Below are 56687 nucleotides of genomic sequence, written 5' to 3'. Positions count from 1 at the left end.
CGCCATCGAGCGCCCGCAGCCGCTGGAACGGCTGACCCTGGCCGACCAGCGCCCGCTGCGCCTGGTGGGCCAGCCCGGAGTGGACCAGTGAGCCGGCGCGCTGCGCGGCCCCACCTTTGGTCTACACACCGGCGCCGCCGCAGGCTGCGATAATGGCCGCAGGGGCGACGTGCACTGGGCGCGGACGTAAGCAACAGCGGGACACAGCGTGGTCGGCAGGCACGTGCGGTTTGAAGTAGGGGCAGTGCTGGTGGTGCTGCTGGCCTGGCTGGCATTGCCCTGGCTGGGCCACGCGCGCGCGGCCGAAGCCGGGCGCGACTATCTGCTGGTGGGCGCCGCTACCGATGTGCCTACACCGCACCGCGCGTGTACGCCGCAGATGCTGGTCGGGCCGCGCCAGGAAGTGCGGGTGGATGCCCCGCCGGGCGGCTGGTCGGGCGAACCGCAGGCGCTGGATGTGTTCAACGTGTTCGCCGGCGAAGTCCGCCTGCAGCATGGCGAGCGCGAGATCTGCGGCAACATGGACGATGCGCGCACCCGCGATTCGCGCTTCCGCGCCGGCATTGGCATGGTGGCCGTGCCCCGCGCCGGCAGCCATGAACCCTTCTTCGTTTCATGGCAGACCCCGCTGAAGGCACGCTGGGTGCCGACCCTGCGGCTGGGCGCGCCCAGCCCGGTGCAGCAGAACGACACCGCACGCCTGCTGGTGCGCGCGGCCTGCATCGCGGTCGCCATCGCGCTGGCGCTGTCGGCGCTGATGGGCTACTTGACCACCCGTGACCGCAGCTTCCTGTTCTACATCGGCGCCACGCTGATCCTGGTGCTGTGGCAGGCGGTGCTGGGCGGCCTGTCTGGTTACCCCGAACCCTGGCTGCCAGTGGGCGAGCGCGCCGCCTGGTGGTTGATCGCGCTGACCGCGGCCACCCAGGCCATGGCACTGCCGGCGCTGTGGCGCCTGAACGGTGGTGACCGGCAGTTGCCGCGCTCGCGCCTGCCGCAGCAGATCGTGCTGTGGGGCCTGCTGGCGGTGGCCGCGCTGGTGCCGTGGCTCGGCCGCGACGGTCTGCAGGTGGTGGCGGTGGGCCTGCAGGTCAGCTTCATCCTGGGCTGCGCGTTGTCGCTGGCGGTGGGGCTGTGGGCGCGATTGCGCGGCGATGTGTGGTCGCAGGCCGGGCTGGCCGCGCTGACCCCGATGCTGGTGCTGATCGCCGCCGACGCCGTCAGTGCCGGCTGGTTGCTGGAATACCGGGTGGAAGCGCTGCAGCTGGCAGTGACCTGGCTGCTGATGATGGCCGCCTACGCCCTGAACCTGCGGCTGGGTCGCCTGCGCCAGCAACGCGACGAGATGCGCCACCTGGCCGAGACCGATTCGCTGACCGGCCTGCCCAACCGCCGCGCCGGCCTGCAACAGCTGGGCGAGCACCTGCAGCGCGGTGCACGCGACGACGGTGGCCTGGTCATCGGTTTCCTTGACGTGGACCTGTTCAAGGACATCAATGATCGCCACGGGCATGAGGTCGGCGACCAGGTGCTGGTGGCGGTGGCCCGTGCCCTGCGCGCCAGCGTGCGCGGCCAGGACGAGGTCGCGCGGATGGGCGGCGAGGAGTTCCTGGTGGTGCTGCCGGGGGTGTCGCGCGAGGATGCGCGGCGCCGCCTGGACGTGTTGCGCCAGCGCATCACCGAAGCCTGCCAGAGCCTGCAGGTGCCCGGCCTGCAGGTGACCGCCAGCATCGGCCTGGCCCAGTGGCGGCCGGGCCAGGACGACCTGGCGGCCCTGCTGCGGCGTGCCGACCATGCCATGTACGTGGCCAAGCGCGGCGGCCGCAACCGGGTCTTCGACGGCGAAACCGCAGATTCCGTTGCCGTTGCATGAGGCGGGGAGGGTGGCAATGCCGGATAATGGGCGCATGACCACCCGACTCAACAAACATATTGCCGAAACCGGCTTCTGCTCCCGCCGCGAGGCCGACCGTCTGATTGCCGAACGGCGGGTGACCGTGAACGGCCACCCGGCCGGCACCGGCGCGGTGGTCGGCGAGGACGACACCGTGCTGGTGGACGGCCAGCCGCTGCGCGCCCGCACCGCGCGCAAGCCGGGCGCGCGCCGCCACGTCTACATCGTGCTGAACAAGCCGGTCGGGGTGACCTGCACTACCGAAACCTCGGTGAAGGGCAACATCGTCGAGTTCGTTGGCCATGAGCAGCGCATTTTCCCGATCGGCCGCCTGGACAAGGAGTCGGAAGGCCTGATCCTGATGACCAGCAATGGCGACATCGTCAACCAGATCCTGCGTGCCGAGAACGGCCACCAGAAGGAGTACCTGGTGGCGGTGAACAAGCCGGTCACCGACGAGTTCCTGCGCGGCATGGCGCGCGGCGTGCGCATCCACAACCAGATGACGCTGCCGTGCCGCACCTCGCGCATTGCCAAGTTCGGTTTCCGCATCACCCTGCAGCAGGGCCTGAACCGGCAGATCCGCCTGATGGCGGCGGAGTTCGGCTTCCGCGTGACGCAGCTGCGCCGCGTGCGCATCGACAACGTCAAGATCGGCGCGCTGAAGCCGGGCCAATGGCGCAACCTGACCGACCAGGAGCTGCACGGGCTGCTGCCGCAGCAGCAGGACTGGTAAGCCCTCTGGGACGAATGGCCGCCGGGCATGACCCGGCGCCAACATCGGCTAGACTCGGCGGCGACCTGCCGGAACATGACGCTGCATGATCAAGCCCGACAAGCCTGCCAACGAAGCCGAGCGCCTGCAGGCGTTGTATCGCTACCGCATTCTCGATTCGGACCGTGAAAAATCCTTCGACGACCTGGTGGTGATCGCCAAGGCGGTGTGCGGTACCAGCATGGCCGCGGTCACCCTGATCGATGTCGAGCGGCAGTGGTTCAAATCCATCCAGGGCATCGATGCGGCGGAAAACCTGCGCAGCGAATCGATGTGCGGGCACGCCATCCTGCAGCCGCAGGAAATCATGGTGGTGGAGGATGCGCTGCAGGACATCCGTTTCCACGACAACCCGGTGGTGACCGGCGATCCGCACGTGCGTTTCTATGCCGGCGCGCCGCTGGTCAGCAGCGATGGCCTGCCGCTGGGCACGCTGTGCGTGTTCGATGCGCACCCGCAGCAGTTGGCACCGGACAAGGCCGAGGCGCTGGCCGCGCTGTCACGCCAGGTGATGCTGGTGATGGAACTGCGCCGCTTCGCGCTGGATATCCAGAACCACATGCTGGAGCGCGATGATTACGAGCGGCTGCTGGCCGAGTACCACGACGTGCTGCTGGCGCAGAACGCCGACCTGACCGAGCAGAGCCGCACCGACGCGCTGACGGGATTGCCGAACCGACGCGCGCTGGCCGTCGCCCTGGCCGAAGCGGTGGCCACCGCCGATGGGCAGCTGCGGCAGACCTGCGTGGCCCTGGTGGATATCGACCATTTCAAGCAGATCAACGATTTCCAGGGCCACGCCACCGGCGATCGGGTGCTGGCCGAACTGGGGGTGCTGCTGCGCTCGCACTTCGGCGGGCGCGGCATGGCGGCGCGCTATGGCGGCGAAGAGTTCGTGGCCCTGATGCCCGATGTGGACCTGCGTACCGCTGAACTGCAGTGCGAATTCCTGCGCATGGCGGTGGCCGACCTGCCGCTGGGCTTCCCGGTCACCATCAGCATCGGCGTGGCCCAGTACCAGCCGGGCGAAAACACCGACCAGACCCTGGCCCGCGCCGACGCCGCGCTGTACCGCGCCAAGGCCAGCGGCCGCAACCGCGTGGAGCTGGCCCCGTAGAGTCGAGCTTGCTCGACTGCTGTTGGCCTGTGTCCAGGTAGAGTCGAGCTTGCTCGACTGCTGTTGGCATCGCGCGAAAAGCAGTCGAGCAAGCTCGACTCTACGCGTTGCATCCGGCGAAAAGCAGTCGAGCATGGCTCGACTCTACCGTCGGTGCGTCATTCAGCGATATTGCGCGCCTCGGCGGTGCCCAGGATTTCCGGGTGCTGCACCGGCTTGCGGCGGTTCAACAGCGGGTGCAGGAACACGGCGCCGACGATGATCGCCACGCCCAGGTAGAACCACGGGGTCACTTCGTGCTGCTCGTTCAGCAGCACCACCGCCAGCACCACTGCGTACACCGGTTCCAGGTTGGTCACCAGCTGCACCGTATAGGCGCTCAGGTGGCGCAGCGCCACCAGCGCCAGGGCAAACGGCAACAGCGTGCAGGCGCCGGCCAGCACCAGCAGCAGGATGCCGTCATGCAGATCCGGCACTACCCACAGCGGGCTGGCCAGGGCCGGCAGCAGGTAGGGCATCAGCGGCGCCAGCAGGGTCAGGGTGAGGGTGCCGGCACCCAGCTCCAACGCGGTCACCGTCAGCGGGTCGGCATGGCTGACCATGCGCTTGTTGAGTGAGCCGAACACGGCCACCAGCAGCGCCGACAGCGCGCCCACCAGCACCCCCAGACGCATGCCATCGGGCACGCCACCCACCACCAGCGCAACGCCCGGCAGCACGGCCAGGCCGAAGGCCAGTTCGCGCAACTGGAACGGCCGCTTGGCCACCCACGGTTCGATGATCGACGTGAACACCGGTGCCAGCGCGATGCAGGTGGCCGCGACCGAGGCGTTGGCCAGCTTCACCGCGCCGTAGAACGTGAGCCAGTGCAGCGCCACCAACGCACCGATGCCGGCATAACCGGCCACCAGCCGCATCGGCAGGGTACGCAGGCCACGCCAGACCCGCGGCAGCAGCGCCAGCATGGCCACCACCAGCAACATGCGCCACCACACCAGCGGCAGCGCCGGCAGGGTGATCAGCTTGCCGAGGATGGCGGTGACGCCCCACAGCAGGACACAGAAGTGGATCTGCCAGAGCGCTTTGCGGGTATCGGGGGTGGTCATGTGCGTATTGTGCGGCATGCGTGTGGCGGCCGGCGATGGCTGTGGCATGCTCGCCGCACCGGACTTGCGGGTACCGCCATGGCCGCGCGCTGGAACCTGTTGAAAGGCTGGGCCCTGCTGACTGCACTGGTGGCGGCAGCCGCGCTGCTGCTGCAGTACGCGCTGCTGCTCACCGGCCCCGGTGCGGCGGCGGGCGTGGCCATGGCCACCCTGCGCTTCTTCAGTTACTTCACCGTGTTGAGCAACGTGGCGGTGTGCCTGGGCGGTGTGTGGATCGCACGTGGCCGCCACCTGCCAGCGCCGCTGGAGGCGACCCTGGCGCTGTGCATCGGCGTGACCGGGCTGGTCTACGGGCTGGTGCTGCAGCGGTTGTGGCACCCCACGGGCCTGCAGTGGTGGGCCGATACCGGGCTGCACTACGCCTCCCCCGTGCTGTACCTGCTGGGCTGGCTCTGGCTGTTGCCGCACGGCGCCCTGCGCTGGCGCGTGCTGGGCCCGGTGCTGATGGTGCCGGTGGCCTACCTGGGCTGGGCGATGCTGTGCGGCACGTTGACCGGGCAGGTGCCGTACCCGTTCCTGGACCTGCAGCGCATCGGGGCGGCCGCTTTCAGCGGCAATGTGCTGCGCGTGGCCGGCGTGTTCGTGCTGGGCTGGACCGCCCTGTGGGCACTGGACCGCTGGCGCGGCCGCTGAGCGTGCCCGAACCTACTGGCCGGCCCCGGCGCGCCACGGGTCGTAGCTGCCGAACCACCACAGATAGCCTTCCGGGTCGGCGCAGGCATAGCCACGGCCACCGTAGTCCTGGTCGGCGATATCGATGACGATGCGCGCACCGGCGGCCTTGGCGCGGGCGTAGTGGGCATCCACATCGGCCACGATCACGCAGGCACTCTGGGTCTGCCGCCCATCCACCTCGTCGGGCATCACCGCCAGCTTCGACCACTCGCCGCCGTTGCTGGCCGAGCCCAGCATGATCATGCCCTGGCCGAACACCAGCTGGGCATGGAAGACCGTTTCGCCCTCGGCGTACACCGCCTGCGCATGGAACCCGAAGGCGCGTTGCAGCCAGTCGATCGCTGCCAGCGCATCGCGGTAGCGCAGGCAGGGAATGATGGTGGAGCCGCTGCCCACCGCAAGATCGTCAACCATGGCACCCCTCCTATGGCACAGGGCAGGGTGGATCGCCGCCCGTTACCATCGTGCGAAACCCCGGTGACGGCCTGCACATGGCCGCGACCCCTGTTCGGAGATGGTGCTGGATGAAAACCTGGATCGGAGGAGCCGTGCTGCTGGCGTGCACCACCATGGCGAGTGCGGCCACCCCGCCGCAACTGCAGGACCTGGACGCAACGGTCGAGCGCGTGCGCGCGCAGTTCGACGTACCTGGCGTAGCCGTGGCCGTGGTGAAGGATGGCCAGATCGTGCTGGAACGCGGCTGGGGCGTGCGCGAACTGGGCAAGCCGGCACCGGTGCAGGCCGATACGCTGTTCGCCATCGCTTCCAACACCAAGGCGTTCACGGCTACCTCGCTGAACCTGCTGGCCGAGGACGGCAAGCTGAAGATGGACGACAAGGTGATCGACCACCTGCCGTCGTTCCGCATGTCCGATCCCTTCGTGACCGGGCAGATGACCCTGCGCGACCTGCTGTCGCACCGCAGCGGCCTGAGCCTGGGCGCCGGCGACCTGCTGTTCTGGCCCACCACCAGCTACAGCAATGCCGAGGTGGTGCAACGCCTGGGCCAGGTGCCACTGAAGGGCGGCTTCCGAGAGCGCTATGCCTACGACAACATCCTCTACGCGGTCGCCCAGCAGGTGATCGAGAAAGTGTCGGGCATGAGCTACCAGCAGTTCCTGCAGACGCGCATCTTCGACAATGTGGGCATGGCCGGTACCCGCTACAACGCAGACCACCTGCAGCCCGGTGACAACGCCGCGGTGGGCCACGCCAAGTACGATTTCAAGGACCTGCGCACCGTTGCGCCGCTCACCTGGTCGAACAACGCCGGGGCCGGTGGCATCTATTCCAGCGCGCACGACATGGCGCGCTGGATGCAGGTGCAGCTGGCCGAGGGCACGCTGGCCGACGGCACGCCGTTGTTCAGTGCCAAGACGCAGAAAGACATGTGGCAGATGATCACGCCGCAGGCCATTGCCACGCCGAGCGTGCCCGAACTGGAGCCGGCACGGGCCAACTTCGCCGGCTATGGTGAAGGCTGGAACCTGAGCGACTACCGTGGGCAGAAGCTGGTCTGGCACACCGGCGGCTGGCCGGGCATGGTTTCGCGGCTGACCCTGGTGCCGGGCCAGAAGCTGGGCGTGGTGGTGCTGACCAACCAGGAATCGGGCGCGGCCTTCAACGCGATCACCCTCAGCGTGCTCGACGCCTACCTGGGCGGCGAAAAGCATGACTGGGTCGACGCCTACGCCAAGGGCGTGGCCAAGGGCCAGGACAAGGCCGATGAAGCCTGGGCCAAGCACCAGGCCGAGCGTGCCAAGGGCACTACGCCGTCGCTGCCGCTGCGTGGCTATGCCGGCCAGTACCGCGATCGCTGGTACGGCGACATGGCCATCGTGGCCGAGGGCAAGGGCCTGCGCCTGAGCTTTGCCAAGACCGCGCAGCTGACCGGCCGCCTGGAGCACTGGCAGCACGATACCTTCATCGTGCGCTGGGACGACCGCTCGCTCAACGCCGATGCGTTCGTGAACTTCAGCCTGGACCCGGACGGCAAGGTGCGCGAAGTGCGCATGCAGTCCATCTCGGACCTGACCGATTTCAGCTTCGACTTCCAGGACCTGCAGTTCACCCCCACGAACCGGTAGATGCCGACTCCCACGCACCGGTAGATGCCGACCTTGGTCGGCATATCGCAACGCGCCCACCCAGGTGGGCGCCTACCCGACACTGGCCGGAACGCGGGACACACACCCGGCATGGGATAATCCCCGCGCTGATTGATGGCGAGGGACTGTGATGTTTCGTTGGTTTGAATCTCTGATTCCGGTGTTCCCGCCGGTCGATGGCCGCATGCCGCCGCAGAAGGTGCTGCCGTTCTACCTGCACTACTTGCGCCCGGTGTGGCCGGTGCTGCTGGCCACCCTCATCGCCGGCCTGCTGCTGGCGCTGGTGGAAGTGGCGATGTTCGATTACCTGGGCCGCATCGTCGACATGGTCGCCGAACAGCCCGGTGCCGGCTTCTTCCAGCGCCACGCCAATGAACTGGGCTGGATGCTGTTCATCACGGTCATCGCCCGGCCGATCCTGGTGGGCCTACACAACCTGCTGGTCAACCAGGCCATCGTGCCCGGCCTGAGCAACCGCTCGCGCTGGCTGATGCACAACTACGTGGTGCGGCAGAGCCTGAGTTTCTTCCAGAACGATTTCGCCGGCAGCGTGGCCAACCGGGTGATGCAGACCGGTACGTCGCTGCGCGAATCGGCCGTGCAGATGGTCGATTCGCTCTGGTACATCGTGGTCTACACCGGCACCGCGCTGTACCTGTTCGCGCAGGCCGACTGGCGGCTGATGGTGCCGCTGATCCTGTGGCTGCTGGCCTATGCGGTGATCCTGGCGTACTTCGTGCCACGCGCGAAGCAACGCGCATGGATCGCCTCGGAAGCGCGTTCCAAGGCGATGGGCCGCATCGTCGATGGCTATACCAATATTCCCACCCTGAAGCTGTTCGCCCACGGCGGCCGCGAGCAGGCCTACGTGGCCGAATCGATCCAGGAACTGGCGGTGAAGCATCGCGCACAGACGCGCATCACCACCGGCATGGACCTGACCACCGCCATCGTCAACGGCTTCCTGATTGCCGGCACCTGCGGCCTGGCGCTCTGGCTGTGGAACGGCGGGCACATCACCGTGGGCGCGATCACCCTGGCCACCGGCCTGGTCATCCGCATCCACAACATGTCCGGCTGGATCATGTGGACCATCAACGGCATCTTCGAAGACATCGGCACCGTGCAGGACGGCATCACCACCATCGCCCAGCCGCTGACCGTGCAGGACCGTGACGATGCGGTGCCGCTGCAAGTGGCCCATGGTGGCGTGCATTTCCAGGACATCCACTTCCATTACGGCAAGAAGGGCGGGGTGATCGCCGGCCTGGACCTGGTGGTGAAGCCGGGCGAGAAGATCGGCCTGGTGGGCCCCTCCGGCGCCGGCAAGTCGACCCTGGTCAACATCCTGCTGCGCCTGTACGACCTGGAAAGCGGCCGCATCCTGATCGACGGGCAGGACATCGCCCACGTTACCCAGGAAAGCCTGCGCCAGCAGATCGGCGTGGTCACCCAGGACACCTCGCTGCTGCATCGTTCGATCCGCGACAACCTGCTGTATGGCCGGCCCGACGCCAGCGACGAGCAGTTGCGTGCGGCGGTGGCCAAGGCGCGCGCCGAAGCCTTCATCGACACGCTGGTGGACGGGCAGGGGCGCCGTGGCTATGACGCCCACGTCGGCGAGCGCGGGGTCAAGCTGTCCGGTGGTCAGCGCCAGCGCATCGCCATCGCCCGCGTGCTGCTGAAGGACGCGCCGATCCTGGTGCTGGACGAAGCCACCTCGGCGCTGGATTCGGAAGTGGAAGCGGCCATCCAGGACAGCCTGGACGAACTGATGGGCGGCAAGACGGTCATCGCCATCGCGCACCGCCTGTCCACCATCGCGCGCATGGACCGGCTGGTGGTGATGGACCAGGGCCGCATCGTCGAAACCGGTACCCATGCCGAACTGGTCGATGCCGGTGGTCTGTACGCGCGCCTGTGGGCGCGGCAGACCGGCGGCTTCATGGCAGCCGATCAATAACCGCACCGGGGTCGGATTCCTTTCCGCAGGAAAGGGCTCTGACCCCCTGCTGGACCAGGGAGGTCCCGTGAAACGCAATTGCAGACACGTGATCGCACTCGCCGTGTGTGTTGGCGCTTCGGCATTGCCTTCTGCGTACGCCCAGAACGTGACTCCCGCCACCGATCCTGTCGTCCAGATCTTTGCAAAGAAGGAAGGGCTGACCGCGGAGGAAGCCGACAGGCGTCTGCGCCTTCGAATGGCGGCTGGGGAAGCGCTTCAGAAGATCGTAGAGGTCATGCCGGACAGGTTTGCAGGCAAGACGTTTACCGAGAACCCGATGGTCGTGACGGTCAGGCTGACCGGAGCCGACCCAGTGCCTTCCAGGATCGTTGACACCCGATACGGGCGGGTCACCTACCACTTCGTGGTGGGTGCGCCGCATTCTCTGAATGAGCTTCGGAGCGTAGTGGGATCTGGAAAGATCCAGACGCTGTTCCCGGAGCATCAGGGGATAATGGTCGACGGAGAGCGCGGCGTCATCGTGGTCGAGTTGACTGAAAAGGACTTCGAGAACAGTTATGAAAGCGAAGCGCTTGATGTCAGGCGTATGTTCTCTGTTCCGATCGAGCTGAAGAAGGCTGCAGCGCCTGTGAAACTACTTTCAGCACCTCAGGTGCGCGGTCCGGCGCGCTAGCCCCATCGGGGTCAGAGCCCTTTCCGCAGGAAAGGGATCTGACCCCAAGCGTGGATGAAAAACGGCCCGGGTTTCCCCGGGCCGTTCTGGTTCAAGCTGACACCCGCTCGATTACTCGATCGGCTGGTCCAGCATCAGCTGGCGGGCGAAGCGCACCGGCGGCGCGCCGTAGGACAGCATCTGGTCGTGGTAGGCCTTCAGGTTGAACTTGTCGCCCAGCTTGTCCTGCATGGCCTTGCGGGTGTCGAAGTGTTCCTGCGCACCGACGAAGTAGGTCGGCAGCTGCGCCGAGGTCAGCTGCGCGCGCACCCACTTGCCGCTCGCTTCGCTTTCCTGCTGGAACGCATCGTGGGTCATCAGGTGCATCGCCTTCTCGCGATCCCAGTTGTCCACGTGCACGCCCTGGTCCAGAATCGCGTTGGAAATGGTGCGCAGGTAGAACTTCAGCTGCACCAGGTGGAACAGCGGGTCGTTGTTGAGGTAACCCTGCTCCTGCATCATGCGCTCGGTGTAGACCGCCCAGCCTTCGGCGAACAGGCCCGAACGCAGCACGGCGCGCAGGGTGGAGGGGAACTTGGCCGAATGCCAGCCTTCCAGGTAATGGCCCGGGGTGCCTTCGTGGATGCTCAGCAGGTGGATCATGCGCGAGTTGTATTCGCGCAGGAACGAATCGACCTGCTTGTCATTCCAGTCGTCGGGAATGGGCGAGACCGCGTAGAAGGTCTTCAGGTTCTTGTCCAGCGGGCCCGGCGAATCGCAGTAGGCCACGGCCACGCCGCGCTGGAATTCGGGCATCAGGATGATGTCGACCGGTGCATCGGGCAGGGTCATCAGATCGTGTTCGCGCACGAACGCGGTGGACTGCTCCAGCGCGGCCTTGGCATCGTCCACCACCTTGTCGCGCGCCGGCTTGTCGGCGTAGGCCAGCTCCAGCGCCGCTTCGATCGCCTTCTGCTGCTGCTCGTCGGTCGGCTGGGCCGGCATCTCCGGTGCGCCCGGCTTGTCCTTCAGCACGGTCTGCGCGATGCCGTACATGTCCTCGCGCACGCGCTTGAGTTCGGCACGCGCACGCTCGCCGATCTCCTGGCGCGACAGCGAGGAATTCAGCGCGAACTTCAGCTTCTGGTCGTACTTTTCCGCACCGATGCGGAAGTCGCCCTTGGCATTGGGCACCAGGGTCTTGTCCAGCCAGGTCTGCTGTTCGTCCACGGCCTTCTTCAGGCCATCGATGGCCGCCTGCAGACGCTGCTGGTCGGCCTGCGGCAGTTCACCGATATGCGGGGTGATGAAGGTATCGACGATGCTGAGGATGCCCTTGTTCTGCTTGGCCACCGTCTCGGCGTGGATCTTCGGCACGCGTGCCGGGTCCAGGTTCTCGCGCGCCTGGGCGAAGATCGCCGGCAGCTTTTCCATGCGTGCGGTGGCCGACTTCAGGCGCTCGGGCAGCGGGGCGAATTCGCGGGCCATCAGGCCGTAGATCGCACTGCCGGCCAGGCCGTTGTACAGCTGCGGGTCCCACTTGCCCGACTGCAGCACCTCGGCGTTCCAGATTTCCGACTGCAGCTGGTTGCGCAGGATCGCCGCGTCCACCTGGTTCTCGCGGCCCAGCTTGGCCACTTCGATCTTGTCCAGCTCGCCCAGCAGCGCCTTGTAGGCGGCCACGGTCTTCTGCTGGCCGGCGGCGCTCAGGTCGTCGATCTCGCTGTCATAGCGGTGGTCGCCGATCTGGGTGGCGCTGACCGGCGACAGCTGCATCCAGGTGTCCAGGGCGCGCTTGGACAGATCGGCGAAGGCCGCATCGGCGGCCTGGTCAGCGGCCTGCTGGCCGGCGGCCGGGGTGGAGGCGTTGGTCGGGGCGTCGGCCGGCTGGCAACCGGCCAGGGCGGCAACCAGGGCAAGGGCAAGAAGATGCGGGCGCATCAGGCGTTCCTGTACGGGGTCAAACCCCGAGCATAGGCCGCCGGGGCTGCTTTGTCCCCCTGCCATAGGATTACCATGTGCGCCTCAGGGAATCTTCATTGGAGCGCAGGACATGCAGGAACAGGGACGCGGCCGCTACGGCACGATGGCGCTGATGGCCAAGGGGGCGCTGCTGGCGCTGGCCCTGGCCGCCTGTGCAAAGAACGGTGATATGGCCGCCGATGCCGGCGGTGTGGCCGCCGCCGCGGTCGCTTCACCGGAAGGCGCGTTCCTGGCCTACGAGCACGACGTGCAAGTGCAGCTGCCGGCCGAGCAGATCGCGCCGCGCATCCAGCAGATCGCGCAGGCCTGCCAGAGCGCGAAGTTCGGCGACTGCGCAGTCCTGCAGGTCAACCAGCGCAGCGGCGAACGCCCCGATGGCGAGGTGCGCGTGCGCATTGCGCCCAAGGGTACCGAACCGCTGATCGCGCTGGCTGGCGAAGGTGGCACCGTGCAGTCGCGCAACACCCGCGCCGAAGACCTGGCCCAGCAGGTGGCCGATACCGCGCTGACCAAGGCGCGGCTGGAAAAGGAGCACGCGCGCCTGCTGAGTTACCAGGACCGCAAGGACCTGAAGGTGGAAGAACTGCTGGCGGTTACCGCGCGGCTGTCTGAAATCGAGGCGGGCGTGGAGCAGGCCAACAAGGACAGCGCACAGCAGCGCCGACGCATCGACACGCAGCTGGTGACGGTGCACTTCGGCACGACCTCGGGCCAGCGCAGCCGCAGCGAGATCGGTGAAGCGCTGAGTGAATCGGGCAGCATTCTCAGCACCAGCGTGGCCTTCCTGATCCGCGCGGCCGCCGCGTTGTTGCCGGTGGCGATTATCGCGCTGCTGTGTGGCTGGGGCGTCCGTACCTGGTGGCGGCGCCGCCGTCGCAAGGCCTGACCGGCGCCCCAGTGCGGGTAGCGCCGGGCCATGCCCGGCGATGTGTTTCGGTAGCGCCGGGCCATGCCCGGCGACGCCTCAACCCTCGTCGGTCTCGTATTCGACGAACACATCCAGCTCCAGCGCCAGTTCCTGCACCGCATCGCGCACCTTCTGCGCGGTGCTCTCGTTGCCAACTTCCACTTCCAGCTCGTGGATGCCCGGACCGATATCGTCCGACAGGCCGGCCGAACTGGAATCGTCGTCATCCATGTGCGGCATCAGGTCGTCGGTTTCTTCAACGTGCTCGATACCTTCCAACCCCAGCAGCAGATCGCTGATGGCGCGGGCATCGTCTTCGGTTCCGGTGATTCGCAGTCGCAGCATGGACATGGCAGTGGCACGTGGTGGGAGTTCAGCGCAGCCTAGCCAGCGGCAGGCAAAGACCGGGTGAGGGCGCTGTCAGCCGACGGTAGGTGTGCGGCCCAGCAGGCTGTCGGGCAGGGCGGGAATGGGCGTGCGCTCGTCGTGCGCCTGGCCCAGCAGCCAGTCGATGAACACGCGCGCCGCCGGGCCGGGCGGTTGCCCTTCGGCATGCACCACGTAGTAGCTGTAGCGCGCCTTCATTGCGGGGCCGGGCAGGCGCACCACTTCGTAGCGCTGCAGGTACGGTTGCGCGATGTGGGTGCGTGCCAGCACCGCGCCCATGCCATACACCGCCGCGCGCATCGCATCGGTGCTGTCGGCGAAGGTGTGCATGGGCGGCAGCGGCGAGGGCGGTCGCACCCCGGCGTGACGGAACCAGTCGCGCCAGCCCTGCGGGGACAGATCGCTCAGCAGCGGCAGGTCGGCGATGCGTGCCGGGTCGTCCAGTGCTTCCACCCCGGCCAACGCCGGCGAGGCCACCGGGAACAGCTGGTCGTCCATCAGGTGCTGCGCGTGCAGTCCCGGCCATTGGCCCAGACCGTAGCGGATACCGACTTCCGGGCCGCTGTCGTCGTAGCGGTCCAGGCCGCTGCCGGTGTGCAGTTCGATGCGGATCTGCGGGTGGGCCTGGGTGAAGCGCGGCAGGCGCGGCAGCAGCCAGCAGTACGACAGCGACCGCAGTGTGGTCACCCGCAGGGTCACGCTGTCGGCGTCCGGTTGCAGGTGGTGGGCCACGGCGGCCACATCGGTGAACGCGGCGCTGGCGGCGTCGGCCAGCTGGCGGCCCTCGGCGGTCAGGCGCACCCCGCGCGCATGGCGCAGGAACAGGCGGGTTTCCAGCACCTCTTCCAGGCGGCGCACATGGTGGCTGACCGCGCTGGCGGTCAGGTGCAGTTCCTGGGCGGCCTGGGCGAAGTTCTGGTGGCGTGCGGCCACCGCGAAGACGGCCAGTGCAGGCAGCAGGGAAGGGCGTAGCAGCATGTCCAGCCTCAAACCATATTTGTGGCTGACAGCGATACTACGCGCTTGTGCGGCAGGCGTCTGCGGCCGATGCTGTGTGCCCGGTGGTTTGACAGACGATGGACGGAGGCAGCACATGAATGCGGTACCACAGCTGGCCGAGCGCGATTGGCGCACGCCGCTGGAACTGACCCTGCTGGGCGCCATCTGGGGCTGCTCGTTCCTGTTCATGCGCGTGGCCGTGCCCTCGTTCGGGCCGTTCGCGCTGGTGGAAGTGCGCCTGGTGCTGGGCGCGCTGGTGCTGATGCCGTTTCTGTGGCGTGCCCGTGCGCAGTTCCCGCCGCGCCGCTGGCTGTGGCTGGCGCCGATCGGGCTGATCAACTCGGCATTGCCGTTCGTGCTGTTCGCCTATTCGGCCGAGCAGGCGCCGGCGGCGATCGGTGCGATCTGCAATGCGATGACGGTGTTGTTCGCCGCGCTGATCGCGTTCCTGTTCTTCGGCGAAAAGATCGGTGTGCGTCGCGCCGGCGCGCTGCTGGTCGGCTTTGCTGGCGTGGTGGTACTGGCCACGGCCAAGGTGTCGGGCCTGAGCATCGGCATGGCCGTGCTGGCAGGCGCCGCGGCGTCGCTGCTGTATGGGCTGGGGGTGAACCTGGTAAAGCGGCACATGACCGGCCTGCCATCGGCGGCCGCCGCTGCCGCGACCCTGGGCTGTGCCTCGTTGTGGATGCTGCCGATGGCGGTAACGCATTGGCCGCAGGGTGCCATTCCGCTGAAGGCCTGGGGCGCGGCCATCGCGCTGGGCGTGGCCTGCACCGGCCTGGCGTTCCTGATGTTCTACCGCCTGATCGGCCGCATTGGCCCGTCACGTGCGTCCACGGTGACCTACCTGATTCCGCTGTTCGGCGCCGCGTTTGCCTGGCTGTTCCTGGGCGAACCGGTGACGTTGCAGATGCTGGTTGCCGGCGGATTGATCCTGGGTAGCGTGGCGGTCAGCCAGAAAAGCTGAGGCGCATCGGCGCTATCGATGCGTGGGCGCGCGGCTGTGGGTTTTGATCTGGGTCCGCCTTGAAGCGAGCCGAGCACCGCAGGTCCGGCGAGGGCGAAGAGGCGCGGGTGTCTGAGCGCAGCGAGTTCCGCGCCGTCCCTCGACGGACCGAGGAGCGCAGGGTACCGGCGCGCAGCGCCGGCTCGCGGACGGCGGCGCGTTTCTTTTGGTTACTTTTCTTTGCGCGGGCAAAGAAAAGTGACGCCCATGAACAATGATGTGCCTTCAGCATGTGCCACGCACCGAACCCGTCGCGGCACTCGCCGGGCATGGCCCGGCGCTACCGCACCGGCACCGGGATGTTGCACAGGTCGATATGCCCGGCCGGGCGCTTGTAGAAATCGTCCACGCGGTTGCGCCGTGCTTCCACCGTGTCGGCGAAGGTCTTTGAATCGGTGCGCAGCACCTGGATCGGGGTGCGCTCGGCCGCGGGCACGTCGCTGGCGCGGCGGATCGATATGATCGGCGTGCGCAGCTTCGGGTCTGCATAGAAGCCCATCGGCGCCGGTCCGCGCGGAATCGCGCTCAGCAGTTCCATGCCCTTCAGCACGCGGCCAACCAAGGTGATGTTGCGGTCCAGCTGGCGCGGCGACTGCCCGGTCACCACGTACAGCTCGGCGCCGATGCTGCTGTCTTCTTCGTTGCTGCGGCCCGCTCCCAGCATGCCGTAGCAGTGTGCCAGCCAGGCCTTGCCGGCCTGCGGGTCCTGGCCCACCGGGAAGCCATCAACGAAACCGGTCTGCGCGGCCCAGCCATCACGGTCGGGCAATACGCTCACCTTCAGGCCAGTACTGGCGCGTTCGAATTCGGCCGGCAGCTTGCGCGCGGCGCTTCCGAACGGCTTGGCCTTGTTGGCGTCGTCGGCGTCGGCATCGCCGAACTGCACCACGAAGTTGTCCTGCGAACGGTAGATGCTGGTGCCGTCCCAGAAATGCTCGTGGGCGAAGGTCTGGATGTTGGCCACATGGCGCGGGGCAAACTGCGGCGCCAGTTCGATGATCACCCGCCCGGCCGGCAGATCCATGTACAGCAGGTTGGCCGGGTCCGGGGTGCGCCAATCGCTGGCCGCGGAAGCATCAAGGATCTGCTGCGGGCTGCGGTAGGGCGTGGCAGCGCTGGCCAGGGCGGGCAGCAGGCACGCGAGGGCGAGGGCGGTCAGGGCAGTGCGACGGCGGTGCGGCATGGGATCCCCGGAACGAAGGTGTCAGCCGATTCTGCGCCACCGGCGGCGCCTGCGCCATCGATGCCCTCTGGTTTTGCCGATGCGCGTACGGCACTGTGTGCACGTCGGCAGGGAAGCATGCAATGAGCGAACAACACTCCGCCACGCCCGAAGCGGCGTTGCACGCGCTGGTCAAATGGACGTTGAGAGGCTTCGTTGATGATGACGTGGACGCTGTGCGCTGGTTGCAGGCACTGCCTCCTCGCACGCTGTTCGACGTCGATGAGCGTCTGCGCAGCTGGTGGGCACCACGGCAGAACGAACTGCTTTCCAGCGTGCAGATCTACCAGGGCGCATCGCTTGAAGTACGGGCGGCGGCATTGTTCCTTGCCGGATGCGATGGCAACGGCCATACCCGCGAGGCGGCGCTGCGAACGATGCGCTCGGTGCCCAGCCACCTGACGTTGTCCTGCGCCCTGCTGCGCTGCAATGACTGGGTGGCCGAGGTGCGTGCGGTGGCGCAGGAGGTGGTGCTGTCCCTGCTCGGGCAGTGCGCGGTACATCACGTGTTGGCGGCCTGGCCGATCGTGGTGCGCCTGCGCAATGCGCAGCGCATCGACCGCGCGTGGCTGCAGGACACGCTGTTCGGGTGGCTGGCATCGCCCTCCCGCCAGCAGGTCCTTGAAGGATTGCTGGGGCACCCCGACGCACGTACGCGGCTGGCGGCCTATGCCATCGCGCTGCAGACCCACCAAGACCGGGCAGCACTGCGCGCGCATGCGCTGGGCGACAGTGATCCGCACGTTTCTTATCAGGCGCTGACCGACCTTCTGCGGCATGGCACGCCCATGGACATCGACAGGCTGTGTCCGCTGGCCCTGTCCGCGCCATCCGCCCGCGTGCGTGGTGCCGCGCTGCGCGCGCTGGTGGAACGCGAAGTGGCTGGACTGGACGCGCACATCGAAGCGGCGGCATTCGACCGTTCGCGCGGTGTGCGCCGCTTGGCGGCATGGCTGCTGCAACAGCGGCAGGCCCGTCCCGCCATCGCGTTGTGGCGCCAGGAGTTGCAGCCGCCAGGGCGCGGACGCTGGCGCGAGGCGTTGGCAGCGCTCGCCGATCACGCCGAGGCCGAGGATGTGCCTGCATTGCGCGCCCGGTTGCCGCAGGTGTCGGCGCGTCATCAGCGCAACTGCCTGCGCGGCTGGGTGCGGGCCGAGGGCGGCGCCGGCCTGGCGTTGCTGCGGGTGGCACTGGAAATGCCGGGTCGCACGGTGAATGCGATGCTGGACAGCGCGAACGCGCTGTGGGTTGCGGAGCTGGATCCACCGAGGCTGCTGGCGTTCTGCCACGATGGTCCTTCGCCCGTGGCATGCGTTGGGCTGCTCCGGCTGCTGCCGCGGTTGCCGTTGTGGCAGCACCTTGACCTGCTGCTGGATGCGATGCCGCAGCGCGAAGATGAGCGCGCGTGGCACCTGCAGCTCGCGCACGACTGGCTTCGCCGCAGCGAGCAGTACTCGCCGCTGGGCCCCGCCCGCCGGCAGGCTCTGGTCAGCCGGCTTGAAGCGGGCAGGCATGCCTTGCCCGAGGCCGTTGCGGCACAGGTGCTGCTGGCCGTGCGCCAAGCCTGACGCCCCCTTGCCTCACGGCAGGGTGACTAACGACACATTCGCTATACCGGACTTCATACTACTGTTGACTCCAACATAGTGGAGGGCCGGCCATGTCCGACGACGATGTCCACCTGAAGAAGTTCCAGAAGGAGCTCAGCGCCGGCACGGTATCGCTGGCCCTGCTGGCGGTACTGGCCCGGGCCGGGGAGCCGCTGTACGGCTACCTGATCGCCAAGGAGCTGGAGCGCGTGGGCGATGGCGTGCTGAGTGGCAAGCAGAGCGCGCTGTACCCGGTGCTGCGCAACCTGGAAGGCGCCGGGCTGCTGGAAAGCCACGTGGAGCCGTCCAGCAGTGGCCCGCCGCGCCGCTACTACCGCATCAATGAACGTGGCCACGAGGTGCTGGCGCAGTGGCGCCAGGCCTGGCAGGCCACCCGCGATTCCGTCGATTCCGTGTTGGAGGGGGTACCGCAATGAACGACCTGAACCTGGCAGGCACGGCCCTGCCCACCACCATTGCCCAGTATCTGGCGCAGCTGCGCGCGGCGCTGGAAGGGGCTGACCCGGCCATGGTGCAGGATGCCCTGTACGACGCCGAGGAATACCTGCGCTCGGAACTGGCCGCGCAGTCCGGCCGCAGCGAGGCCGAGGTGATTGCCGATGTGGCCGGCAGCTATGGCGCGCCGCAGGAAGTGGCCGAGATCTACCGCGAAACCGAGGTGACCGTGAACCGCGCGCTGCGTACGCCGCGCGCCGACACCGCGCCGGTGCTGCGCGCGGCGGCCGAAGCCAGCGGGGCGGCCCCTGCGGCGGCGCTGCCGGCGGCGAAGCCGCGTACCTGGTGGGCGCGCTTCTTCGGCGTCGTGCTGGATCCGCACACCTATGGCGCGCTGTTCTACATGCTGCTGTCGCTGGCCACCGGCACGTTCTTCTTCACCTGGGTAGTGACCGGGCTGTCGCTGTCGTTGGGCCTGATGATCCTGATCATCGGCGTGCCGTTGACGGTGCTGTTCTTCGGTTCGGTGCGCGGTCTGGCGCTGCTGGAAGGGCGGCTGGTGGAAGCGCTGCTGGGTGAGCGCATGCCGCGCCGGCCGCAGTACACCGATCGCAGCCGCAGCTGGCTGCAGCGCATCGGCGATATGTTCACCGATGGCCGCACCTGGCTGACGCTGCTGTACTTCCTGCTGATGCTGCCGCTGGGCATCGTGTACTTCACCATCGCGGTCACCCTGCTGTCGGTGTCGTTGGCCTTCATCTGGTCGCCGGTGGCGGCGCTGTTCGATGCCACCGTGCCGAGCATCTACATCGATGGCACCAATGTGCTGCCGCTGGCCGCAACGCCGGTGCTGGCCGTGGTGGGCGCGCTGCTGCTGCTGCTGACGATGCACCTGGCACGCGGCATCGGCAAACTGCACGGCATGCTGGCCAAGCACCTGCTGGTGCGGCTGTAACGGTAGGTGCGGGCACACCGCTCTGGTAGGTGCCAACCTTGGTTGGCACGCCGCTCTGGTAGGTGCCAACCTTGGTTGGTACGCACCATCAGACGTCGGGCTTCACGGTAGGTGCAAGGCGAAGGGGTCGGATCCCTGTTCGCAGAACAGGGCTCTGACCCCGTCACGTGCAGGGTGCAGGGGTCAGAGCCCTTTCCGTTGTAAAGGGATCCGACCCCAAGGCCAAGGCTTATCCGGCCTTGCGCCGCAGCGGGGTGACGTTGCTCTTCTTCTTCGTCGCCTTCGCAGCCGGGGCTTCGGCATGGGCGGCGAAGAAATCGCGCACCTTCGGGTACACCACTTCACGCCAGCGGCGGCCGCTGAAGATGCCGTAATGGCCGGCACCTTCCACGATGAAGTGCTCGCGGCGGTCGGCCGCGATGCCGGTGCACAGCGCCTGCGCTGCTTCGGTCTGGCCCAGGCCGGCAATATCGTCCAGCTCGCCTTCGATGCTCAGCAGCGCGGTATCGCGGATCGCCGACGGGTCGACCTTCTCGCCGTTCACCACCCATTCGCCGCGCGGCAGCAGGAAGTCCTGGAACACCACCGAAATGGTGTCCAGGTAGTACTTGGCCGGCATGTCCAGCACCGCATTGTACTCATCGTAGAAACGGCGATGCGCGTCGGCGTCTTCCAGATCGCCCTTGACCAGATCGGCGTAGAAATCCCAGTGCGAACTGAAGTGGCGGCTGGGATTCATCGACAGGAAGCCGGCGTGCTGCAGGAAGCCCGGGTACACGCGGCGGCCGGCGCCAGGGTAGCTGGCCGGCACGGTGTGGATCACGTTGTTCTCGAACCACGACAGCGGGTTCTGCGTGGCCAGGTTGTTCACTGCGGTGGGGCTGCAGCGCGCATCGATCGGCCCGCCCATCATCACCAGCGTGCGCGGGGTCGGCTCGCCACGGCTGGCCATCAGCGAAACCGCGGCCAGCACCGGCACCGTCGGCTGGCACACGCTCACCACGTGCAGGCGTTCAACGCCCAGGTGGCGGATGAATTCCTGGATGTAGGCGATGTAATCGTCCAACCCGAACTCGCCTTCGCTGGCCGGCACCATGCGTGCATCCACCCAGTCGGTGACGTACACGCGGTGGTCGCGCAGCAGGGTGCGCACGGTGTCGCGCAGCAGCGTGGCGTGGTGCCCCGACAGCGGCGCCACCACCAGTACGAACGGCTGGTTGAGCATGGTGTGCAGCTGTTCGGCTTCGTTGCTGTGGCGCTTGAAGCGCAGCAGCTTGCAGAACGGCTTGCTGACCTCTTCGTGCACCACGATCGGCACGCGTTCGCCTTCGACCTCGATTTCGTTGATGCCCCATTCGGGCTTCTCGTAATCCTTGCCGATGCGATGGAACAGTTCATTGACGGCCGCCAGGCGATCAGCGCCGGGCATCTGCGACCACCAGTGACCCTGATTGGTGAAGAAGCGGGCGTTGGCCTGGGCCTGGTGCACCCAGGGGGCGAGCAGGTTGCGGGTCAGTTCGTGCAGTTGATAGAGCATGCCGACCGAATATGTATGGTCATATGTTGCCGCGCAGCATATCCCATCCCAGTGTCCCGCGGGTTAAGTTTGCTGAAAAAAGTGAATCCGGATTCACATCCGTTCCAGCGCCGCCGCCTCGCCGGCCAATCCGGGGCCCAGCCACAGGTGCGAACCCACGGCCTGCAGGCCCTGGCGGGCCAGCTCGCGCCGGTACCAGCGCGCCGGCCGTGCCTGGAAGCCCTCGTGGTCGCCGTCGAATTCATCCTCGGCGGCGAAGGTTTCCAGGAAGGCCACCCCAGCGGTCAGCTCGGCCAGGCCGGCCAGGCCGGCGCGCAGCTCGCGGTCGGGCACGTAATGCATCACGTCCGAGCACACCAGCAGGTCGACCGGAGCGCACGGCCGCAGCCAGGCGAAATCGCCGAATGCGGCCAGGTGCAGGTTGCGGGTACGACCGTAGCGGCGCACAGCGTACTCGCTGCTGTCGAAGCCAAGGTATTGGACCTTCGGACGCAGCTTCAGCAGCGGTGCGCGCCAGGCGCCTTCGCCGCAGCCGATATCCAGCACGCTGCGGATCGGCCGTTCCAGGTAGTACTCGGCGCTGGCCACGGCCAGAGCCACCTTGCGGGCCAGGCGGGCACTGCCGCCGATGTCGGCGCGGCGGTACCAGCGTTGGAAGTAGGCGGCGTCGTAGGTCTTGTCCATGGGCAGGGCACGGTGATGAAAGCGGAGCGTAATAGTAGAGCCACGCCATGCGTGGCTGGGGTGTGTGGTGCGGCAATTGGCCGCGGCAGCCACCCATGGGGTGGCTCTACTGCGACAATAGCGCTCATCCACGCCAGCCGCCGGAGCGAGCGCATGCAGAGCTACTACTGGGTCAAGACCTTCCACATCGTGTTCGTGGTGGCCTGGATGGCCACGGTCTTCTACCTGCCGCGCATCCTGGTGAACCTGGCCGAGACGGCGGGCCAACCGGCGGTGGTGGCGCGCCTGCAGCTGATGGGCATGCGCCTGTACCGCTTCGGCCATTCCATGTTCGGCCTGGCCTTCGTGCTGGGCCTGGTGCTGTGGCTGGGCTACAAGGTCATTCCGGACTTCCCGACCATGGTCGCGCCGGGCGGTGCCGGCTGGCTGCACGCCAAGCTGGGCCTGGTGGTCGTGCTGCTGGCGTACTTCATCTGGACCGGCCGCCTGCTGAAGGGCGTGGCCAAGGGCCGCGCACTGCCGTCGTCGCGCGCGCTGCGCTGGATCAACGAGATCCCGCTGCTGGCGTTCATTCCGATCGTCTGGCTGGTGCTGGCCAAGCCGTTCTGACCGGTAGATCCACGCCATGCGTGGATGGGCGCTTGTAGAGTCGAGCCATGCTCGACTGCCTGGATCAACAGCAGTCGAGCAAGCTCGACTCTACAAAAGACAACGCGGCCGATCAGGCCGCGTCGTGAGTATCCCGAACAGGCAACGCGGCCCGATCAGGCCGCTTCGTACGTACCGTAGCTGCGCAGGCGCGTGTAGCGCTGCTCGATCAGCTGTTCGGTGGACAGCTTGTCCAGCGCGTCCAGCTCGTTCAGCAGCACGGCCTTCAGGCGCTTGGCCATCTGGGTCGGGTTGCGGTGGGCGCCGCCGGTCGGCTCACGCACCACCTTGTCCACCAGGCCCAGGCTCTTCAGGCGCGGCGCGGTCAGGCCCAGCTGTTCAGCGGCATCCTTGGCCTTGCCGGCATCCTTCCACAGGATCGAGGCGCAGCCTTCCGGGGTGATGGTCGAATACACCGCGTATTCCAGCATGACGGTGCGGTCGCCCACGCCCAGCGCCAGCGCGCCGCCGGAACCGCCTTCGCCGATCACCGTGCAGATCACCGGTACCTTCAGCTCGGCCATCTCCATCAGGTTGCGGGCAATGGCTTCGGACTGGCCGCGCGATTCGGCATCGATGCCCGGCCAGGCGCCGGCGGTGTCGATCAGGGTCAGCACCGGCAGGCCGAAGCGCTCGGCCATCTTCATCAGGCGCAGGGCCTTGCGGTAGCCCTCCGGCTTGGGCATGCCGAAGTTGCGCTTGATCTTTTCCTTGGTGTCGCGGCCCTTCTGGTGGCCGATCACCATCACCGAACGGCCATTGATGCGGGCCAGGCCGCCCATGATGGCCTTGTCGTCGGCAAACGCGCGGTCGCCGGCCAGTTCCTGGAACTCATCGCAGATGATGCGGATGTAGTCGGCGGTGTACGGGCGCGACGGGTGGCGGGCCAGCTGCAGCACCTGCCACGAGGTCAGGTTGCGGAAGATCTGCGCGGTGCGCATGCGCAGCTTGTCCTGCAGCGCGTGCACTTCGGCCTCGACATTGACCGCCGGACCGGCACTGGCGTTGCGCAGTTCCTGGATCTTGGCTTCCAGGTCGGCGATGGGTTGCTCGAAGTCGAGGTAGTTCGGATTCATCGGAAGCCGTCGTGTAAAGAAGAGGGGAATTCTAGCCGAATGCGCCGGAACGCCCCGTACGCCTTCGTCTGGAAGGCGACGGTAACCCAGCCGGGCAGGACGCGCCAGTCAGCGCGGCAGGCAAACAGGGGGCGTCAGGGCACGACCAGCGCGCTGCGCGCCATCTCGGTGCTGCGGATCGTCACGAAGTCGTTGTACGCCTCGTTGGCGGCCACCGGCAGGGTCGAGCCCAGGGTCATGGTGGCCTGGGTGAAGGCCATGCTGGCCTTGAAGTCTTCCTTGCGCAGGGCCTTCTGCTCCGAAGCGGTGCTGGCCTTCAGCCAGCGCGCATACAGATCGCGCATTGGACCGGCATGCGCCTCGAAGGCGGGGTCCAGCGCGGGCAGGGTGGCCGGGGCCGGTTCCAGCGTGTAGACCGGGGCCACGTAGCCGGCCGGCTGCTCACGCTTGAAGGCACCCGGTTCGCCCATGCTCTGTTCCACGTAGTCGATGAAGTCCGGGGCGGTGAACACCTTGGTGCTGATCTTGCCGCCGCTGGCATCCACGTGGGCCACGATCTGTTCTTCCGGGAACGGCTGGCGCACGCCGAAGTTCCAGTTCTTGTCGATGAACAGGCCGTGGTGCTTCTCGTAAGGGCCATTGAACTGCACCCCGCCCAGTTCCATGCCCAGGCCGCTGCTGCCGAAGTTCTTCAGCTTGTCCTCGCCGGTCACGTAGATCTCGCGCGCGGTCACGTACTCGCTCAGGGTCGGGTTGATCAGACCGCCACGGCCGTCGGCATACACGATGAAACGCACATCGCCCAGGCGTTCGGTGTGCAGGTGGTGCTCACCCGGGGCCAGGCTGATCGCACGCGATGCGTTGGCGGCTACCGGCAGGTCCTTGCCGTCGATGCTGATGGCCAGCGGCGTGGCGGTGGGGTTGTCGATCTCGAAATCGACCTTGGACGAGCATGCGGACAGCGCCAGCGCAGCGACGAGGGGGAACAACAGCGTTTTCATGACGGAAGATCGTCCTTGATACAGACAACGGGAAAAAATAATCAGGCGCGGCCTCAGTTGGCCCACGGCGGGCTGTAGCGCACCTTCAGCGTGCGCACCGCCGGGTCGGCGCGCAGCGCCTCCATCAGCTTGGAATCGATGCGCACCGCGCTCTGCCCGGACACGTCGAGCATGCCGGCCACGCCGCCCTGCGGGCTCTTCAGCAGCAGGTCCAGGCGCAGCGGCGTTCGCCCGGGGCGATGGCGGTCGAGCACGGCATTCACGCGTTCCCAGACCGGGCGCTGCTGGCGCAGGTCCAGGCGCAGCGACAGGCGCGTGGCGTAGTTGGCGCAGACTTCATCGAAGTCCCAGCACTGGCGGATGCGCAAGGCGAAACCGCCGTTGAATTCGTCCTCGCGCAGACCGCCCTTGACCACCAGGATGCGGTCCTTGGTCATCAGATGGCCGAACTCGGCCATCGCATCGGAAAACGCGCTGCATTCGACCCGGCCGCGGCCGTCTTCCAGCTGGATGAAGATCTGGCTTTCGCCCTTGCGGCGCACACCCACCACCTGGCCGGCCAGCACGGTCTGCACTTCCGGGCGCCAGCGCTTTTCGCCGCCGCCACCGCCGCCACCGCTGTTGGCGCTCCAGATCTTTTCCACCGCGCCCAGATCGTTGCCGACCAGGTCGCGCACATCGTCGCGCCACGGGTCGAACGGGTGCCCGCTCAGGTAGAAGCCCAGGGTGTCGCGCTCGCCGTTCAGGCGCTGCAGCAGCGGCCATTCCTCGGCCTCGGGCAGGTCCAGCTGGATGCTGACCGTGCTCGGGTCGGGGCCGCCGAACAGCGAGTTCTGGCCCGAGGCGCGCTCGCGCGCCATCTGGTCGGTGGCCTTGATCACTTCCGGCAACTGCAGCATCAGCGAGGCGCGGTTGTGGCCCAGTTCGTCCAGCGCGCCGCAGTTGATCATCGCTTCCAGCGTGCGCCGGTTGAGCTTGGCCGAACCCACGCGCGTGCAGAAGTCCAGCAGGTCCTTGTAGTCGCCGCCCTTCAGGCGTTCGTCCACCACCGCTTCGCAGGCGCCCTGGCCCACGCCCTTGATCGCGCCCAGGCCGTACTGGATGGTGTCCGGGGTGACTGCTTCGAACATGAAGGCCGAGTGGTTCACCTTCGGCGGCAGCACGGTCAGGCCCAGGTTGCGCACCTCGTCCAGGAAGCCGACCACCTTCTCGGTGTTGTCCAGGTCCGAGGACAGCGTGGCGGCCATGAACTCGGCCGGGTAGTGGCGCTTCAGCCACGCGGTCTGGTAGCTGACCAGCGCGTACGCGGCGGCGTGCGATTTGTTGAAACCGTAGCCGGCGAACTTTTCCATCAGGTCGAAGATCGCATCGGCCTTGGCTTCGTCCACGCCATCCTTGGCCGCACCCTCGCGGAAGATCTCGCGGTGCTTGGCCATTTCCGCCGGCACTTTCTTGCCCATCGCGCGGCGCAGCAGGTCGGCGCCGCCCAGCGAGTAGCCGCCGACGATCTGCGCCATCTGCATCACCTGCTCCTGGTACACCATGATGCCGTAGGTGTCCTTCAGGATGGCTTCGGTGCGCGGGTCGGGATAGATGATTTCTTCCTGGCCGTGCTTACGCGCGTTGAACGATGGAATCAGATCCATCGGGCCCGGTCGGTACAGCGACACCAGGGCGATCAGGTCTTCGAAACGGTCGGGGCGTGCGTCCTTCAGCAGGCGGCGCATGCCCGAGGATTCGAACTGGAACACCGCGCCGGTGTTGCCGTTGGCGAAGATGTCCTTGTAGGTGGGCGCATCGTCCAGCGGGATCGCGGCGATATCCACTGGCGGAATGCCGGCGCGCTCGTGGCGCTTGTTGATCGCCTTCACCGCCCAGTCGATGATGGTCAGCGTGCGCAGGCCCAGGAAGTCGAACTTCACCAGGCCCACTTCTTCCACGTCGTTCTTGTCGAACTGGGTGACCGGGTTCTTGCCCAGGCCGTTCTCGTCGTGTTCGGCGTACAGCGGGCAGAACTCGCTCAGCGGCTCGGGCCCGATCACCACGCCACCGGCGTGCTTGCCGGCGTTGCGGGTCAGGTCTTCCAGCTGCAGCGCCAGGTCGATCAGGTCGCGGACATCGTCCTCGGTCTCGTAGCGCTGGATCAGTTCCGGCGAGGCCATTTCCGAACTGGGGCCTTCCTTGCCCTTGCCCAGCGCATCCTTCAGGTGGATGCCCAGGATGTTCGGGATCAGCTTGGAAACGCCGTCGACCAGGCCATACGGGAAGCCCAGCACGCGGCCGGAGTCGCGCACCACCGCCTTGGCCGCCATGGTGCCGTAGGTGATGATCTGGCTGACACGTTCGCGCCCGTACTTGCGCGCCACGTAGTCGATCACCTCGTCGCGGCGGTCCATGCAGAAGTCGATGTCGAAGTCGGGCATCGACACGCGTTCGGGGTTCAGGAAGCGCTCGAACAGCAGGTTGTACGGCAGCGGGTCCAGATCGGTGATCTTCAGCGCCCACGCCACCAGCGAACCGGCACCGGAACCACGGCCCGGGCCGATCGGAATGCCCTGGTTCTTGCCCCACTGGATGAAGTCGGCCACGATCAGGAAGTAGCCGGGGAAGCCCATCTTGATGATGGTGTTGAGCTCGAACTCGAGGCGTTCGAAGTAGTCCTCGCGGGTCTTGCCCGGCGCCAGCGGATTCTTTTCCAGGCGCTCGGTCAGGCCGTCGCGCGACATCTTCTGGATCCAGGTGTCCAGCGTTTCGTCGTCGGGCACCGGGTAGTTGGGCAGGAAGTAGGTGCCCAGGCGCATCTCGATGTTGCAGCGCTCGGCCAGCGCCAGCGTGTTGTCGATCGCATCGGGAATGTCGGCGAACAGCGCGCACATTTCCTCGGCCGACTTCAGGTACTGCTGGTCGCTGTACTCGCGCGGGCGCTTGGGGTCGTCCAGCACGCGGCCGGTGGAAATGCACACGCGAGCTTCGTGCGCGCTGAAATCGGTCGGCGCCAGGAAGCGCACGTCATTGCTGGCGATCACCGGCAGGCCGCGCTGGCCGGCGGCCATCAGCGCGAAGCGGTTGAAGGTTTCCTCGCCTTCGCGGCCGGTGCGGGTCAGTTCCAGGTGCAGGCCATCGCCGAACACGCGCTGCCAGTCGGCCAGCTGCTGCTCGGCCAGGTCGTGCTTGCCGTCCAGCGCCAGGCGCCCGGCCAGGCTTTCGCGCCCGGCCAGGGCGAACAGGCTGGCGTTGCCGGCCTTCAGCCAGTCCGGGTGCACGGCCACGCCACCTTCGGCGCGGTGGCCTTCCATCCAGGCGCGGGTCAGCAATCGCGACAGGCTCAGGTAGCCCTCGCGGTCGCGGCACAGCAGGGTCATCCGCCACGGGTCCTGGCCTTCCTCGGCAATCATCACGTCGGCGCCGGCGATGGGCTTGATGCCCACGCCTTCGGCGGCCTTGTAGAACTTCACCAGGGCGAACAGGTTGTTCAGGTCGGTGACCGCCAGGGCGGGCAGGCCGAGTTCCACCGAGCGCGACAGCAGGTTGGCCTGCTTGGCTTTTTTCGGGTCCGCCTGGTCGGGCTTGGCCGGCACGCGGATGGTCGAGTCCGCCAGCGAGAACTCGGTGTGGACGTGGAGATGTACGAAGCGAGAGTTGGACATGCCGGACCAGGTTGGAGCGCGCGGGCCCCGGGAGCTGACGGGGAATCGTCGCCGGGGTCGGAAAGCGCTGGAATGCCCGGTCAGGGTACCGAGGGCAGGGGGTGGCGACAAGGACTTGACGGGGGGTGATAGCGCGCATTCCGCCGGGCATGGCCCGGCGCTACCGGGTGTATTCAGGCAATCGCGGCGCTGGCCGGCGGCGCGGATGCCAGGCAGTCACGCACCGGGGCGAAACTGCGCCGGTGCTCGGCGCAGGGACCGTGCGCCCGCAGCGCGGCCAGGTGCGCCGGGGTGCCATAGCCCTTGTGCTGGTCGAAGCCATATTCAGGATGGCGCACGTGCAGATCCTGCATGTAACGGTCGCGCGAGACCTTGGCCAGGATCGAAGCGGCCATGATGGCGCGGTCGATGCCATCGCCGCCCACCAGCGCCTGCGCCGGCAGCACCAGGCCCTTGGGCACGACGTTGCCATCGATGCGGGCGAAGCCGGCCACGTGGGCCACCGCGGCCACCACATCGCGCATGCCCTGCAGGGTGGCCTGGTAGATGTTCAGCCGGTCGATGGCCTGCACATCCACCAGCACCACGTGCCAGGCCAGTGCCCGTTCCATGATGCGGTCGTACAGCTGGTCGCGGCGGGCGGCGGTCAACTGCTTGGAATCGTCCAGGCCGTTGATGCGCGGGCGCGACGGATCGAACACCACTGCCGCCACCGCCACCGGGCCGGCCAGGGGGCCGCGGCCGGCCTCGTCCACGCCGGCCACCAGGCGTTCGGGCTCGACTACGGCCGCCCCGTCGAACAGCGCCAGGCTGGCCGCAGCGGCCGCACGGCGGCTCACGCGGCTTCCAGCGTGCGCAGCAGCAGCTCACCCACCGCGTCGGCCGCACGGGCCGAGGCATTGCGGCGCAGGCGTTCATGCAGGCGCGCATAGGTGCCCTGCAGGTCGGCCACCCGCTGCGGGTGGTCGAACCACTGCTGCACGGCCGCCGCCAGCGCGTCGGGCGTGCAGTCGTGCTGCATCAGCTCCGGTGCCAGGTCCTGCCCGGCCAGGATGTTGGGCAGGGCGAATCGATCCACCTTGATCAGGCCCAGCGCCTTCACCAGGCGATAGGTCAGTTCATTCACCCGGTAGCCGACCACCATCGGCCGCTTCACCAGCATCGCTTCCAAGGTGGCCGTGCCCGAGGCCAGCACCACCACGTCGGCGGCGATCATCGCCGCCCGTGCCTGGCCATCCAGCACATGCGAATAGGCCACCGGCAGCGCCGAGCGGGACAACTGTTCTTCAATCAGGCGGCGGCAGGCGGCATTGGCGGCGGGTACCACCACGTGCAGGCCCGGAATGCGTTCGGAGACCTGCCAGGCGGCTTCGAAGAACGGTTCGCCCAGGCGCGAGATCTCGCCCAGGCGGCTGCCCGGCAGAACCGCCAGCACCTTGGCCGAGGCCGGCAGGCCCAGCTCTGCACGTGCCGCATCGCGATCACCGTGCAGCGGGATGTCGTCGGCCATCGGGTGGCCGACGAAGCGTGCGTCGATGCCATGCCGCGCATAGATGGGCGGTTCCATCGGGAACAGGCACAGCACCAGGTCGGCGCTGCTGCCGATCTTCTCGGCACGCTTCTCGCGCCAGGCCCAGACCGAGGGGCTGACGTAATGCACGGTGGGCACGCCACGCTGCTTCAGCCAGCGCTCGATGCCCAGGTTGAAGTCGGGCGCGTCGATGCCGATGAACACGTCCGGCTGCCATTCCAGCGCACGCTGGCGGAACGCCGAACGCAGCTTCAGCAGGCGCGGCAGGTGGCGCAGCACTTCGGTCAGGCCCATCACTGCCAGTTCGCTGGCGTCGTGCCAGGTCTGGCAGCCGGCGTTGCGCATGGCATCGCCGCCGATGCCGGCGAATTCGGCATGCGGGAAGCGTGCCTTCAGCTCGCGCACCAGACCGGCACCGAGCAGGTCGCCGGAGGCCTCACCGGCCACCAGCGCGATGCGCAACGGGCGCTCGCTGAGCACCCGCTGTGCAGGCACGCTGCCGGCCATCGAGGCCAGCGGGATCACGTCGGCGCCGGCCGGCGCCTGGCCGGTCGTGCTGCTCATCGCAGCAGGGGCCTCTCGGCATGCTCGATGAAGTCCAGCATGGCCTTCACGTCGTCGCTGCCCTGTGCCTGTTCGGCCAGCTGCTGCTTGGCCTCGGCCAGCGGCAGGCCTGCCACGTACAGCGTGCGGTAGGCACGCTTGATGGCGGTGATGCGGCCAGCATCGAAGCCGCGGCGCTTCAGGCCTTCGCTGTTGATGCCGCGCGGGCGGCCCAGCGAATCGGTGCCGACCATGGTGAACGGCGGTACATCGCCATTGGTCAGCGCACCCATGCCCAGGAAGGCATGCGCGCCGATACGGCAGAACTGGTGCGCACCGGCGAAGCCGCTGATGATCACGTAGTCGCCCACGGTCACGTGGCCGGCCAGGGTGGTGTTGTTGGAAAACACGCAGAAATTGCCGACGTGACAGTCATGCGCCACGTGCGTGTAGGCCAGCATCCAGTTGTCGTTGCCGATGGTGGTGATGCCACCGCCGCCGCCGGTGCCGCGGTTCAGGGTCACGAACTCGCGGAACACGTTGCGGTCGCCGATCACCAGTTCGGTGCGTTCGCCGCTGAACTTCTTGTCCTGCGGTTCGCCGCCCACGGCCACGTGGCCGATGAAACGGTTGTCGCGGCCGATCCGGGTCGGGCCATGCACGCTGCAGTGCGGACCGATCTCGGTGCCGGCGCCGATTTCGACATCGGCGCCGATGAGGGTGAACGCACCCACGCGCACATCGTCGGCCAGGCGCGCCGAGGGATCGATCACGGCGGTGGGATGGATCAGGGGGGCGTTGTCGCTCATCTAGCTCCTCCGGCCAGGGTTATTCGCGGGTGCCGGCGCACAGCACCTCGGCGCAGGCGACCACTTCGCCATCGACCTTGGCCACGCAGTCGTACACGGCCATGTTGCGGATCACGCGCTTGATCTCCACGTGCATTTCCAGCACGTCGCCCGGCACCACCTGCTTGGTGAAGCGGGCCTTGTCCACCTTCACCATGTAGAACAGCTTGGACTGCGAATCGCGGCCCAGGGTGAGCTGGGTCAGCACGCCACCGGCCTGGGCCATGGCTTCGATGATCAGCACGCCCGGCATGATCGGCTGGTTGGGGAAGTGGCCCTGGAAGAACGGCTCGTTGATGCTGACGTTCTTGGTCGCCACGATGGTGCGCTTTTCGTAGTCGATCGACAGCACCTTGTCCACCAGCAGGAACGGGTAGCGGTGCGGCAGCAGGGCCTGGATCTGCGTCATGTCCGGCAGGGTCTGGGTCTGGCTCATTCTTTCTCCTTGCTTACAGACAGGATGCGGCGGGCCAGTGCATCAAGCTGCTTGAAGCGCGCGGCGTTCTTGCGCCACGTGCGGTTGTCGGTGAGGGGGGTGCCGGACGAGTACTCGCCCGGTTCGGTAATGGAGTTGCGCACCACCGATTTGCCGGTGATCACGACCTTGTCGCAGATTTCCAGGTGGCCGACCACGCCGACGGCGCCGCCGAGCAGGCAGTAGCGGCCGATCTTGGCGCTGCCGGCAATGCCGGTGCAGCCGGCGATGGCCGAGTGCGCGCCGATCTGCACGTTGTGGGCGATCTGCACCAGGTTGTCCAGGCGCACGTCTTCGGCCAGCACGGTGTCTTCCAGCGCGCCGCGGTCGACACAGGTATTGGCGCCGATCTCGCAGTCATCGCCGATACGCACGCCGCCCAGTTGCGGCACCTTGATCCACTTGCCGGCATCCATGGCCAGGCCGAAGCCATCGGCGCCCAGCACGGCGCCGGGGTGGATGCGCACGCGCTTGCCCAGCTTCACCCGGGTGACCAGGGTGACCCGGGCGATCAGTTCACAGCCGCTGTCCAGGCTGCAGTCTTCGCCGATGATGCTGCCGGCGCCGACGATGCAGTTCTCGCCCACCACGCTGCGCGCGCCGATGGTGACGAACGGACCGATGTGGGCGCTGGCGGCCACCTGCGCCTGCGGGTCGATGACCGCGCTGGGGTGGATGCCGGGCTCGCGCAGCGGCGCGCTGTCGAACAGCGCGGCGATCTTGGCGAAGGTGGTGTAGGGATCCTTGGCGATCAGTGCCGCGCCGGGGGCGGCCTCGGCATCGTCGGCGCGCAGCACGACCAGCGAGGCGTGGCTGTCGGCCAGCTGGGCGCGGTAGCGCGGGTTGGCAAGGAAGGTCAGCTGGCCGGCACCGGCATGGGCGAGGGTGGCCACGCCATGGATGGCAGTGGCGGGGTCGCCATGGACCTGCAGGCCGAACTGATCGGCGAGTTGCTGGGCGGTGTAGGTAGGAGTATTCACGGCGGGAGTTTACCGTGTGACGCCAATCCGGTCATGCGGGGCTGGCCTTGGCCGCACGCCGTGGGCTACGGTGGCCGCACCCTGTGGATGCCCACGCCGCCTGCGCGGGCCGCGAAAAAGGACCTTTCATGCGAAATCTGCTGTACCCGGCGGCCGTGATGGCTGCACTCGCCCTTTCCAGCCCGGCCGGGGCCGCCGACGCGCCTGCCGACGGCGCCGCCGATTTCGGCCGGCTGTTCACCAACACCTGCCTTGCTGCCTTTGGCGATGCGCGCAAGGTCGAGCAGTTCATGGAAACGAACGGGCTGGCCCCGCTGCCTGCGGGTAGCGCCCAGAGCTTCCTGCTGGGCAAGGCCGGCAAGGCCTGGGCGATCAGCCTGGGCAGCGGCAACTACGCGGTGGCGCAGACCGACGACGGGGTCTGCGCGGTCTTTGCCCGCCAGGCCCAGCCCGATGCACTCGTTGCCGAGTTCCAGCGCCTGTTGAACAGCGTGCCGGCGCCGCTGCAGGTCACCGAGGTGAAAACCTCAGGGCCGAACCGCGAAGGTACCCACACCCGCTCGTGGGGCGTGAACGCGCCGGATGCCCCGAGTGGTGTGCTGTTCACCCTCACCACGTCCAATGACCCCAGCATGCCGCTGCAGGCCATGGCATCCATGGCCAGCGTGTCCACCAGTGAGTTCATTCCTGTGGCGACGCCGAAGCAGCGTTGAACAGCCGTCGAGCAGGCTCGACGCTACGACAAAAAACGCCGGGCAGAGCCCGGCGCTTCGTAACCCGTCTGGTGGAGAGCCCCCCTTTGCTAAGGGGGGCGCGCCCACGGCGCGGGGGATAGGTGGAATGCGGGGGCAGTTCTGGCGAACCGCCCAGCGGTTCGTCAGAACTGCCCGCCGAAGGTGAACTGCAGACGCTCGATCTCGTCGCCGTCTTCCTTCTTCAGCGGGAACGCGTAGCTGATCGAGATCGGGCCGACCGGGGCGCGCCACAGCAGGGCCACACCGGTGGACACGCGCAGCTCGTTGGCCTTGAAGTTGTCCACGCCGTTGTAGACGTTGCCGAAGTCGACGAAGGCCGACACGCGTGCCGACGGGCTGTCGAACAGGCGCGGGAAATAGGCTTCGACCGAACCGACGGTCTTCAGCGAACCACCCAGCGGCTGGCCGTTGGGGTAGCTCAAGGTCGCTTCACGCGGGCCCAGAGTGTTGTCTTCGAAGCCGCGCACCGAGTTGGTACCGCCGGCGTAGAAGTTCTCGTAGAACGGCAGGCCCGAGGCGGTCACTTCGCGCAGGTTGCCTTCGGCATCCGGCACGATGGCGGTCTTGTCCTTGCCATAGCTGTCGCCATAACCGATTTCGGCGCGGGTGTTGATGACCAGCGACGGAATGATCGGCCAGTACTTGCTGATCTGGTAGTTCAGCTTGAAGTACTCGACGGTCGAGCCGGGCAGGGTGGTTTCCAGGCCCACGCGCTGGTAGGTACCGCGGGTCGGCATGAAATAGTCGTTGCGCGAGTCGCGCGCCCAGCCCAGTTCCGTGCGCCAGGCATGGAAGGTCTTGCTGCCCATCACGTTGATGTAGTCAACGATCGACTGCGGAGTGGTGCCGGTGTAGGTGGTGATCTGGTTGCTGTCGATGCCGAACATCAGCGAGACGGTGTCGGTCTCGGTGAGCGGCACGCCGAACACCACCTGCGCGGCACCGTTGGTGCTGTTGTACTGCGCGGTGTTGAAGTCGGAGTAGTCCAGTTCGCGCCAGGACAGGTTGTAGCCCAGCGACACGCCGTCATCGGTGAAGTACGGGTTGGTGTAGCTGAAGCCGTAACGCTGCAGGTAGCTGCTGCGCGAGGCTTCCACCGACACGCGGTTGCCGCCGCCCAGGAAGTTGTTCTGCGACAGCTGCACCGAGGTGGTCATGCCGTAGGACTGCGAATAGCCCAGGCCGAACACGAAGCTGCCCGACGTGGTTTCCTTCACGTTGTAGACCACATCCACCTGGTCGTTGCTGCCGCTGACCGCCGGGGTTTCCACGTCCACCGATTCAAAGTAGCCCAGGCGCTGCAGGCGGATCTTGGAACGGTCGATGGCGGCCTGCGAATACCAGGTGTTCTCGAACTGGCGCATTTCGCGACGCATCACTTCGTCGGACGTGCGGGTGTTGCCCTTGAAGATGATGCGGCGCACCGACACGCGCGGGCCCGGCACGACCTGCATGTTCACCGCCACGGTCTGCTCGGCGCGGTTGGTGGTCGGGATCGGGTTCACCTTGGCGAACGCGTAGCCGATGTTGGACAGCGAGTTGGTGATCGAGTCGGAGCTGAACTCCAGCAGGGCGCGCGAGAACGTATCGCCGGCCTTCTGCACGACCATGCGCTCGACATCTTCCTGCGGCAGGATGGTGTCGCCGCTGACCTTGATGTCGGAGATCTTGTACTGGTTGCCTTCGGTCACGCCGGCAGTCACGAACATGTCGCGCTTGTCCGGGCTGATCGAGACCTGGGTGGAGTCGATGCTGAAATCGACGTAGCCACGGTCCAGGTACCAGGAATTGAGCTTTTCCAGGTCGCCGGACAGCTTTTCCTTGGAGTACTGGTCATCGCGGCGGTACCACGAAGCCCAGTTGTGCTCCTTCGACTCCCAGATTTCCAGGATGTCGCGGGCATCGTACTTTTCGGTGCCGACCAGGTTGACGTGGCGGATCTTGGCCGCCTTGCCTTCCTTGATGGCGATGGCGATGTCCACGCGGTTGCGGTCCAGCGGGCTCACGGTCGGGGTGATTTCCACGTTGTACTTGCCGCGGTCGTTGTACTGGCGACGAAGTTCCTGGGTCACGCGGTCCAGGCTCAGGCGGTCAAAGGTGCCGCCTTCGGTCAGGCCGATGTCGGACAGGCCCTTCAACAGCTGGTCGCTCTTGATGTCCTTGTTGCCGGTGACGGTCAGCTTGTTGATCGCCGGGCGTTCCTTCACGGTCACCACCAGGATGCTGCCCTGGCGGTCCAGCTGCACGTCTTCGAAGAAGCCGGTCTTGTACAGGGCGCGGATGGTGTCGCCGATCTTGCTGTCGGTCACGGTCTCGCCGCGTTCCACCGGCAGGTAGGTGAACACCGTGCCCGAGCTGATGCGCTGCAGGCCGTCGACGCGGATGTCGCTGACAGTGAAGGGCTCGGCAGCCTGGGCCAGCACGGGGGCGCCGGTGACGGCGGCGAGGGCGAGGGCCAGCAGGCGGCGATTGGGGAGTCGCGTCATGTCACGTCCGGTAGGAAGGTCGATTTCATTGGTGCGGGATGCCGACGCTGTAGACGGCAACAACGTGGAAAAGTTCATCGCGGGACCAGGCCGAGGATGTCGTTGTAGAACGCCAACCCCATCAGCCCGGCCAGCAGCGCCAGACCGATGTACTGTCCGGCGGCGATGGCACGCTCGCTCAGCGGGCTGCCCTTGACCAACTCAATAAGGTAATACAGCAGGTGCCCGCCGTCCAAGATGGGAATGGGCAGCAGGTTGATGATGCACAGGCTGAGCGACAGCAGCGCCAGGAACTGCAGGAACCAGTCGAAGCCACGCTTGGCCGAGATGTTGGCCACGCGGGCGATGGTGACCGGCCCGGAAACGTTCTGCAGCGAGGCCTTGCCGGTGACGATGCGGGCCATCATGGCCAGCGAATCGGCGCCCAGGCGGCCGGTCTCGCGCACCGCGGCGGTCACCGCATCCAGCGGGCCGTAGCGCATCAGGGTGTCGTAGGGCGGGCTGTAGGTGCTGGCGAAGCCCACGCCGATCTGCCACTGCGGCTGGCCCTTGCCGTCCTTGCCCTGGCGCGGGGTGACTTCCAGCGCCAGGCGCTCGCCGCCGCGCAGGACTTCAATCATGCCCGGCCCGCCATGGCGGCCCAGTGCCTGGATTTCGGGACTGACCTGTTCGGCGCTGTCGATGCGCTGGCCGTCGATGGCCACGATCAGGTCGCCAGCCTGCAGCTGCCCGGCCACGGCCGAATCGGCGGTCAGGCTGTCCACCAGCGCCGGCTGCATCCACGCCTGCCAGTGCAGGCCGGCCAGCAGCGGCACGCGGCGTTCGTCGAAGCCGGCCGGCAACTGCGACAGCGGCAGGGTGCGGGTCTGTACCTGGTCGGCCAGGTCGACCACCTCCAGCGTCACGTCGCGGCGGTCCATCGCGGCGGCGGTCAGCGCCATGCTGGCCTCGCCCAGGGTGACCACGCTGCGGTCATCCACGCGCAGCAGGCGGTCGCCGCTGACCAGGCCGGCGGTGGCGGCCATGCCGGTGGCGCGGCCCAGGGTGGCCGAATAGTCCTGCTTGCCGATCACGAACATCGCCCACAGCAGCAGGATGCACAGCAGCAGGTTGGCGGCGGGGCCGGCGGCGACGATGGCGATGCGCTGCCACACGGTCTTGTGGTTGAAGGCCTGGCCGCGCTCGTGCGGGTGTACTTCCACCTCGCGCTCGTCCAGGAACTTCACATAACCGCCCAGCGGTAGGGCGGCGATGGCGAACTCGGTGCCGTGCTTGTCGCGGCGCGACCACAGCGGCCGCCCGAAGCCGACCGAGAAGCGCAGCACCTTCACCCCGCACATGCGGCCCACCCAGTAGTGGCCGAACTCGTGGAAGGTGACCAGCAGCCCCAGGCTGACAATCATCCACCAGACCGATCCGATGAAGTCAGTCATGCAGGCTCACAGTGGCGGACAGGTTCGGAAGCGTCATTCGGTTCGTCGAGGCGTTCAGGCGGCGGCGATGGCGTTCAGGGTCAGGTGGCGTGCCCGCTGGTCGGCGGACAACAGGCCCTCCAGTGTATCGGCTGGCTCGCTGGGCAGTGTTGAAAGAGCGTTAGCAACCAGCGCGGGAATGGTCAGGAAACCGATCCGGCCCTGAAGAAACGCTGAAACCGCCTCTTCGTTGGCGGCGTTCAGCACTGCCGGGGCGGTGCCGCCGGCCTGCATGGCCTGCCAGGCCAGGGCCAGGCAGGGGAAGGCCTCGGTATCGGGGGCCTCGAAATCCAGCCGGCCCTGGGCCAGCAGATCCAGCCCGCCCACGCCCGATTCGATGCGCTGCGGCCAGCCCAGGCCCACGGCCAGGGTGGTGCGCATGTCCGGCAGGCCCAGCTGGGCCAGGGTGGAGCCATCGACGAATTCGACCAGTGAATGCACCAGGCTCTGCGGGTGCACCAGCACCTCGATGCGCTCGCCCGGCACGGCGAACAGGTGGTGGGCCTCGATCACTTCCAGGCCCTTGTTCATCAAGGTGGCCGAATCGACCGAGATCTTCGGTCCCATCGACCACTTCGGGTGCGCCACGGCCTGGGCCGGGGTGACCTGGGCCAGCTCGGCGCGGCTGCGGCCGCGGAACGGGCCGCCCGAGGCGGTCAGCAGGATGCGGCGCACACCGGCGCCGTCCAGGCTGGCATCGCGCGAGCGCAGGCACTGGAAGATGGCGCTGTGTTCGCTGTCGATGGGGATGATTTCGGCGCCGGCCTGGTCGGCGGTGCGGGTCAGCAGTTCGCCGGCCAGCACCAGCGATTCCTTGTTGGCCAGCAGGATGCGCTTGCCCGCCGCGGCGGCGGCCAGGGTCGAGGACAGCCCGGCGGCGCCGACGATGGCGGCCACCACGGTGTCGCAGGCGTCGCTGGCGGCCAGCTGGTCCAGGGCGGCGGCACCGGCGTGCGCTTCGGTGGCCAGGCCGGCCTCGCGCAGGCCGTCGCGCAGCGGCGCGAACAGGGTCTCATCGGCAATGACCGCGTGCGCCGGGCGGTGCACCCGGCACAGCGCCAGCAGCGCCTCTACCTGGCGGCCGGCGGCCAGCACGGTGGCCTGGTACTGCTGCGGATGGCGGGCGATCACGTCCAGCGTGGAGGCGCCGATGGAACCGGTGGCGCCGAACACGGCGACCCGGCGGGGGTGTGCAGCAACGTCCATGGTCAGAACCCGAAGATTTCCTTGCCCAGCGCGAACACCGGCAGGGCGGCCAGCACACCGTCGATGCGGTCCAGCACGCCGCCGTGGCCCGGAATGAGGTGGCCCGAATCCTTGGCACCGGCGTGGCGCTTGATCAGGCTTTCGTACAGATCGCCCAGCACCGAGGCGAACACGGCCACCACGGCGGTGACCAGCAGGCCCGGCAGGTGGGCGGTGTCGACCCCGGCCAGCAGGCCCAGGCCGACGGCCACGGCCACGCCGGCCACCAGCCCGCCCAGCAGGCCTTCCCAGGTCTTGTTGGGGCTGATGCGCGGGGCCAGCTTGTGCTTGCCGAAGCGGCGGCCGGCGAAGTAAGCGCCGGAATCGGCGGCCCAGACCAGGGCCAGCGCGGCAAACAGCCACAGGTGGCCGTTGCCGCTGCGCGTGGCATCGACATCGCCGCCGGCGTGGATGAGCACCAGCGCCGCCCACGACGGCACGATGGCCAGGGTGCCGGCCAGCAGCTTCAGGATGCGGGCCGGGCTGCCCGGCTGCGCGCCGAACTGGTAGAAGCGCAGCCACAGCAGGGCGCACAGCCACCAGCCCACGCCCACCAGGGTGGCGATCTGGTACAGCACCAGGCTGCCTGCATCGGCCCAGACCAGCAGCACCATCAGCAGCAGGTTCAGCACCAGCAGCACGGTACGGGCCAGGGTGTCTTCCACGTCGGCCAGCTTCAGCCATTCCCACAGGCCAACAAGGAACACGGCGGCCGCGGCGGCGGCCAGCCACTGCGTGGGCAGCAGCAGGATCGCGGCGATGGCGACCGGCGCCATGATCAGCGCGGCGAGGACTCGGGTCTTGGTCATGGGTTGGACGTCTCGGTGGCCATGGCGGCGATCTGGGCGCTGGTCAGGCCGAAGCGGCGCTCACGGCTGGCATAGGCGTCCAGCGCCTGTTGCAGCAGGGCGGCGTCGAAATCCGGCCACAGCGCTTCGGTGAACCACAGCTCGGTATACGCCAGCTGCCACAGCAGGAAATTGCTGATCCGGGTATCGCCACCGGTACGGATGAACAGATCCGGCGGCGGCAGGTCGGCCAGGGCGACCTGGCGGCCCAGCAGCGATTCGTCGATCTGCTCGGGCAACAGGCGGCCGGCGGCCACTTCCACCGCCAGTGCGCGGGCGGCACGGGCGATGTCCTGGCGCCCGCCATAGCTGGCGGCGATGGACAGGGTCAGGGTGGTGTTGTCGGCGGTGCGTTGTTCGGCCAGCTGCATGCGGCTGACCAGGCCGGCGCCGAAGCGCTCGCGTTCGCCGATGAAGCGCACGCGCACGCCGCGCCGATGCAGCTCGTCCACTTCGCGATCGAGCGCGCCAAGGAAGAGCTTCATCAGGGCATCGACTTCGTCCTGCGGCCGGCCCCAGTTCTCGCTGGAAAACGCGAACAGGGTCAGCGCCGGAATGCCCAGTTCAAGGCAGCGCTCGATGGTGCGGTTGACCGCGCGGGCGCCGGCGCGGTGGCCGATGACGCGCGGACGACGGCGCTGCTGTGCCCAGCGCCCGTTGCCATCCATGATGATGGCAACGTGGCGGGGCAGGGCGGCCGGCAGAGGTGGCGGGACTGAAGGCATCGACTTCAGACCGACAGCAGTTCCTTTTCCTTGTCGGCCACGACTTTGTCGACATCCTTGATGTTGCTGTCGGTCAGCTTCTGGATGTCGTCTTCGCCGCGCTTCTTTTCGTCTTCGCTGATCGCCTTGTCCTTGACCAGCTTGGCGATTTCCTTGTTCGCATCCTGGCGGATGTTGCGGATGGCGATCTTGGCGCCTTCGCCTTCCTTCTGCACCTGCTTGGCCAGTTCCTTGCGACGCTCTTCGGTCGGCGGCGGCATGTTGATGCGGATCGCGGTGCCCAGGGTGTTCGGGGTGAACTCGGCGTTGTACAGGCCCTTCTCGATCTCCTTGATCATGCTCTTGTCGAAGGGCGTGACCAGCAGGGAGTGGGCGTCGGCATTGGAAATGGACGCGACCTGGTTCAGCGGGGTGCTGGCATTGCCGTAGGCATTGACCGTCACGCGGTCCAGCAGGGCCGGCGTGGCGCGGCCGGTGCGGATGGAGGTGAGGGTGTGCTTCAGAGCGTCGATGCTCTTGGCCATGCGCGTCTGCGCGTTGTTCTTGATGTCGTTGAGCATCGCCCGGGTCCTGGATGTAACTGGAATCGGGCGATTATAGGCGAATACGGGACGCTGCCGGGCCTGGATCGGCCCGGGGCCCGGTTGCCGCTCAGGCTCAGGCCGGGTCGCGGCCCTGCACCAGGGTGCCGATGTTGGCGCCGTTGAGGATCTTCAGCAGTTCGCCCGGCTGGCCCATGTCGAACACGCGCATCGGCAGGTCGCTGTCGCGGGCCAGGGCGAAGGCGGCGGTATCCATCACTTCCAGGCCGCGACGGATCACTTCGTCGTAGCTCAGGCTGTCAAAGCGCACCGCGTCGCTGTACTTGTTCGGGTCCTTGTCGTAAACGCCATCGACCTTGGTTGCCTTCAGCAGCAGGTCGGCGCCGATCTCGATGGCGCGCAGGGCGGCGCCCGAATCGGTGGTGAAGAACGGGCTGCCGACGCCGGCGGCGAAGATCACCAGGCGGCCCTTTTCCAGGTGGCGGATGGCGCGGCGGCGGATGTAGTCCTCGCACACGTCGTTGATCTTGATGGCGCTCATCACGCGGGCCTTGGCGCCCAGCTTTTCCAGCGCGTCCTGCATGGCCAGGGCGTTGATGACCGTGGCCAGCATGCCCATCTGGTCACCGGTGACCCGGTCCATGCCGCCTGCGGCCAGGCCGGCGCCACGGAAGATGTTGCCGCCGCCGATCACCAGGGCCACTTCGGCACCGGCCTGCTGGGCCTCGATCACTTCACGGGCCAGGCGGTTGATGATCTTCGGGTCGATGCCGTAGTCCTCATCTCCCATCAGCGCCTCCCCGGACAGTTTCAGAAGGATGCGGCGATAGGCGAGCTTGGACATGAGGACCTCGGGTGCGTGGAAATCGCGGGCGATTCTACGCGCATGCAGCGCGCGGCCAAAGCGTTTTGTGCGCTGCGGCGCGATTTGGCGTGATCCCCCGGCCCGGGCCAGGGGATCCATTCAGCCAAGCTCGAGGCCTGCAGTCGCCGACAGCTCATCATGCCCCAGTTCGCCGGGCGAGCGGGCGATGACCCGGTTGCGGCCCAGGTTCTTGGAGCGGTACAGCACGTCATCGGCCGCGCGCAGCAGGTCCTGCACGGTGGCAAAGCGCTCGTAGCCGCCCTGGGTGGCCACGCCGGCGGAGAAGGTCACGAACAGGGGCCCGCTTTCGGCTTCGGTCATCGGGGTGGCCACGATGTTCGCCAGCACCCGGCGGATCACGTCCAGGGCCATCGCTTCGCTGGTGTTGGGCAGCAGCGCCACGAACTCCTCGCCGCCGAAGCGGGCGACCGTGTCGCTGTTGCGCAGCTGGCCCTGCAGCTTGGCGGCGAAGGCGCGCAGCACTTCGTCGCCGGTCAGGTGGCCGTGGGCGTCGTTGATCTTCTTGAAGTCATCCAGGTCGATGAAGGCCACCGACAGCGGCCAGCCGTGGCGGCCGGCGCGCAGGAATTCCTGCTCGAGCACGGCTTCCAGCTGGCGGCGGTTGAGCACGCCGGTCAGCGCATCGCGGTGGGCCTGGTCGGCCAGGCGCTTGGCCCGGGCCTCGAATTCGTCGGCGCGGCGGCGCGCCTGTTCGGCATCCTGCATTTCGCGCAGGTTGCGCAGGGTGGTCAGTTCCTGTGCGTGGTCGATCAATTCACGCACGCGCTGCGGCGAGCTCAGGCCGGTTTCAAACAGGCTGGCGATGTCGGGCAGGGCGTCGCTCATGCGCGCCAGCACCTGGTCGAAGCGGGCGCTGTCCAGCTGCAGCTGGTCATGCACCTGGTGCAGGGCGCGTTCGCGCGCGGCGTCGGCATCGCTGTCCAGCCAGATATCGGCCACCGCACCGGACAGCTGCACGCAGGCCTGGAACGGGGTGCTTGCCGCTTCGGCATCTTCGCTGTGGCGGATGCTGTCCACCAGGTAGCGCGGCAGGCCCCATTCCTCGGCCACCCACGCGCCCACGTCGGCATGGCTGCAGCCCAGTGCCTGGCGCTCGCGTGCGACCAGGTCGGGGTTGTCCTGCGCTTCGCGCAGCAGCGGCAGGTAGCGTTCGGATTCGGCCTGGGCCAGGCACAGCACGCCCATGTCCTGCAGCAGCCCAGCCAGCATCAGCTCTTCCAGCCGGCGCAGGCCGCGGGCCTGGCCCAGCTGGCTGGCGGCCAGGGCGCTGAGGATGCTGCGCTTCCACGCGCGCTGGCGCAGGTCGTGGTCGGCGCCGCCGCCGGCGGTCAGGCCCTGGGTGACGGTGAAGCCCAGCGCAAGGCTGATGGTGGCGTTCAGCCCCAGCATGGTCAGCGCCTGGCCGAGGTTCTCGATGCGGCGGCGGCTGGCGTACAGGGGCGAGTTGGCAATGCGCAGCATGCGAGCACTCAGCGCCATGTCGATGGCGATGATGTCGGCGGCGGTGGCGATGTCCGCTTCCGGGTCCTGCGCCAGTTCGATGATGCGCAGGGCAATACCGGGGGGCGAGGGCAGGTTGCGGCACAGCGCCAGGGCAGCAGTCAGCTCAGGAGGCATGTCGGATCGTCAAATTCCATTAGGACAAGAATACTTAGGAATGCATCACAGTTTGCGTTTTTCGTTCCTGCTATGTGACTGCGAATTCCCCTGTGCCGAGTATCGGCTTGAATCGCAAACAACGCAAAGGTATCTGGCACGTGAGTGCGCACCCGTGGTGTGCAGCCACGGCTTCACAGGTGCCGCAGGCACAAAAAAAGAGCCGCGGTTTCCCGCGGCTCCTTCTGGTCAGCTCGCAGCCGGTGGGCTGGAATCAGACCTGCATGGCCTTGGCAACTTCGGCGGCGTAGTCTTCCACCACCTTCTCGATGCCTTCGCCCACGATCAGCAGCTGGAAGCCCGCCACGTCGGCGCCGGCGGCCTTGACCACCTGCTCGACGGTGGTTTCGCCCAGCACGTAGGTCTGGCCGTACAGGGTCACTTCGCTGACGATCTTGTTGATCTTGCCGCTGATGATCTTTTCCAGGATGTCGGCCGGCTTGGACTTGTCCTTCTCGGACATCTTCGCCAGTTCGATTTCCTTTTCCTTCTCAACGAAGTCGGCCGGAACGTCGGCAGCCTTGTTGTGCGGCGGCTTCAGCGCAGCCACGTGCATGGCCAGACCACGGGCCAGCTCGACGTCGCCGCCGATCAGGTCGACCAGCACGCCGACCTTGCCGTTGGTGTGCACGTAGGCACCGATGTTGCCGGTGGTGTCGACCTTGACCAGGCGGCGGATCTGGATGTTTTCACCCAGGGTCTGCACGGCGGTAGCGCGGGCTTCTTCCACGGTGCGGCCGTCGGCCAGCTTGGCAGCCTTCACGGCTTCGACGTCGGTGGCGCCAGCGGCCAGGGCGGCAGCGGCGACGGAGTCGACGAAGTTCTTGAAGTTGATGTCGTTGGCGACGAAGTCGGTTTCCGAGTTGACTTCGACCAGCACGGCCTTGCCGCCGTCCTGGGCCAGGCCCAGACGACCTTCGGCAGCCACGCGGTCAGCCTTCTTGTCGGCCTTGGCAGCGCCGGACTTGCGCAGCGCTTCAGCAGCGGCGTCGATGTCGCCGCCGGCTTCGGTCAGCGCCTTCTTGCATTCCATCATGCCGGCGCCGGTGCGCTCGCGCAGTTCCTTGACCAGGGAAGCAGTGATTTCCACGGGATTTCCTCACGAAAGAAAGGGGTTGGGCCGGCATGGTGGCCGGCCCGTGTGACACGGTCCTGTCACGCGCCAAGGGCTGCGCGCAGGGAGGGTGGACGCCGGGCGTCCACCCCGGGGCCTGGATCAGGCCTGGGCGTCGTCGCCCTTCTTGGCAGCCTTCTTCGCCGGAGCGCGGCGGGCGGCCTTGTCTTCGCCTTCGGCAGCAGCGGCGTCGGCGAACTCTTCTTCACGCACCGAAGCAGCGTGCGGAGCAGCAGCCTTGCCTTCCAGCACGGCGTCGGCAGCGGCGCGGGCGTACAGCTGCACAGCGCGGATGGCGTCGTCGTTGCCCGGGATGGCGTAGTCCACCAGTTCCGGGTTGTAGTTGGTGTCGACCACGGCGATGACCGGGATGCCCAGCTTCTTGGCTTCCTTGATCGCGATGTCTTCGTGGCCGATGTCGATCACGAAGATGGCGTCCGGCAGACGGTTCATGTCCTTGATGCCGCCCAGCGAGGCTTCCAGCTTGTCGCGCTCGCGACGCAGGCCCAGCACTTCGTGCTTGACCAGCTTCTCGAAGGTGCCGTCGGTTTCACCGGCTTCCAGTTCCTTCAGGCGGGCAACCGACTGCTTGACGGTACGGAAGTTGGTCAGGGTGCCGCCCAGCCAACGCTGGTTCATGAACGGCATGCCGCAACGCTCGGCTTCTTCACGGATGGTTTCGCGGGCGCTGCGCTTGGTGCCCAGGAACAGGACGGTGCCGCGCTTCTGGGCCACCGACGAGATGAAGTTCATCGCGTCGTTGAACAGCGGGACGGTCTTTTCCAGGTTGATGATGTGGATCTTGCCGCGGGCGCCGAAGATGTACGGAGCCATCTTGGGGTTCCAGTAGCGGGTCTGGTGGCCGAAGTGGACGCCGGCTTCCAGCATCTGACGCATGGTGACCTGGGGCATTGCAATACTCCTGATGGGGAACCTGCATTTCCGCCCGCGGTAATAGTGTGCGGGACGCGTGGAAACGCGATCGGTTCCGGGGTTGGGCTTCCCTGTTGCCTCCGTGGCCGAACTCCTTGCGGAGCACCCCGGCACGGATGGGGGCAGCAGGTGTGGATTCACCGGTGACGTCCGGTGTGGACGGTGCCCCGCGCACGGGGCGGCAGGGCATCCGGAGGATTATAGCCAGATCCAGGGGGGCGGGGCAAATGGCCCGGCCGGGCAGGGATCGGGCGGGATCAGTAGGTGATGGTCACGTTGATCACATCGCTGTAGGTGCCGGCCGGCGGCTGGCCCGCCACCGGCGGCACCCGCCCGTAGATGGTCAGCTGCTGGGCCGCGCCGGTGCCGACGCCGCCCACGGTATCCACGGTGAGGGTGTTGCCCCAGCGCTGGCTGCGGCCGGCATCGCGGTACAGCTCGTAGCCCAGATAATAGTTGCTGCCGGCCACGGTGGTGCGCATGCGCCGGCTACTGGTGCCGGTAGGGTTGTTCTGGCCGTTGTCCAGGCTCACCTGGTAGGCGGTGTTCTTCAGGCAGGTCAGGGTCAGCCGCGCGGTCTGGTCGATATTGGCGGCGATGCTGCCGGTGACGTTGCCGAAATTCATGGCCGTGGTGACATAGCTGCCGCACTGCGGCAGCACCGTGGCGGTGGCGGTGAAGCTGAACGCAGCGCTGGCACTGTTGGTGCCGGTGGCGCCGCCGTTGCAGGTGGCCGGCACGGTGGCGGTGCCCAGCAGCACTTCGTTCCAGGCCCAGGTCAGCACCACGTTGGCGCCACTGAAGCTGCTGCTGTAGTTGCCCGATGCCAGGGTCTGGTTGGCCGGTATCTGCGCGAACAGCTGGGTGCTCTGCGCGCCGCTGCCGCCAGTCAGCAGGGGCACGTTGTAGGTCATGGTCAGTTCCTGTGCCGGCGGCGTGCCACGGGGCAGCAGGCCGGTGGCCTGGCTGTAGCTGGCGTTGTTGTAGATCTGGAAGTTCAGGCTGTCGCCGCTGCTGGTGGTCATGGTGCGCCCGCTGGCCGGGGTGCCGCCGCCACTGCCGGCGCCGATGCCCACGCAGACCCGCACCCCGGTGGTGGCCAGCAGGCTCAGTGCGGCGGTGGTGCAGTTCACGGTGATGTTGAGGGTGCCGGTACTGGGCGCGGCGGCGCCGCTGTTGACGTTGTTGAAGGGCAGGGTGGGGTTGGCCGTGGCGGTACAGGTGGCAGTGGCCCAGGCCGGTGCGGCCAGGCACAGGCTGGCGGCCATCAGCAGCAGCGCCAGCAGCCCCTTCATGGCGCCGCGCCCGGCAGGCAGCGCAACGGCGTGGGGCGCGGCGTGGCGCCGGCGGCCTGCACGTTGGGCGCATCGGGTATCCGCACGCTGCACGCGCCCTCGTTGGTGGTGACCTGCAGCACGCTGCCGGGGGCCACGTCTTCCAGGTACAGCAGGCCGTCGTAGCCCACCGTAGCCTGGCGCCCGTCCGGCAGCTGCACTTCGCTGCCGACGTCCAGCGGCTGCCCGGCCGCATCCTGCAGGGTCAGCCGCAGGGAGGGGCGCGCGCGCAGGTTGAAGGTGACCCCGGTGCCGGCACCCTGTGGCGGCGTCACCCAGTCCTCAATGCGATCGGCGCGCATGTCCTGCGGCAGATCCAGCGTATCGATCGACACCCGGTTGCGTTGCCACGACAGCAGCGGGCTGACCAGCAGCAGGCCACGGTCGTCGGTCACCCCGATCAGGCGGTTTTCCAGCCGCACCGGCACCCCGCCCACGCCATTGGTGCTGACCACCGCAAACGCGTCGGCCACCTCGCGGGTGGCGAAGCTGTGGCCATCCATCCAGACCACGCTGCCGCTGGCGCTGCCGTAGGCGAAATTCAGCCCGCTCTGGCGCGAGGCGCCCAGCGCATAGCGGCCGACGTTGGTGAGCACGCCCACCTCGGCCAGGCCGCCCAGGCCGTCATCGCCCTGCCGCAGCTGTGCGCGCCAGCCCATGCCGCCAGCGCTGCCGTCGCCCGGCACCGGTTGGGTGATGTCGGCCACCCAGGCCTGTGCGCCGCCGTTGCGCTGGGTGGACAGGCTGGCCTGGCGGTTGTTGCCCAGGGTGGCGGTCAGGGACAGATACACGCTGCGGTCGTTGCTGCGGTCCAGGTTCTGGTTCAGCGACAGGTAGGCCGACCAGCGCGGGCTCCAGCTGCGCGACCAGAACAGGCTGGCGTAGCGGTTGTCGTCGCCGTCGGGGTAGCGCAGCCGCAGGTAGCTGGCGCTCAGGGTGCCCAGCTGGGCCAGGTCGATGCCGGCGGTGGCCTGTTCGCTGATGCTGGGCGGCAGGCTGCCCTGCAGCGCGCCCAGGTCGCGGTAGTCGCCGTGGCTGCGCACGCTGCGCAGGTTCAGGTTGAAGCGCCGGTTGTTCCAGCTGTAGCCCACGGCCCATTGGCCGCCGCGCAGGCCCTGGTAGCGGCTGCGTGCATAGGCGGCATTGACCACGCCCACGCTGCCGATCTGCCACCAGCCGCCCAGGCCAGCCTGGGCCAGGCCGCCGCCGCCCTCGGCATGCGCCTCGCCGGTGAAACGGTCGCTCAGGCCGCCGCGCCAACTGGCACTGGCCACGGTGCGGTCGTCATAGGCGAAGGATGCCTCGCCGAAGCTCTCGCGCAGCCGGCCCACGCCCAGCGACCAGTCGGACAGGCCCTTGGCCAGCAGCTGCTGGGTGCCATAGAAGCTGAAATCCAGGGTCTGCATGCGGCCGAAGGCATCGGTCAGCACCACCTGGGCGTTGCCGTTGCCGCTGATGCCTGGCTGTGCCGCCAGCTGGAACGGCCCCACCGGCACCTGGCCGCTGTACTGGCGCAGGCCGTCCACATACAGCTCGACGGTTGAAGGCACCACGGCCTGGCCCAGGAACGATGGCGTGGGGGTAAGCACGCGGTAGGGCTGCAGGCCGTAGTTGCGGCCGATCTGCAGGCCGCCCAGGCGGACCTGGCGGGACCAGTCAACGAAGCCGCTGTAGAAGTCGCCCACTTCCAGGCTCAGCGCCTGGTCGGGGAAATCCAGGGTCCAGCGGGTGTCCAGGCGCACGCTTTCACTGTGCCAGCGGCGGTCCTCGCTGCGCTGGTAGCGGCGGGTCACCGCGGTGTTCTCGAACGTGCCGCGGCCGATGCCGAAGACCCGGGTTTCCGAGGTCAAGGTCAGGTTGCCGCGCCCATCCACGTGGCTGCCATACAGATCGTAGTTCAGCAGCACGCCCGGCGCGGCGGCGCTCACTTCGGGGCGCGCCTGCGGCCGGCTGAGCACGGTGGTGGGCAGGGTCAGCTGTTCCAGCGGCACGTCCAGGGCCAGGGTCTGCTGCTGGGCGTCATAGCGCACCACCACGCCGCTGATCTGGTCCAGGAAGACTGGTGCCTGCCCGGGCGCACTGAAGCCGAGCTGGCGCAGCACCTCGGGGCTGGCCTGCAGGCGCCCGCCGGTTTCGGTGAAGGGCAGCAGGCCGCGCGGCGTGCTGTTCAGCACCACCGCCAGGTACAGGGTCTGCTGCGCGGTAAGCGGCGTGGGCGGCGGCAGCAGGGCATCGGCAGCAACACCGGAGACGTCGGCCGCCGAGGCGGCCGTGGGAACCAGTGCCATGCCCAGCAGCGCGCTCACCAGCGCCTCAGCGAGCCGGTGTGGGGGGCAGGGGCGTCTGCTTGGGCGCGCCATTGAGCTTGGCCGAAATCTGGTCGTTGTCGCGGTCGATCGCCGTGCGTTCCAGCGGCCAGCGCATCACCTGCCCGGGCAGCACATAGCCCAGCAGGCCCGGGTGGACGATGCGCGGACGGTCGGCGCTGCCCAGCGCAAGATCGGCGATCTGCGCATGGGCCGTGCCGCTGTTGCGCACTTCCACCCCGTCGCGGCCGTCGTCCAGGCGTACCAGCCTTGCCTGCAGCTGCGGCTTCAGGCGGCCAGGCGAAGGCGGCTGGATGAACACCGGAATGGAGTAGCGCAGCACGAACTGCATGCCGCTGGCCCGACGGGCCAAGTCCGGCACTTCGTCCACGATCAGGCGGAAGTACTGCGGCGCGTCCGGCGGCAGGTTGTCCGGGCGCATCACCCGCACCAGCTGCTGTTGGCCGGCGGCCAGTTCCTGCATGGGCGGGGTGGCCAGCAGGTCCTCGGTGGGCAGCAGTTGTTCCTGGCCGTCCTGCTGCACCCAGCGGAACACGCGCACCTGCAGCTTCACCGGCGCGGTGCCACTGTTGGTCAGCCACAGTTCGCCGGCGCGTTGGCGTGCATCCAGCTGCAGGGTGGTCGGGGCGACCTGCAGGCTGGTGGCGGCGCGCGCCGGCGCCAGCAGCGCAAGGGCGAGCAGCAGCGCCGCGCCGGTGGCGTACCACGGGCGGATCGGGTTCATCGGCACCACCCCGTCAGTAGGTGATCGTGGCGGTGACGGTATCCAGGTAGTTACCGGCGGAGGCGTTGTTGGTGCTCAGGTTGCCGATCTGGCCGTAGACCGTATACGGCTGGGCCAGGCCCGTGCCGATGCCGGCCTGGGTGTTGGTGCCCGACGTGGCACCCCAGACCAGCGTGTGCGCTGCATCGCGGTAGAGCTGGTAGCCCACGTAGTTGTTGGCCGTCACCGTGGCGTCGGTGTTCTTCATGCGCCGGGTGGTGACGTCGTTGGCGGTACCGGCATTGGCGCCGGCGTTGAGCGAGATGGTGTACGGGGTCAGGGCCGAGCACTGGGCGGTGACCGTGCCCTGGCCGTTGGTCGGCGTGGCCGTGGTGGAGGCGGCGGTGCCGAAATCCACGTTGGTGGCGGCAGCGGCGGTGATGGTGCAGGCCTTGGTGACGATGAGGGTCACGTTGAAGGTTGTGGTATCGGCCGCGGCGGCGGGGCCGGCCAGCAGCAGGGCCAAGGCCCATGGCAGGGTGGAACGGGCTGCGGATCGCATGGACAACCTCCCTGACCCGAAGGTCTGTTGAACAGGGCGAGGGCGGTGCGGGGGCACCGCGCTGACGTCAGTGTCCCCAGAGGTAAAGCACTAAGTGTCTGTATTTCGTGAGAAAAATGCGTGACAAAAGGCCAAGCGCATCACGCTTTCACATTCCTTGCCGGAACCGTGCATTGGCCAGACCCTCAGTTGGGTGGCGTTCGTTCAGATTGCAGCTGGATCGGCGATAATGGGTGCCATGAGCGTGAATCTGAAAACCCCGCAGGAAATCGAGATGATGCGCATCGCCGGCCGCCTGGCCAGCGAAGTGCTCGACATCGTCACCCCCCACGTCAAGCCCGGTGTCACCACCGAGGAACTGGACCGCATCTGCCACGACCACATCGTGAACGTGCAGGGCGCCACTCCGGCCAACGTCGGCTACCGCGGCTTCCCCAAGACCGTGTGCACCTCGGTCAACAATGTCATCTGCCACGGCATTCCCAGCGAAGGGAAGGTGCTGAAGGACGGCGACATCATCAACATCGACGTGACCGTCATCAAGGATGGCTGGCACGGCGACACCAGCCGCATGTATTTCGTCGGCACGCCGTCGGTGATGGCCCGCCGCCTGGTGGAAGCCACCTACGAAGCCATGTGGCGCGGCATCCGCGCCGTGCGTCCGGGGGCCACCCTGGGCGATATCGGCCATGCCATCCAGAGCTATGCCGAAGGCGAGCGTTTCAGCGTGGTGCGCGAGTACTGCGGCCATGGCATCGGCAAGGTCTACCACGATGAACCGCAGGTGGTGCATTACGGCCGCCCGGGCCAGGGCCTGGTGCTGCAGCCGGGCATGACCTTCACCATCGAGCCGATGATCAACGAGGGCACCCGCTACAACAAGGTGCTGCCCGATGGCTGGACCGTGGTGACCAAGGACCGCAAGCTGTCGGCGCAGTGGGAGCACATGATCGCGGTCACCGAGACCGGCGTGGACGTGCTGACCCTGTCGCCCGGCGAATCGCAGGTCTCCTGACCATGCTGCCGGCGGGTTCACTGCTGGACGCGCCGGCCGATTCGCTTGACGATCCCGAATGGGCGTCTGCCGCACGGCAGGCGCTGCAGCAGGCCGATGCTCGGCTGTACCGGCGCTTCGACCAGGGCGACAACATCGAGCGCCTGATCGCGCTGCGCGCGCGCGCGGCCGATCACCTGATCCGCCTGGCCTGGCAGCGCTGCCTGCCGGCCGACAGCGGCCTGTCCCTCTTCGCAGTGGGCGGCTACGGGCGCGGCGAATTGTTCCCGCGCTCGGACATCGATCTGCTGGTGTTCGGTGAAACGTCGGCGCAGCTGGCGCACGAAGCGGCGCTGTCGCGGCTGTTCGCCCTGTTGTGGGACTGCGGCCTGGCGGTCAGCCACGCCGTGCGTTCGGCCGCCCAGTGCCGCGAAGCGGCCGCCGATCAGACCGTGCTGACCGCCTTGATCGAGGCCCGCCCGATTCTGGCCGACGACGGTGCGCGCCGCGCGCTGCGTGCAGCCGTGGACGATCGCGAACTGTGGCCGGCGCGCGCCTTCTTCCTGGCCAAGCTGGACGAACTGCGCGGCCGCCACGAGCGCTTCGGCGATACCGCCGACAACCTGGAGCCGGACCTGAAAGACGGCCCCGGCGGCCTGCGCGATCTGAACACGCTGGGCTGGATGGCGCTGCGCGCGTTCGGCGTGCGCGATCTGGAAGCGCTGGTGGGCCTGGGCCACCTGGGCGCCGATGAAGCCGCCGCGCTGAAGCGCGAACGTGCGGTGCTGGCGCGCCTGCGCTTTGGCCTGCACCTGGTGGCACGGCGCCCCGAAGAGCGCCTGCGCTTCGATTACCAGAAGACCCTGGCCGCGCGCCTGGGCTTCGAAGACGACGCCGAGAATCTGGGCGTCGAGAAGATGATGCAGGGCTTCTACCGCGCCGCATCGGTGGTGCGGCGTATCAGCGACCGCCTGCTGCAGCGCTTCGAGGAACAGTTCGATGGCGAAGCGCAGCCGGAACCGCTGACCGTTGGTTTTTCCCTGCGCCGCGGCTACCTGGCCGCCAACGACGCCGACTGGCCGTGCGGTGATGTCGGCCAGGTGTTCGCCCTGTTTGCCGGGTGGGCCAACAACCCGCAGGTGCGTGGCCTGCATTCGCTGACCGCGCGTGCGCTGGCCGAATCGCTGCCACTGCTGCCGGCCTACGACCAGGCCGACGCCGATGCGCGCGAACAGTTCATGGCCCTGCTGCGCGGCCAGCGGCCGGTCGAAACGCTTTCGCGCATGGCCCGGCTGGGCGTGCTGGGGCAGTGGATTCCGGCCTTCGCCCAGGTCAGCGGGCGCATGCAGTTCGACCTGTTCCATGTCTACACCGTCGACCAGCACACGCTGATGGTCCTGCGCAACATCGGACTGTTTGCCAGCAGCCGCGCCGACGAGCGTTTTTCCATCGCCCACGAAGTCTGGCCGCGCCTGCGCAAGCCGGAACTGCTGCTGCTGGCGGGCCTGTTCCACGACATTGCCAAGGGCCGTGGCGGCGACCATTCCGAACTGGGTGCGGTCGATGCGCGCGCGTTCTGCCATGCCCATGCGCTGAGCGGCAGCGATACCGAACTGGTGGCCTGGCTGGTGGAACAGCACCTGCGCATGTCGGTGACCGCGCAGAAGCAGGACATCGCCGATCCGGTGGTGATCCATCGCTTCGCCACCCTGGTGGGCAGCCGCGACCGTCTGGATTACCTGTACCTGCTGACCTGCGCCGACATTGCCGGCACCAGCCCCAAGCTGTGGAATGCGTGGAAGGACCGGCTGCTGGCCGATCTCTACTTCGCCACCCGGCGCGCGCTGCGTGATGGCCTGGAGCACCCGATGCCGGCCGCCGAACGCGTGGCCGAAGCACGCGACAGCGTGCGCGCGCTGGTGCGCGAGCGCGGTTACGACGATGCCACCATCGACCGCCAGTTCGCGGTGATGCCCGATGAAGGCTTCATGCGCCTGCGCCCGGAACAGCTGGCCTGGCAGGCGGCGGCACTGGTGCCGATCAAGCAGGGCCACACCCTGGTGAAGGTGCGCCGGATCAGCGTCGATGACCCCGCGCTGGAAGTGTTCGTGCACTCGCCCGACCGCGACGGTCTGTTCGCCGCCATCGTGATGACCCTGGACCGCAAGGGCTACGGCATCCACCGCGCGCGCGTGCTGGACGGCCCATCCGACACCATCTTCGATACCTTCGAAGTGAGCCCGGCCGACAGCTTTGCCGATGGCAGCAGCGCCAATCTGGAAGTGGCACTGCGCGAGGCGCTGGGTGGCGAACTGACCCGCCTGCGGCCCTCGCGCCGGGCCGTGCCGCGGCAGCTGCGCCACTTCCGTTTTGCTCCGCGCATCGAGTTCCGCGACGAACCCGGTGCCACCCGTTTCGCCCTGGTTGCCCCCGACCGCCCCGGCCTGCTGGCCGACGTGGCGTTCGTGCTGCGCAACCAGGGTCTGCGTGTGCATGACGCACGCATTGCCACGTTCGGCGAACGCGCCGAAGACACCTTCGTGATCAGTGACGAACACGACCTCCCCCTGACTGAACCTGCCCGGCAGCAGCTGCATGACGCGATGCTGGCCTGCCTGGACCCTGATCGAAACGCCGGAGACACCGCCTGATGGCCACCAAGCCCGCCAAGAAGACCGCCGCCACCGCCAAGGGCGCAGCGCCGAAGAAAACCGCTGCCGCCGCGACGGCCGCCAGGAAAACTGCTGCACCGGCGAAGAAGGCGGCGGTGAAAACGCCGGCTGCAAAGAAGCCGGCGGTGAAGAAGGCCCCGGCCAAGAGCGCCGAAGTTGCACGCGCCGAAACCATCGCCCGCAAGTCGCTGCGCAAGCCGCAGGTGCCGGGCGTGGAAGAGCTGAAGTTCGGCATCGAGAGCGCCTTCGAGCGCCGCGCCACGCTGACCCTGCACGAGCTGGAAGGCTCGACCCGGCCGCTGGTGAACCGGGTGATCGATGGCCTGGAAACGGGCGAATTCCGTGTGGCCGAGCCCGACGGGCAGGGCGGCTGGAAGGTCAACGAATGGCTGAAGAAGGCCGTGCTGCTGTACTTCCGCGTGAACGACATGGCCGTGGTCGACGCGCGCCCGGCGCCGTTCTGGGACAAGGTGGAATCGCGCTTTGCCGGCTATGACGAAGCGAAGTTCCGCCGCGCCGGCGTGCGCGTGGTGCCCGGTGCGATTGCCCGCCGCGGCACCTACTTCGGCAAGGACGTGGTGCTGATGCCGAGCTTCACCAACATCGGCGCCTACGTGGGCGAAGGCACCATGGTCGATACCTGGGCCACCGTCGGCTCCTGCGCGCAGATCGGCCAGCACTGCCACCTGTCCGGCGGCGCCGGCATCGGCGGCGTGCTGGAACCGCTGCAGGCCAGCCCGACCATCATCGAAGACCACTGCTTCATCGGTGCGCGTTCGGAAGTGGTGGAAGGCGTGGTGGTCGGCCACCACAGCGTGATCGGCATGGGCGTGTTCCTCAGCCAGAGCACCCGCATCTACAACCGCGCCACCGGCGAAATCACCTACGGTTACATTCCGCCGTACAGCGTGGTGGTGTCCGGTTCGCTGCCCAGCAAGGATGGCACCCACTCGCTGTACTGCGCGGTGATCGTCAAGCAGGTCGATGCCAAGACCCGCAGCAAGACCAGCGTGAACGATCTGCTGCGCGGCCTGGCCGACTGAGCGGGGCGCCTGCATGACCACCACCGTCTACGGCCTGAAGAACTGCGACACCTGCAAGAAGGCCACCAAGTGGCTGGACCGCTTCGGCGTGGCGTACACCTTCGTTGACTACCGCGACAACAAGCCCAGCCCGGAAACGCTGCTGGAATGGGCCGCGCAGCTGGGCGGCCTGGCCGCGATGGTCAACAAGTCGTCCACCACCTGGCGGCAGTTGCCGGACAACCGCAAGGCCGCCGATTCGGACGCGGAGTGGAAGCTGCTGCTGCGCGAGTACCCGCAGTTGATTAAACGTCCGCTGGTGGTCACCGCTGACGGCACGGTCAGCCAGGGCTTCAGTGACAACGGCTTCAAGGCGCGCTTCGGCGTGGGCGGCGCGTGAGCGCCGTCCTGGACCTGGCCTGCGAGCTGATCGCGCGGCCGTCGGTCACCCCCGACGATGCCGGTTGTCAGGCGCTGCTGGGCGATCGCCTGGCCGCCGCCGGTTTCCACTGCGAGCACCTGCGGCTGGGCGAGGTCGACAATCTGTGGGCCACCCACGGCAGCGGCGCGCCGGTGCTGGTGCTGCTGGGCCACACCGACGTGGTGCCGCCGGGCCCGCGCGAGGCCTGGCAGAGCGATCCGTTCGTGCCGCAGATCCGCGACGGTGTGCTGTACGGGCGCGGCGCGGCCGACATGAAGGGCAGCGTGGCCGCGTTCGTGGTGGCCGCCGAGCAGTTCGTTGCCGCCCACCCCGACCATCCCGGCACGCTGGCCGTGCTGCTGACCAGCGATGAGGAAGGCGATGCCATCGATGGCGTGCGCCACGTCGCGCGTCTGTTCGCCGAACGCGGGCAGCGCATCGACTGGTGCATCACCGGCGAACCGTCGTCCACCAAAACCCTGGGCGACCTGCTGCGTGTCGGCCGACGCGGCAGCCTGTCGGCGAAGCTGCAGGTGCAGGGCGTGCAGGGCCACGTGGCCTACCCGGACAAGGCGCGCAACCCGATCCACCAGGCCGCACCGGCGCTGGCCGAACTCAGTGCGCGGCGCTGGGACGAGGGCTATGAGAGCTTCCCGCCGACCAGCCTGCAGATCTCCAACATCCATGCCGGTACCGGTGCCAACAACGTGATTCCCGGCGTGCTGGAGGTGGATTTCAACATCCGCTACAACCCGCACTGGGACGCGCCGAAGCTGGAAGCAGAAATCAGCGCGCTGCTGGACCGCCACGGCCTGCAGTACAGCCTGAAGTGGCACCGCAGCGGCGAGCCGTTCTACACCCCCGAAGGTACCCTGCGCGCCACCGCGCGCGCGGTGCTGGCCGAGCACATCGGCCGGGCGCCGGAAGAAAGCACCGGTGGCGGTACCTCGGATGCACGCTTCATCGCGCCGCTGGGCGCACAGTGCATCGAAGTGGGGCCGGTGAATGCCAGCATCCACCAGGTGGACGAGAACGTGCGCGTGGACGAACTGGACGCGTTGCCCGGGCTGTACCAGCGCCTGCTGGAACGACTGCTGGCCTGATCCAGCGCCTGCACTGGCCGGTGCCCGTTGGCGGGCGCCGGCCCGGTGTCACACCCGGGG

Annotated in this window: 50 protein-coding genes (1 of these 50 running past the window's edge); 20 read left to right on the top strand and 30 right to left on the bottom strand. The window is 67.6% G+C overall.

Translation table 11 applies throughout. The annotated features are described in order from the left end of the window. The 4 genes from G4G00_RS05910 to G4G00_RS05895 form a co-directional block, all read left to right on the top strand. Window positions 1-91: the 3' portion of an EAL domain-containing protein gene (locus tag G4G00_RS05910; protein ID WP_164271813.1), read on the top strand. The gene continues 2327 nt to the left of window position 1, outside the view; 91 of the gene's 2418 nt are visible here — the last part of the coding sequence; its start codon lies off the left edge, out of view; the stop codon is at window positions 89-91. A gap of 117 nt (window positions 92-208) precedes the next feature. Beyond that, window positions 209-1873: a diguanylate cyclase gene (locus tag G4G00_RS05905; RefSeq protein WP_164271810.1), complete on the top strand. Its 1665-nt coding sequence runs from the start codon at window positions 209-211 to the stop codon at window positions 1871-1873. Window positions 1874-1907: 34 nt separating this feature from the next. Then, a complete protein-coding gene (locus tag G4G00_RS05900) occupies window positions 1908-2630 on the top strand; it encodes a pseudouridine synthase (protein ID WP_108749033.1) in 723 nt (240 codons plus the stop codon). Window positions 2631-2715: 85 nt separating this feature from the next. Beyond that, window positions 2716-3786 carry a sensor domain-containing diguanylate cyclase gene (locus G4G00_RS05895; protein WP_164271807.1) on the top strand — a complete coding sequence of 357 codons (1071 nt, stop codon included), beginning with the start codon at window positions 2716-2718 and terminating at the stop codon, window positions 3784-3786. 158 nt (window positions 3787-3944) lie between these two features. Here G4G00_RS05895 and G4G00_RS05890 read toward each other — a convergent pair whose 3' ends face one another. Beyond that, a complete protein-coding gene (locus G4G00_RS05890; RefSeq protein WP_164271804.1) occupies window positions 3945-4892 on the bottom strand; it encodes a DMT family transporter in 948 nt (315 codons plus the stop codon). Between the two features lie 78 nt (window positions 4893-4970). Between G4G00_RS05890 and G4G00_RS05885 the strand changes: the two genes are divergently transcribed. Next, window positions 4971-5585: a Pr6Pr family membrane protein gene (locus G4G00_RS05885; RefSeq protein WP_164271801.1), complete on the top strand. Its 615-nt coding sequence runs from the start codon at window positions 4971-4973 to the stop codon at window positions 5583-5585. A gap of 12 nt (window positions 5586-5597) precedes the next feature. Here the strand turns inward: G4G00_RS05885 and G4G00_RS05880 are convergent, their stop codons facing one another. Continuing rightward, window positions 5598-6041 (bottom strand): VOC family protein, encoded by a 444-nt coding sequence (locus G4G00_RS05880; RefSeq protein WP_164271799.1) that lies wholly within the window; start codon window positions 6039-6041, stop codon window positions 5598-5600. A gap of 110 nt (window positions 6042-6151) precedes the next feature. Between G4G00_RS05880 and G4G00_RS05875 the strand changes: the two genes are divergently transcribed. The 3 genes from G4G00_RS05875 to G4G00_RS05865 all read left to right on the top strand — a co-directional run bounded on the left by G4G00_RS05875 (window position 6152) and on the right by G4G00_RS05865 (window position 10374). Beyond that, window positions 6152-7714, top strand: coding sequence for a serine hydrolase (locus G4G00_RS05875; protein WP_164271796.1), 1563 nt, complete (start codon window positions 6152-6154; stop codon window positions 7712-7714). A 151-nt stretch (window positions 7715-7865) separates the two neighbouring features. Continuing rightward, entirely contained in the window at window positions 7866-9698 is a 1833-nt protein-coding gene (gene smrA / locus G4G00_RS05870) for a multidrug efflux ABC transporter SmrA (RefSeq protein WP_164271793.1), read from the top strand. Between the two features lie 88 nt (window positions 9699-9786). Beyond that, window positions 9787-10374: a hypothetical protein gene (locus tag G4G00_RS05865; protein ID WP_164271790.1), complete on the top strand. Its 588-nt coding sequence runs from the start codon at window positions 9787-9789 to the stop codon at window positions 10372-10374. A 111-nt stretch (window positions 10375-10485) separates the two neighbouring features. Here G4G00_RS05865 and G4G00_RS05860 read toward each other — a convergent pair whose 3' ends face one another. Beyond that, window positions 10486-12294 carry a DUF885 domain-containing protein gene (locus G4G00_RS05860; protein ID WP_108752573.1) on the bottom strand — a complete coding sequence of 603 codons (1809 nt, stop codon included), beginning with the start codon at window positions 12292-12294 and terminating at the stop codon, window positions 10486-10488. Window positions 12295-12448: 154 nt separating this feature from the next. Between G4G00_RS05860 and G4G00_RS05855 the strand changes: the two genes are divergently transcribed. After that, entirely contained in the window at window positions 12449-13222 is a 774-nt protein-coding gene (locus G4G00_RS05855) for a DUF4349 domain-containing protein (protein ID WP_108754757.1), read from the top strand. 78 nt (window positions 13223-13300) lie between these two features. Here G4G00_RS05855 and G4G00_RS05850 read toward each other — a convergent pair whose 3' ends face one another. Next, a complete protein-coding gene (locus tag G4G00_RS05850) occupies window positions 13301-13594 on the bottom strand; it encodes a hypothetical protein (protein ID WP_108749042.1) in 294 nt (97 codons plus the stop codon). A gap of 69 nt (window positions 13595-13663) precedes the next feature. After that, complete coding sequence (locus G4G00_RS05845) at window positions 13664-14608, bottom strand: LysR substrate-binding domain-containing protein (RefSeq protein WP_108752574.1); 945 nt, start codon at window positions 14606-14608, stop codon at window positions 13664-13666. A 115-nt stretch (window positions 14609-14723) separates the two neighbouring features. Here G4G00_RS05845 and G4G00_RS05840 point away from each other — a divergent pair, with 115 nt between their 5' ends. Next, entirely contained in the window at window positions 14724-15596 is an 873-nt protein-coding gene (locus tag G4G00_RS05840) for a DMT family transporter (RefSeq protein WP_108752575.1), read from the top strand. Window positions 15597-15915: 319 nt separating this feature from the next. Here the strand turns inward: G4G00_RS05840 and G4G00_RS05835 are convergent, their stop codons facing one another. After that, window positions 15916-16818 carry a peptidylprolyl isomerase gene (locus G4G00_RS05835; protein ID WP_108752576.1) on the bottom strand — a complete coding sequence of 301 codons (903 nt, stop codon included), beginning with the start codon at window positions 16816-16818 and terminating at the stop codon, window positions 15916-15918. Between the two features lie 122 nt (window positions 16819-16940). Here G4G00_RS05835 and G4G00_RS05830 point away from each other — a divergent pair, with 122 nt between their 5' ends. The 3 genes from G4G00_RS05830 (at window position 16941) to G4G00_RS05820 (ending at window position 19857) form a co-directional block, all read left to right on the top strand. Continuing rightward, entirely contained in the window at window positions 16941-18425 is a 1485-nt protein-coding gene (locus tag G4G00_RS05830; protein ID WP_164271787.1) for a HEAT repeat domain-containing protein, read from the top strand. Between the two features lie 92 nt (window positions 18426-18517). Further along, window positions 18518-18883: a PadR family transcriptional regulator gene (locus G4G00_RS05825; RefSeq protein WP_164271784.1), complete on the top strand. Its 366-nt coding sequence runs from the start codon at window positions 18518-18520 to the stop codon at window positions 18881-18883. Beyond that, a complete protein-coding gene (locus tag G4G00_RS05820) occupies window positions 18880-19857 on the top strand; it encodes a sensor domain-containing protein (protein ID WP_164271782.1) in 978 nt (325 codons plus the stop codon). The genes G4G00_RS05825 and G4G00_RS05820 overlap by 4 nt, the downstream gene beginning before the upstream one ends. Window positions 19858-20086: 229 nt before the next feature. Here the strand turns inward: G4G00_RS05820 and phaZ are convergent, their stop codons facing one another. Then, the gene (gene phaZ / locus G4G00_RS05815; protein WP_108755767.1) at window positions 20087-21394 is read right to left on the bottom strand and encodes a polyhydroxyalkanoate depolymerase; all 1308 of its coding nucleotides are present in this window, start codon (window positions 21392-21394) and stop codon (window positions 20087-20089) included. A gap of 93 nt (window positions 21395-21487) precedes the next feature. Beyond that, the gene (locus tag G4G00_RS05810; RefSeq protein ID WP_108749050.1) at window positions 21488-22078 is read right to left on the bottom strand and encodes a class I SAM-dependent methyltransferase; all 591 of its coding nucleotides are present in this window, start codon (window positions 22076-22078) and stop codon (window positions 21488-21490) included. 153 nt (window positions 22079-22231) lie between these two features. Between G4G00_RS05810 and G4G00_RS05805 the strand changes: the two genes are divergently transcribed. Further along, window positions 22232-22687, top strand: coding sequence for a CopD family protein (locus G4G00_RS05805; RefSeq protein ID WP_108752581.1), 456 nt, complete (start codon window positions 22232-22234; stop codon window positions 22685-22687). Window positions 22688-22842: 155 nt separating this feature from the next. Here the strand turns inward: G4G00_RS05805 and G4G00_RS05800 are convergent, their stop codons facing one another. From G4G00_RS05800 to lpxD, 8 genes are all read right to left on the bottom strand, one after another. Continuing rightward, on the bottom strand, window positions 22843-23802 hold the full coding sequence (locus G4G00_RS05800) for an acetyl-CoA carboxylase carboxyltransferase subunit alpha (RefSeq protein WP_108752582.1): 960 nt from the start codon (window positions 23800-23802) through the stop codon (window positions 22843-22845). Between the two features lie 134 nt (window positions 23803-23936). Then, window positions 23937-24803 (bottom strand): ABC transporter substrate-binding protein, encoded by an 867-nt coding sequence (locus tag G4G00_RS05795; RefSeq protein WP_108752583.1) that lies wholly within the window; start codon window positions 24801-24803, stop codon window positions 23937-23939. Between the two features lie 53 nt (window positions 24804-24856). Further along, a complete protein-coding gene (dnaE, locus tag G4G00_RS05790) occupies window positions 24857-28450 on the bottom strand; it encodes a DNA polymerase III subunit alpha (RefSeq protein WP_164271780.1) in 3594 nt (1197 codons plus the stop codon). A gap of 173 nt (window positions 28451-28623) precedes the next feature. Continuing rightward, window positions 28624-29289 (bottom strand): ribonuclease HII, encoded by a 666-nt coding sequence (locus G4G00_RS05785; protein WP_108752585.1) that lies wholly within the window; start codon window positions 29287-29289, stop codon window positions 28624-28626. After that, entirely contained in the window at window positions 29286-30545 is a 1260-nt protein-coding gene (gene lpxB, locus G4G00_RS05780) for a lipid-A-disaccharide synthase (protein ID WP_108752586.1), read from the bottom strand. The genes G4G00_RS05785 and lpxB overlap by 4 nt, the downstream gene beginning before the upstream one ends. Beyond that, window positions 30542-31333: an acyl-ACP--UDP-N-acetylglucosamine O-acyltransferase gene (gene lpxA / locus G4G00_RS05775; protein WP_108749057.1), complete on the bottom strand. Its 792-nt coding sequence runs from the start codon at window positions 31331-31333 to the stop codon at window positions 30542-30544. The genes lpxB and lpxA overlap by 4 nt, the downstream gene beginning before the upstream one ends. A 19-nt stretch (window positions 31334-31352) precedes the next feature. Further along, on the bottom strand, window positions 31353-31808 hold the full coding sequence (gene fabZ, locus G4G00_RS05770) for a 3-hydroxyacyl-ACP dehydratase FabZ (RefSeq protein ID WP_108749058.1): 456 nt from the start codon (window positions 31806-31808) through the stop codon (window positions 31353-31355). Beyond that, a complete protein-coding gene (gene lpxD / locus G4G00_RS05765; RefSeq protein WP_108749059.1) occupies window positions 31805-32827 on the bottom strand; it encodes a UDP-3-O-(3-hydroxymyristoyl)glucosamine N-acyltransferase in 1023 nt (340 codons plus the stop codon). The genes fabZ and lpxD overlap by 4 nt, the downstream gene beginning before the upstream one ends. 128 nt (window positions 32828-32955) lie before the next feature. On the opposite strand from lpxD, the gene G4G00_RS05760 reads away from it, so the two are divergent. After that, entirely contained in the window at window positions 32956-33540 is a 585-nt protein-coding gene (locus tag G4G00_RS05760) for a hypothetical protein (RefSeq protein WP_164271777.1), read from the top strand. Between the two features lie 164 nt (window positions 33541-33704). On the opposite strand, the gene bamA is transcribed toward G4G00_RS05760, so the two are convergent. The 14 genes from bamA to G4G00_RS05690 form a co-directional block, all read right to left on the bottom strand. Next, entirely contained in the window at window positions 33705-36068 is a 2364-nt protein-coding gene (gene bamA / locus G4G00_RS05755; protein WP_108752589.1) for an outer membrane protein assembly factor BamA, read from the bottom strand. A 74-nt stretch (window positions 36069-36142) separates the two neighbouring features. Beyond that, window positions 36143-37501: an RIP metalloprotease RseP gene (rseP, locus tag G4G00_RS05750; protein WP_108752590.1), complete on the bottom strand. Its 1359-nt coding sequence runs from the start codon at window positions 37499-37501 to the stop codon at window positions 36143-36145. Between the two features lie 54 nt (window positions 37502-37555). Next, the gene (gene dxr, locus G4G00_RS05745) at window positions 37556-38746 is read right to left on the bottom strand and encodes a 1-deoxy-D-xylulose-5-phosphate reductoisomerase (RefSeq protein ID WP_108752591.1); all 1191 of its coding nucleotides are present in this window, start codon (window positions 38744-38746) and stop codon (window positions 37556-37558) included. Window positions 38747-38748: 2 nt separating this feature from the next. Further along, window positions 38749-39594, bottom strand: coding sequence for a phosphatidate cytidylyltransferase (locus G4G00_RS05740; protein ID WP_108752592.1), 846 nt, complete (start codon window positions 39592-39594; stop codon window positions 38749-38751). Then, a complete protein-coding gene (gene uppS / locus G4G00_RS05735; protein ID WP_108752593.1) occupies window positions 39591-40358 on the bottom strand; it encodes a polyprenyl diphosphate synthase in 768 nt (255 codons plus the stop codon). Before uppS ends, G4G00_RS05740 begins: the two co-directional genes overlap by 4 nt. 5 nt (window positions 40359-40363) lie before the next feature. Further along, complete coding sequence (frr, locus tag G4G00_RS05730) at window positions 40364-40918, bottom strand: ribosome recycling factor (RefSeq protein ID WP_108749065.1); 555 nt, start codon at window positions 40916-40918, stop codon at window positions 40364-40366. 97 nt (window positions 40919-41015) lie between these two features. Beyond that, window positions 41016-41744 (bottom strand): UMP kinase, encoded by a 729-nt coding sequence (gene pyrH, locus G4G00_RS05725; RefSeq protein WP_108749066.1) that lies wholly within the window; start codon window positions 41742-41744, stop codon window positions 41016-41018. Window positions 41745-41864: 120 nt separating this feature from the next. Continuing rightward, window positions 41865-43403 carry a GGDEF domain-containing protein gene (locus G4G00_RS05720; protein WP_108752594.1) on the bottom strand — a complete coding sequence of 513 codons (1539 nt, stop codon included), beginning with the start codon at window positions 43401-43403 and terminating at the stop codon, window positions 41865-41867. A gap of 253 nt (window positions 43404-43656) precedes the next feature. Then, window positions 43657-44532 (bottom strand): translation elongation factor Ts, encoded by an 876-nt coding sequence (gene tsf, locus G4G00_RS05715; protein WP_164271774.1) that lies wholly within the window; start codon window positions 44530-44532, stop codon window positions 43657-43659. A 126-nt stretch (window positions 44533-44658) separates the two neighbouring features. Beyond that, complete coding sequence (rpsB, locus tag G4G00_RS05710; protein WP_108749069.1) at window positions 44659-45468, bottom strand: 30S ribosomal protein S2; 810 nt, start codon at window positions 45466-45468, stop codon at window positions 44659-44661. Window positions 45469-45746: 278 nt separating this feature from the next. After that, complete coding sequence (locus G4G00_RS05705) at window positions 45747-46784, bottom strand: spore coat U domain-containing protein (RefSeq protein WP_164271772.1); 1038 nt, start codon at window positions 46782-46784, stop codon at window positions 45747-45749. Beyond that, the gene (locus G4G00_RS05700; RefSeq protein ID WP_164271833.1) at window positions 46781-49111 is read right to left on the bottom strand and encodes a fimbria/pilus outer membrane usher protein; all 2331 of its coding nucleotides are present in this window, start codon (window positions 49109-49111) and stop codon (window positions 46781-46783) included. Before G4G00_RS05700 ends, G4G00_RS05705 begins: the two co-directional genes overlap by 4 nt. A 25-nt stretch (window positions 49112-49136) precedes the next feature. Further along, the gene (locus G4G00_RS05695) at window positions 49137-49874 is read right to left on the bottom strand and encodes a molecular chaperone (protein WP_164271769.1); all 738 of its coding nucleotides are present in this window, start codon (window positions 49872-49874) and stop codon (window positions 49137-49139) included. 13 nt (window positions 49875-49887) lie between these two features. Continuing rightward, on the bottom strand, window positions 49888-50415 hold the full coding sequence (locus G4G00_RS05690; RefSeq protein WP_108752597.1) for a spore coat U domain-containing protein: 528 nt from the start codon (window positions 50413-50415) through the stop codon (window positions 49888-49890). A gap of 229 nt (window positions 50416-50644) precedes the next feature. Between G4G00_RS05690 and map the strand changes: the two genes are divergently transcribed. The 5 genes from map to dapE are packed head-to-tail and all read left to right on the top strand — an operon-like array spanning window position 50645 to window position 56627. Beyond that, window positions 50645-51430: a type I methionyl aminopeptidase gene (map, locus tag G4G00_RS05685; protein WP_159091882.1), complete on the top strand. Its 786-nt coding sequence runs from the start codon at window positions 50645-50647 to the stop codon at window positions 51428-51430. A 2-nt stretch (window positions 51431-51432) separates the two neighbouring features. Next, window positions 51433-54060, top strand: coding sequence for a [protein-PII] uridylyltransferase (locus G4G00_RS05680; protein ID WP_164271766.1), 2628 nt, complete (start codon window positions 51433-51435; stop codon window positions 54058-54060). After that, window positions 54060-55124 carry a 2,3,4,5-tetrahydropyridine-2,6-dicarboxylate N-succinyltransferase gene (gene dapD, locus G4G00_RS05675; RefSeq protein WP_108752599.1) on the top strand — a complete coding sequence of 355 codons (1065 nt, stop codon included), beginning with the start codon at window positions 54060-54062 and terminating at the stop codon, window positions 55122-55124. Before G4G00_RS05680 ends, dapD begins: the two co-directional genes overlap by 1 nt. Window positions 55125-55137: 13 nt before the next feature. Then, the gene (locus G4G00_RS05670; RefSeq protein ID WP_164271763.1) at window positions 55138-55503 is read left to right on the top strand and encodes an arsenate reductase; all 366 of its coding nucleotides are present in this window, start codon (window positions 55138-55140) and stop codon (window positions 55501-55503) included. Continuing rightward, window positions 55500-56627, top strand: coding sequence for a succinyl-diaminopimelate desuccinylase (dapE, locus tag G4G00_RS05665; protein ID WP_164271760.1), 1128 nt, complete (start codon window positions 55500-55502; stop codon window positions 56625-56627). Before G4G00_RS05670 ends, dapE begins: the two co-directional genes overlap by 4 nt. The last annotated feature ends 60 nt before the right edge of the window (window positions 56628-56687 follow it).

The sequence above is a fragment of the Stenotrophomonas sp. B1-1 genome, from assembly GCF_010894375.1.
Classification (GTDB): Bacteria; Pseudomonadota; Gammaproteobacteria; order Xanthomonadales; family Xanthomonadaceae; genus Stenotrophomonas.
The sequence above is the reverse complement of the archived record's forward strand: the minus strand, read 5'-3'. Positions and strand labels throughout refer to the sequence as shown.

What these genes read in the sequence shown, in the direction of transcription:
- G4G00_RS05900 (WP_108749033.1), top strand. Translation starts at nt 1,908, where the DNA reads ATGACCACCCGACTCAACAAACATATTGCCGAAACCGGCTTCTGCTCC.
- G4G00_RS05895 (WP_164271807.1), top strand. Translation starts at nt 2,716, where the DNA reads ATGATCAAGCCCGACAAGCCTGCCAACGAAGCCGAGCGCCTGCAGGCG.
- G4G00_RS05890 (WP_164271804.1), bottom strand. Translation starts at nt 4,892, where the DNA reads ATGACCACCCCCGATACCCGCAAAGCGCTCTGGCAGATCCACTTCTGT.
- G4G00_RS05885 (WP_164271801.1), top strand. Translation starts at nt 4,971, where the DNA reads ATGGCCGCGCGCTGGAACCTGTTGAAAGGCTGGGCCCTGCTGACTGCA.
- G4G00_RS05880 (WP_164271799.1), bottom strand. Translation starts at nt 6,041, where the DNA reads ATGGTTGACGATCTTGCGGTGGGCAGCGGCTCCACCATCATTCCCTGC.
- G4G00_RS05875 (WP_164271796.1), top strand. Translation starts at nt 6,152, where the DNA reads ATGAAAACCTGGATCGGAGGAGCCGTGCTGCTGGCGTGCACCACCATG.
- smrA (WP_164271793.1), top strand. Translation starts at nt 7,866, where the DNA reads ATGTTTCGTTGGTTTGAATCTCTGATTCCGGTGTTCCCGCCGGTCGAT.
- G4G00_RS05860 (WP_108752573.1), bottom strand. Translation starts at nt 12,294, where the DNA reads ATGCGCCCGCATCTTCTTGCCCTTGCCCTGGTTGCCGCCCTGGCCGGT.
- G4G00_RS05855 (WP_108754757.1), top strand. Translation starts at nt 12,449, where the DNA reads ATGGCCAAGGGGGCGCTGCTGGCGCTGGCCCTGGCCGCCTGTGCAAAG.
- G4G00_RS05850 (WP_108749042.1), bottom strand. Translation starts at nt 13,594, where the DNA reads ATGTCCATGCTGCGACTGCGAATCACCGGAACCGAAGACGATGCCCGC.
- G4G00_RS05845 (WP_108752574.1), bottom strand. Translation starts at nt 14,608, where the DNA reads ATGCTGCTACGCCCTTCCCTGCTGCCTGCACTGGCCGTCTTCGCGGTG.
- G4G00_RS05840 (WP_108752575.1), top strand. Translation starts at nt 14,724, where the DNA reads ATGAATGCGGTACCACAGCTGGCCGAGCGCGATTGGCGCACGCCGCTG.
- G4G00_RS05835 (WP_108752576.1), bottom strand. Translation starts at nt 16,818, where the DNA reads ATGCCGCACCGCCGTCGCACTGCCCTGACCGCCCTCGCCCTCGCGTGC.
- G4G00_RS05830 (WP_164271787.1), top strand. Translation starts at nt 16,941, where the DNA reads ATGAGCGAACAACACTCCGCCACGCCCGAAGCGGCGTTGCACGCGCTG.
- G4G00_RS05825 (WP_164271784.1), top strand. Translation starts at nt 18,518, where the DNA reads ATGTCCGACGACGATGTCCACCTGAAGAAGTTCCAGAAGGAGCTCAGC.
- G4G00_RS05820 (WP_164271782.1), top strand. Translation starts at nt 18,880, where the DNA reads ATGAACGACCTGAACCTGGCAGGCACGGCCCTGCCCACCACCATTGCC.
- phaZ (WP_108755767.1), bottom strand. Translation starts at nt 21,394, where the DNA reads ATGCTCTATCAACTGCACGAACTGACCCGCAACCTGCTCGCCCCCTGG.
- G4G00_RS05810 (WP_108749050.1), bottom strand. Translation starts at nt 22,078, where the DNA reads ATGGACAAGACCTACGACGCCGCCTACTTCCAACGCTGGTACCGCCGC.
- G4G00_RS05805 (WP_108752581.1), top strand. Translation starts at nt 22,232, where the DNA reads ATGCAGAGCTACTACTGGGTCAAGACCTTCCACATCGTGTTCGTGGTG.
- G4G00_RS05800 (WP_108752582.1), bottom strand. Translation starts at nt 23,802, where the DNA reads ATGAATCCGAACTACCTCGACTTCGAGCAACCCATCGCCGACCTGGAA.
- G4G00_RS05795 (WP_108752583.1), bottom strand. Translation starts at nt 24,803, where the DNA reads ATGAAAACGCTGTTGTTCCCCCTCGTCGCTGCGCTGGCGCTGTCCGCA.
- dnaE (WP_164271780.1), bottom strand. Translation starts at nt 28,450, where the DNA reads ATGTCCAACTCTCGCTTCGTACATCTCCACGTCCACACCGAGTTCTCG.
- lpxB (WP_108752586.1), bottom strand. Translation starts at nt 30,545, where the DNA reads ATGAGCAGCACGACCGGCCAGGCGCCGGCCGGCGCCGACGTGATCCCG.
- lpxA (WP_108749057.1), bottom strand. Translation starts at nt 31,333, where the DNA reads ATGAGCGACAACGCCCCCCTGATCCATCCCACCGCCGTGATCGATCCC.
- fabZ (WP_108749058.1), bottom strand. Translation starts at nt 31,808, where the DNA reads ATGAGCCAGACCCAGACCCTGCCGGACATGACGCAGATCCAGGCCCTG.
- G4G00_RS05760 (WP_164271777.1), top strand. Translation starts at nt 32,956, where the DNA reads ATGCGAAATCTGCTGTACCCGGCGGCCGTGATGGCTGCACTCGCCCTT.
- bamA (WP_108752589.1), bottom strand. Translation starts at nt 36,068, where the DNA reads ATGACGCGACTCCCCAATCGCCGCCTGCTGGCCCTCGCCCTCGCCGCC.
- rseP (WP_108752590.1), bottom strand. Translation starts at nt 37,501, where the DNA reads ATGACTGACTTCATCGGATCGGTCTGGTGGATGATTGTCAGCCTGGGG.
- dxr (WP_108752591.1), bottom strand. Translation starts at nt 38,746, where the DNA reads ATGGACGTTGCTGCACACCCCCGCCGGGTCGCCGTGTTCGGCGCCACC.
- G4G00_RS05740 (WP_108752592.1), bottom strand. Translation starts at nt 39,594, where the DNA reads ATGACCAAGACCCGAGTCCTCGCCGCGCTGATCATGGCGCCGGTCGCC.
- uppS (WP_108752593.1), bottom strand. Translation starts at nt 40,358, where the DNA reads ATGCCTTCAGTCCCGCCACCTCTGCCGGCCGCCCTGCCCCGCCACGTT.
- frr (WP_108749065.1), bottom strand. Translation starts at nt 40,918, where the DNA reads ATGCTCAACGACATCAAGAACAACGCGCAGACGCGCATGGCCAAGAGC.
- pyrH (WP_108749066.1), bottom strand. Translation starts at nt 41,744, where the DNA reads ATGTCCAAGCTCGCCTATCGCCGCATCCTTCTGAAACTGTCCGGGGAG.
- G4G00_RS05720 (WP_108752594.1), bottom strand. Translation starts at nt 43,403, where the DNA reads ATGCCTCCTGAGCTGACTGCTGCCCTGGCGCTGTGCCGCAACCTGCCC.
- rpsB (WP_108749069.1), bottom strand. Translation starts at nt 45,468, where the DNA reads ATGCCCCAGGTCACCATGCGTCAGATGCTGGAAGCCGGCGTCCACTTC.
- G4G00_RS05705 (WP_164271772.1), bottom strand. Translation starts at nt 46,784, where the DNA reads ATGAAGGGGCTGCTGGCGCTGCTGCTGATGGCCGCCAGCCTGTGCCTG.
- G4G00_RS05700 (WP_164271833.1), bottom strand. Translation starts at nt 49,111, where the DNA reads ATGGCACTGGTTCCCACGGCCGCCTCGGCGGCCGACGTCTCCGGTGTT.
- G4G00_RS05695 (WP_164271769.1), bottom strand. Translation starts at nt 49,874, where the DNA reads ATGAACCCGATCCGCCCGTGGTACGCCACCGGCGCGGCGCTGCTGCTC.
- G4G00_RS05690 (WP_108752597.1), bottom strand. Translation starts at nt 50,415, where the DNA reads ATGCGATCCGCAGCCCGTTCCACCCTGCCATGGGCCTTGGCCCTGCTG.
- map (WP_159091882.1), top strand. Translation starts at nt 50,645, where the DNA reads ATGGGTGCCATGAGCGTGAATCTGAAAACCCCGCAGGAAATCGAGATG.
- G4G00_RS05680 (WP_164271766.1), top strand. Translation starts at nt 51,433, where the DNA reads ATGCTGCCGGCGGGTTCACTGCTGGACGCGCCGGCCGATTCGCTTGAC.
- dapD (WP_108752599.1), top strand. Translation starts at nt 54,060, where the DNA reads ATGGCCACCAAGCCCGCCAAGAAGACCGCCGCCACCGCCAAGGGCGCA.
- G4G00_RS05670 (WP_164271763.1), top strand. Translation starts at nt 55,138, where the DNA reads ATGACCACCACCGTCTACGGCCTGAAGAACTGCGACACCTGCAAGAAG.